We start from the raw sequence: 54,335 nt of genomic DNA on the forward strand, positions 1-54,335 counted from the left end.
TCTCATCGTCATGGCCATCGTGGCGGGTATCAGCTTCGTCTGCGGCACCGCCTTCCTGCTGATGGGCGCCTGGCCGGTGTTCGGCCTGTTCGGGCTCGACGTGCTCGCCATCTGGTTCGCCTTCCGCATGAATTTCCGCGCAGCGCGGGCGAGCGAGGAGATCACCGTCACGCCCAGCCTCGTCACCATCCGCCAGATCGCCCCGGACGGGCGCTGGCGCGAGGCGCAGATGAACCCGCTCTGGACCCGGCTGCACCGCGAACTGCACGAGGATTACGGCCTCCAGCGCCTGACGCTGGAGACGCGGGGCCAGCCGGTCGAGGTTGGCAGCTTCCTGCACACGGCGCAGCGCGAGGAACTCGCCAACGGCCTCGCCCTCGCCCTCTCGCAGGCCAAGCGCGGCGTGGTACGCTCCTCATTCTGATGCGCGCGTCGAAATCGGGTGGCTCGCCCCCGCGCGCGCATGCTCGGATGGGCACAGCAGAAGGAGAACGCCCGTGCTCGCGCCCAATCTCGACGCCGCCCACCCGCTGGAGATCGCCGCCGCCGATTACGAGATCGTCCGGCGTGCGGTGGAATATGTGAATCTGCGCTTTCGCGACCAGCCGGAGGTCGAGGAGATCGCCCGCGCCGCCGGCGTCCATCCGCGCGCGCTGACCGACCTGTTCCGCCGCTGGTGCGGCCTCACGCCGAAGGACTTCCTGCAGGCGGTGACGATCGACGCCGCCCGGCGCGTGCTGACCGAATCCGACAATGTGCTCGACGCGGCCTATGAGGTCGGGCTTTCCGGTCCCGGCCGGCTGCATGATCTGTTCGTGGTGCATGAATCCATGTCGCCCGGCGAGTGGAAGACCGGCGGCGCCGGCCTGGTGGTGCGCTATGGCCTCCACGCCTCGCCCTTCGGCACCGCGCTTGCCATGGTCACGCCGCGTGGCCTATGCGGCCTCGCCTTCGCCGATGACGGCGAGGAGGACGCCGCGCTCGCCGACATGCGCCGGCGCTGGCCGAACGCGCTCTACATTGAGGATCCGTTGGCCACGGCTCCCTATGCCGCGCGCATCTTCGACCAGGGCACCTGGCGCCCGGACGACCCGCTGCGCATCGTCTTCATCGGCACGGATTTCGAGGTGAAGGTGTGGGAGACGCTGATGCGCATCCCCCTGGGCAAGGCGACCACCTATTCCGCCATTGCCAGCACGGTGGAGCGGCCCAAGGCGGCCCGCGCCATCGGTGCGGCGGTGGGCAAGAACCCCATCTCCTTCGTCGTGCCCTGCCACCGCGTGCTCGGCAAGAACGGCGATCTCACCGGCTATCACTGGGGCCTCACCCGCAAGCGGGCGATCCTCGGTTGGGAGGCGGGCCAGCTCTGCAAGGCGTGGCAGGGGTGAGCGGGCCGAGGTTCAGTGCGCGACGGTCTTCGAGAACAGGTTGATGACCAGCACGCCGGCGATGATGAGCGAAAGCCCGAGCACCGCCGGCACGTCGAGCTTCTGGCCGTAATACACCCAGGCGATCAGCGTGATCAGCACGCTGCCGAAGCCTGACCACACCGCATAGGCGATGCCGGTCGGCACGGTGCGCAGCACGATGGCGAGGCACCAGAAGGCGAAGCAGTAGAAGACGACGGTGATGAGGCTCGGCACCAGCCGGGTCAGCCCGTCCGAGCGCGCCAGCGCCGTCGTCGCGATCACCTCGGCGGCAATCGCGACGAGCAGGAGTCCATAGGTGAGGAGCGATCCCACCCTCAGCCGGCGAGGTCGGTGACGCTGGCGACGGTGGAATCCGCGTTCAGCCGGTAGATCACCGGCACGCCGGTCGCCAGCTCGCGCTTGATGATGCCTTCGGGCGAGAGCTTCTCCAGCACCATGATGAGCGCGCGCAGCGAATTGCCATGCGCGGCCACCAGCACCCGCTTGCCGCGCAGCACCTCGGGCAGGATCTCCTGCACGTAATAGGGCAGGGTGCGCGCCACCGTGTCCTTCAGGCTCTCGCCGCCGGGCGGCGGCACGTCGAAGGAGCGGCGCCAGATATGCACCTGCTCCTCGCCCCATTTGGCGCGGGCGTCATCCTTGTTGAGGCCGGACAGCTCGCCATAGTCGCGCTCGTTCAGCGCGAGGTTGCGGGTGATATGCAGGCCGGTCTGGCCGAGCTCGGCGAGGGCGAGGTCCAGCGTCTTCTGCGCGCGGGAGAGGTCGGAGGTGAAGGCGACGTCGAACTGGTAGCCGTCATCCTTCAGCCGCTTGCCGGCGCGCTTGGCCTCCTCGACGCCGAGCGCCGTCAGGTCCGGGTCGCGCCAGCCGGTGAACAGGTTCTTGAGGTTCCACTCGCTCTGGCCGTGACGGACGAGGACGAGAAGGCGGTCGGACATCGGGATTCTCCGTGCGGTCGGAAGCGGTGGGACGGCGACGAACTGGCGGCGATGAAACTAGAAATCCCCGAGGCCGAGCACGTCGGCCATGGAATAGAGGCCCGGCTTGCGCCCGCGGCCCCAGCGAGCGGCGGCGAGCGCGCCGCGGGCGAAGATGCCGCGATCCTCGGCCTTGTGGGCGAGTTCGATGCGCTCATGCGGGCCGGCGAAGATCACATTGTGCTCGCCCACCACCGTGCCACCGCGGAGCGTGGCGAAGCCGATCTGCCCGGCCTCGCGCGCCCCGGTGAAGCCGTGGCGGGTGAACACGCCGTTCTCCGAGAGCGTGACGCCGCGCCCTTCCGCCGCCGCCGCGCCCAGCAGCAGCGCCGTGCCGGAGGGGGCGTCGATCTTGCGGTTGTGATGCATCTCGACGACCTCGATGTCGAAGTCCTCGTCGAGCGTGCGCGCCACGCGCTTCACCAGCGCCGCCAGCAGGTTCACGCCGAGGCTCATATTGCCGGACTTGACGATCACCGCATGGCGGGAGGCAGCGGCGATCTTTTCCTCGTCCTCCGGCGAGAAGCCGGTGGTGCCGATGACATGGACGATGCGGGCTTGCGCGGCGAGGCCGGCATGGACCACGCTCGCCGCGGGCACGGTGAAGTCGATGACGCCATCGGCGGCAACGAAGGCCGCGAGGGGATCATCCGTCACGGTGATGCCGGTCGGCGGCAGGCCGGCGAGTTCGCCGACATCGCGGCCGACAAATTCCGAGCCCTCGGGCTCGCAGGCGCCGGCGAGCACGAGGTCCGGGGCCTCGGCGATGGCGCGGGCCACCACGCGGCCCATGCGCCCACCCGCGCCCACCACGACGAGCCGCATCTGCGTCATCTCACGCCCTCTCGCTGCACTGCACCGCGTATAGCGGCCTTCCACCGTCACGAAAAGTGCTTGAATCGCGGGCAATCTATGCGTTCACTTGCACGGCGCTTGACGTTCGGGGCGGGCCCCTGTACAGGTCGCGCAACTTTACGAAGGAGTGGCGCTCCAATGCGCAAGAATATTATCCTTATCGTAGGACGGCGCGTCGCCGCGGAGCTTGCCTGACGGCAGTTCCGCCCAACGGTGACGCGCGAAAAATGGCCCCCTCCGGGGCCTTTTGATTTTCTGGCCCCCTTCGATCCAGCGACAGTCGACGAGTACAAGAGGAAACGACCATGATGCGCGAGATGACCGGCGCCGAAATGGTGATGCAGGCCCTGATCGATCAGGGTGTCGAGCACATGTTCGGCTATCCCGGCGGCGCGGTGCTGCCGATCTATGACGCGATGTTCCACCAGAACCAGGTTCGCCACGTGCTCGTGCGCCACGAGCAGGGCGCGGTTCACATGGCGGAGGGCTATGCCCGCTCCTCCGGCAAGGTCGGCGTCGTCCTCGTCACCTCCGGCCCTGGCGCGACCAACGCCGTGACCGGCCTCACTGACGCGCTGCTGGATTCGATCCCGCTGGTCTGCATCACCGGGCAGGTTCCGACCCACCTCATCGGCTCGGACGCCTTCCAGGAGTGCGACACGGTCGGCATCACCCGGCCCTGCACCAAGCACAACTACCTCGTTCGTGACGTTAACGACCTCGCCCGCGTCATGCACGAGGCGTTCTATGTCGCGCAGAACGGCCGTCCCGGCCCGGTCGTCGTCGACATCCCGAAGGACGTGCAGTTCGCCAAGGGCATCTATGTCGGCCCGGAGAATATCGAGCACAAGACCTACAAGCCGCGCCTCAAGGGCGACCCGGAGAAGATCAAGGCGGCGGTCGATCTGCTGGCCAAGGCCAAGCGGCCGATCTTCTACACCGGCGGCGGCGTCATCAATTCCGGCCCCGAGGCGAGCCGCCTGCTGCGCGAGTTCGCCCGGCTCACCGGCTATCCGGTCACCTCGACCCTGATGGGCCTCGGCGCCTACCCGGCGGCCGACAAGCAGTGGCTGGGCATGCTCGGCATGCACGGCACCTATGAAGCCAACATGGCGATGCATGATTGCGACGTCATGGTGTGCGTCGGCGCGCGCTTCGACGACCGCATTACCGGCCGTCTCGACGCCTTCTCGCCCGGCTCGAAGAAGATCCACATCGACATCGACCCGTCCTCGATCAACAAGAACGTCAAGGTCGACCTGCCGATCATCGGCGATGTGAAGCACGTCCTCGAAGACATGCTCACCGTCTGGCGCGGCATGAAGGCCGAGCCCGACCGGCAGGCCATCGCCGGCTGGTGGGCGCAGATCGACAAGTGGCGCGCGCGCAAGTCGCTCGCCTTCCAGCCCTCCTCCTCGATCATCAAGCCGCAGCAGGCCGTCAAGGCGCTGTACGACCAGGTGAAGGACAAGGACGTCTACATCACCACCGAAGTCGGCCAGCACCAGATGTGGGCGGCGCAGCACTTCCACTTCGAGGAGCCGAACCGCTGGATGACCTCCGGTGGCCTCGGCACCATGGGCTATGGCCTGCCCGCCGCCATCGGCGCGCAGGTGGCGCACCCGGAGAGCCTCGTCATCGACATCGCGGGCGAGGCCTCGATCCAGATGTGCCTGCAGGAGCTCTCCACCGCGCTGCAGTTCAACCTGCCGGTGAAGATCTTCGTGCTGAACAACGAGTATATGGGCATGGTGCGCCAGTGGCAGGATCTGCTGCATGGCGGGCGCTACTCGCACTCCTACTCCGAGTCGCTGCCGGACTTCGTGAAGCTCGCCGAGGCCTATGGCGCGGTCGGTATCCGCTGCTCGAAGCCGGGCGACCTCGATGGCGCCATCCATGAGATGATCAGCGTCAACCGCCCGGTGCTGTTCGACTGCCTGGTCGACAAGATGGAGAACTGCCTGCCCATGATCCCCTCGGGCAAGCCGCATAACGAGATGATCCTTCCCGATCATCCCGAAGGGCTGGACGAGGCGATCAGCGAGGAAGGCAAGATGCTGGTGTGACGGCGCTTCGCGCCTAACCACGTCATGGCCGGGCTTGTCCCGGCCATCCACGTCTTCGCCGGAGCGCCGATCATGCTGGCGCGGACTGAAGTCGTGGATCCCCGGGCCAAGCCCGGGGATGACGGCCAGGAAGCTCACCGACAGCCATAGCCGCCCCCTTTTCAGAGTGCCCCATGCCTCCCGTCAACGAACCCGCCGAACGCCACACCCTCTCTCTGCTGGTCGATAACGAGCCGGGCGTGCTTGCCCGCATTGTCGGCCTGTTCTCCGGGCGCGGCTACAACATCGACAGCCTGACCGTCTCCGAGGTCAGCCACGATTCCAAGCTCTCGCGCATCACTGTCGTCACCACCGGCGCGCCGCCGATCATCGAGCAGATCAAGAGCCAGCTCGACCGGCTGGTGCCCGTTCACCGCGTGGTCGACCTCACCGTGGTCGGCAAGGCGGTGGAGCGCGAGCTCGCTCTCATCAAGGTGCGCGGCAAGGGCGAGATCCGCCAGGAGGCGCTACTGATCGCCGACAGCTTCCGCGCCCGCACGGTGGACACGACGCTGGAGAGCTTCGTCTTCGAGATCACCGGCAAGCCGGAGAAGATCGACCAGTTCGTCTCGCTGCTGGAGCCGCTCGGCCTCGTCGAAGTCTCCCGCACCGGCGTCGCCGCCATCGGACGCGGCCCCGACGGCATGTGAAAGATCGGGCGCGGCATGTTGAGCCGCGCCCCATGTCGTCAGCCCGCGAAGCCGCCGGCGGCAAGGAACGCCTGCTCTTCCGTCGTCATGTCGCGGCCGAGAACCGGATTGCGATGCGGGAAGCGGCCGAAATCGCGGATGATGTCGTGGTGGATGACGGCGTGATGCACGCCTTCCTCATCCCCCGCCGCCGCGCAGAGCGCGACGCAGCGCTGCTGGTCCGCCAGATCCTCCGAGTGCATGTAGGGCATGTAGAAGAAGCGCCGCTCGGGCAGGGCGTAGCTGCGCTCGAAACCGCGCGCGATGGCGGTGTCGGCGATGGCGCGCGCCTGCGCATCGGTCGCGAAGGCGCGCGGCGAGTCGCGGAACAGGTTGCGCGGGAACTGATCGAGCAGGAGGATCAGCGCGTAGCACCCGTCCGCCGTTTCCTCCCACCCTCGCAACTCGCCACGGGCGGCGGCCTCATGGGCGGCGAGGAATTGCGCGCGGATGGCGGTGTCGAAGGCCTCGTCCTTGGCGAACCAGCGGTCCGGTCCGGCGTCGCGCCAGAAGGCGAGGATCGCCTCGGCAGTGGGCAGGCTCATTCCGGGTCTCCCTTTTTCATCAGACCCCCCGATAGGATGGCAAGCGGGCGAAAGTCGAGTGCCGCGCGGTGCTGCACCGCACGTTCGGCCCTTGGCCGCGGCAGGCAAGCCGTGTGAAGATGCGGTTTCGCGGGGCGCCCCGGGATGCCTCGCGGCGCCCCGAGCCATGCCCCGTTCTTGAGTGCGGGAAGGCGACAGACGTGAGCGACAGCGCGGGCACATTGCCGGCATCCACCACCGGCAAGCCCCTGTGGCTACAGGTGGCGCCCTTACTCTTCCTGCTGCTGTGGTCCGGCGGCTTCGCCGTCGCCAAGGTCGGCCTGCTTTCGACCGGGCCTTTCACCCTGCTCGCCATGCGCTACGGGCTGGTGCTGGTGGTGCTGCTGCCCCTGCTGGTGTGGTTCCGCCCCGCGCTGCCGGCGACGCCGCGCGCCTGGGTGAACCTCGTCGTGGTCGGCTTCCTCATCCAGGTGCTGTATTTCGACCTGAGCTATTTCGCCTTCCTGAACGGGATTTCCGCCGGGGCGCTGGCGCTCATCGTCTCCATGCAGCCCATCGTCGTCGGCCTCGCCGCGCCGGCCTTTGCCCGCGAGAAGGTGGGGCTGCTGCGCTGGGTCGGGCTGCTGCTCGGGCTTGCCGGCGCCGGTCTCGTCATCGCCTCGCGCGCCTCCATCGAAGTGACCTCGCCCGGCGTGATCCTGCTGGCGGTCGGCGCGCTGCTGGCCATGTCCTCGGCCTCGCTCTACGAGAAGCGCTACGGCGTCGCCCAGCACCCGCTGGTGACCAATTGCGTGCAATACGCGGTGGGCTTCGTCTGCACCCTGCCGCTGGCACTGCTGCTGGATGACGGCCATGTCGACTGGTCGCCCTCCTTCATCGCGGCGCTGGCCTATCTCGTCATCGGCAATTCGCTGATCGCCATCTCGCTCTATCTGGCGATGATCCGCGCCGGCGAGGTCTCCAAGGTCTCGGCGCTGTTCTTCCTCATTCCGCCCTGCTCGGCGCTGATCGCTTTCGTGCTGATCGGCGAGGCGATGCCGCCGCTTGCCTGGGTCGGCATGGCGCTGGCCGCCTCCGGCGTGTCGCTCGCCTCGGCGCAGCCGACCCTCTGGCGCGCGCGGATCGGCCGCCTGCTGCGACGCTGACCGGGAATTCGCGACATGCCGCTTGCGCCGGGGCGGGCGTTCCTATAGGAGAACCGTAACGTACGGTACGGATTTTCCGGAGCCCCCGCCAGCCATGGCATCGACCCCCGACCAGACCAGCGCGAGCTTCACCGAGCGGCAGCAGGCCGTGCTCGACGCCGTGCTCGCGCTGATGGTCGAGGAGGGCGGGGACGTCACCATGACGGCGGTGGCGCGGCGCGCCTCCTGCTCCAAGGAAAGCCTCTACAAATGGTTTGGCGACCGCGACGGGCTGCTCAGTGCCACGGTGCGCTGGCAGGCCTCCAAGGTGCGCGCCGGCAATTACGACCGCACGCGGCTCGATGTCTCCGCGCTCCGCGAAAGCCTCATCCGCTTCGCCGCCAACTGGCTCGGCGTGATCTCCAGCCCGACCTCGATCGCGCTCAACCGCTTCGCCATCGCGCAGGCCGGCGCCCGCGATTCGAAGCTCGGCGCGATCATGCTGGCGAATGGTCGCTTCGCCATTGGCGAGCGGCTGAAACCCCTTCTGGAAGCCGGCCGCGAGGCCGGGCTGATCGCGGTGGACGACACCGAGACGGCCTTTCGCAGCTTCCTCGGCCTTGTCGGCCGTGACGTGCAGATCCGCCTGCTGCTCGGTGATGACCGCCTCGCGCTGTCCGCCGCCGAGATCGAGCGCGATGCCGCCCGCGCCACCGACCAGTTTCTCACCCTCTACGGCACCGGGGCATCCCGGCCCGCCCGACCCGACGCGTGACACAGGAGAACCCCATGCGCGTTTATTACGACCGCGACGCCGATGTGAACCTCATCAAGGGCAAGAAGGTCGCCATCATCGGCTATGGCTCGCAGGGCCGCGCCCATGCGCTGAACCTCAAGGATTCCGGCGCCAAGGAAATCGCCATCGGCCTGAAGCCGGGCTCGGCGACCGCCGCCAAGGTCGAGGCCGACGGCCTCAAGGTGCTCACCGTTGCCCAGGCCGCCAAGTGGGCCGACCTGATGATGATGGCCACCCCGGACGAGCTGCAGGCCGACATCTACCGCGACGAGATCGCCCCGAACATCCGCGACGGCGCCGCGATCGCCTTCGCCCACGGCCTCAACGTGCATTTCGGCCTGATCGAGCCGAAGAAGACCGTCGACGTCGTCATGATCGCGCCGAAGGGCCCCGGCCACACCGTGCGCGGCGAGTACCAGAAGGGCGGCGGCGTGCCCTGCCTCGTGGCCGTGCACCAGGACGCCTCGGGCAACGCGCTCGACCTCGCGCTCTCCTACGCCTCGGGCGTCGGCGGCGGCCGCTCCGGCATCATCGAGACCACCTTCAAGGAAGAGTGCGAGACCGATCTATTCGGCGAGCAGGTCGTGCTCTGCGGCGGTCTGGTCGAGCTGATCCGCGCCGGCTTCGAGACGCTGGTGGAAGCCGGCTACGCCCCGGAGATGGCCTATTTCGAGTGCCTGCACGAAGTGAAGCTGATCGTCGACCTCATCTATGAGGGCGGCATCGCCAACATGAACTACTCGATCTCCAACACCGCCGAGTGGGGCGAGTACGTCTCCGGCCCGCGCATCATCACCGCCGAGACCAAGGCCGAGATGAAGCGCGTGCTGACCGACATCCAGACCGGCAAGTTCACCTCCGACTGGATGCAGGAATACCGGGCTGGCGCCTCGCGCTTCAAGGGCATCCGCCGCCTGAACGATTCCCACCAGATCGAGCAGGTCGGTGAGAAGCTGCGCGGCATGATGCCGTGGATCGGCAAGAACAAGCTGGTCGACAAGGCGAAGAACTGAGCCTCGTCTCACCGCTGAACGACGCCATGGCCGGGCTTTGCCCGGCCATGTGCGTTTGGGGGGGCTGCAGTCATCCCGGACGGCCGCAGGCCGAGCCGGGATCGCGTGCCGAAGTCATGGCCGGCCGCGCACGACGGCCGAGATGACGTCAGAGGATGGATTATGGGCTGACTGGCGACGGCAACCATCTGGCGAGTATCCGGGCTTTTAGAAGGCAGCATACTGCGCGGAGGCTCTCATGGGCGAGACGGACGGCTTCGAGTGGGATAACGACAAGGACGCGGCGAACCGTGCGAAACACGGTTTGCCGCTCCTCTTTGGCGAGTTCGTCTTCGACGGTCGCCCGCGCTTCGAGCCGTCATCGCCGAGGCTTGTCGAGGGTGAGGCCCGCTATGTTGCGATGGCCGAGGTGGCCGGGCGTGTTATACTCTGTGTCTATGTCTGGAGAGGGTGCCGTCGGCGCCTTGTATCCGTGAGACGGGCGCATCGGAGCGAGAGACGTGTCTTCGCACAAGCCATCGAAGGAAGCTGAACGGTTGCTGCGCGACTTCGACTGGTCGAAGGTCGATGCGTTGACCGATGAGCAGATCGTTGCGGCGGCGAAGGCAGACCCGGACAGCATCCTCCCTACCGAAGCTGAACTTGCGGAGTTCGATCTCGTCCTCCCCGCCAAGGCGCGGCGTGAGATGAAGGCTGGCAAACCGCCGAAGGAAGACGCCGAGTAGCGCGGCGTCCAGATGTTTCGTGACCGGAAAACAGGGCGACCAAAAAGGTCGCCCTTTGTGTTTCTGGCAGACTAGGCCCTCTGCGTATCATCGCGATGGCCGTCATCCCGGACGGCCAAAGGCCGATCCGGGATCGTGTGCCCATCTTCGCACCTGCCGGCGCGCCCCATCGCAAAGGCGCGGCGAACGATCCCGGCTCTGCGCTGCGCTCGGCCGGGATGACGCCATGAGCCAATGGAACGTCATGGCCGGGCTCGGCCCGGCCATCCACGCCTTTCTTCCGTCGCCCGCTCGGCCCAAGTCATGGATGCCCGGGCCAAGCCCGGGCATGACACCAGTGGGCGCTCCGACCGCGCCGGCCGCCAGCGCCCCGCGCGCCCTCACGCCGCCGCCGGCAGGCCCGGCTCATTGGCCTTCTGGCCCTTGTGGTAGACCGTGTAGACATAGACCGGGATGTTGAGCGCGCCGAGATGGTGCTCCACCAGCGGCTTCACATCCGCCCAGTCGAGCCCGCCGACGCCGGTGGCGAGGCGGGGAAGCGCGAGGCTGGCGATCTTCTCGTCCTGCGCGTAGCGCGCCAGCGCCTTGAGCGCGTGGCCGACATTCTCAAGCGTCGCCTTGCCCGGATGGCCGATGGCGTTCTCCGCCGGCTCCTGCGTCAGCAGGCAGGCGATGCGCACCGCGCCATGTTCGCCCGCGCCGGCCCAAACCCAGATCCCGCCGGCCTTGGGGTGGCTGATCCGGCATTCATGGCGGAAATCCTTGGCGAGCGAGGGGTAGCGTTCGCGCAGCGCCAAAGCGAGGCCGCTGTCGAAATGGTCGCCCGGCGCCACGCCATGAGCGATGAGCGCGGCGTCGCTGAGCAGGATGTCGCCCGCGATTTCGTGAATCAGTGCCATCGGATCCTCCAGAACCTTGATTGCTCTTGGAGCCATCTGTCGGCCGGGCCGCCGCGCGTGTCGTTGAGAAAACGCAACTCTGCGGCAAGGGGCGGCCTACCAGCCGAGCGCCTTTACCGCCGCCGCGCCGGGGCCGAGGATCAGCAGCGCCCACAGCATGGCCGAGGTGATGTTCACCATCTGGAACAGGAAATGCGGCATGGCGAACATGCCGGCCACCAGCGGCACGAAGGCGCGCAGCGGGCCGGAGAAGCGCCCGAGGAACACGCTAAAGGTGCCAAAGCGCAGGAAGAAGCGTTCGCCGCGCGCCAGCGCCTGCGGGAAACGGTTGAGCGGCCAGCGCTCGCGCGCGCTGCCCTTGAGGTAGAAGCCGACCCAGTAGGACACGGTATCGCCCAGCGCCGCCCCCGCCGCGGTCGCCGCCCATACGGGCAAGAGCGGCACGCCACCGGCGGCGATGACCGGCGAGAGGCCGAGCAGCACGAAGGTTGCGGGCACGACGAGCGAGACGATGGCGAGCGACTCGCAGAAGGCGAGGAGAAAGGCGACATAGGGCGCGTAATGGGCGTGCGCCGTGACGAAGCTAAGCACCTCGCGTGCATAGGCGTGAAGCTCGGACACTCAGCGCCTCACAGCCGGTCGCGCAGGGCGAAATAGCTCATGCCGGCGACCAGCAACGGCCAGCGCATCACCGGCCCGCCGGGGAAGGGCGGCACGGGCAGGCGCGCGAGTAGGTCGAATTGGCCGAGCTGGCCCTTGATCGCGTCGCCCAGCAGCTTGCCGAAATAGGGCGCGAGCATCACGCCCTGGCCGGAATAGCCGGCGGCGGTCAGCACGCGCGGCGAGAGTTTGCGCACGAAGGGCAGCCGGCTCATGGTGATGCCGAGAATGCCGCCCCAGCCATAATCGATGCGCACATCGGCGAGCTGCGGGAAGATCTTCAGCATATAGGGCCGGACAAAAGCGCCGGGGTCGGGGCGCAGCCGGCGCGTATAGCTCTCCCCGCCGCCGAACAGCAGGCGCCCATCGGCCGAGAGGCGGTAATAGTTCACGACGAAGCGGCTATCGGCGACGGCCGCGTCATTGGCGATGATGTCGCGGGCGCGCGCGCCGAGCGGCTCGGTGGCGGCGATGTAGTTGGCGATCGGCATGACGTGATTGTCGACCCGCCGGTCGAGACCGTCCTGCAGCCCGTCACCGCATTCGAGCACGAAATCGGCCAGCACCACGCCGCCGGCGGTCTTCACCTGCACCTTCGGCCCGCCCTCGTCGATGCCGAGCGCGCGGGAGTTCTCGAACAGCCGGGCGCCGGCCCTGTCCGCCGCGCGGGCGAGGCCCAAAGCGAGGTTGAGCGGGTGCAGATGCCCGCCGCCATGGTCGATCATCCCGCCGAAATAGGCATCGGAGCCGACCAGCGCGCGCAGCTCCTCGCGCGAGAGCGGGGCGGCGTGCGGGTAGCCATAGACCTCGTTGAGCTTGCGCGCATAGGCGTGACTATGGGCGACATAGCCGGGCTTGTGATCGGCGACGATGAGGCCTGGCCGCACGTCGCACTCGATCCGGTGGCGGGCGATCAGCGCATGCAGCAGCGCCTTCGCCTCCTCCGCCATGCGCCAGAGCGCCTTGGCATCATCGAGCCCGACCTGCGCCTCCAGCCAGTCCTGATCGCGGCGCTGGCCGGTATGGATCTGCCCGCCATTGCGGCCCGAGGCGCCGGAGCCGACGCGGGCGGCTTCCAGCAGCACCACATCGAGCCCGGCTTCCGCCAGATGCAGCGCGGCGGAGAGACCCGTATAGCCGCCACCGATCACGCAGACATCGGCGGTCACGGTGCCGGCAAGGCTGGGGAAGGGGGCTAGGTGCCGCGCGGTGGCGGTGTACCAGCTTTTCGGGTGACCGGAGTCGGGGTGATCAGTGTCGAACGCCATTATGGGGTGAGCATAGCCCGGCCTCAGCGCCGCGCGAAGAGGCGTTCGATGTCGGCGAGCGCGAGCGTGACGAAGGTCGGCCGGCCGTGATTGCACTGGGCGGCGTTCGGCGTCTCTTCCATCTCGCGCAGAAGCGCGTTCATCTCCTCCACCCGCAGCCGCCGGCCGGCGCGCACCGAGCCGTGGCAGGCCATGGTGGCGGCGACGTGTAAGAGCCGCCGCTCGAGCGGCAGCGCGTCGTCCCACTCGGCCGCATGCTCGGCGAGCTCGCGCACCAGCGCCGGTACATCCGCATCCCCCAGCAGCGCCGGCACCTCGCGCACCAAGAGCGCACCGGGACCGAAGGGTTCGATGACGAGGCCGAGCTTCTCCAGCGCCTCCGCGCGCTCGGCGAGGCGCGCGGCCTCGGCTGGGTCGAGATCGACCACCAGCGGCACCAGCAGCATCTGCCGGGTTAGGCCGTCGCGCGCCATGGCGGCCTTGAGCTTCTCATAGACGATGCGCTCATGGGCGGCGTGCTGGTCGATCACCACCACGCCCTCGCGGGTCTGGGCGATGATGTAGGTCTCGTGCAGCTGCGCCCGCGCCGCGCCGAGCGGGCGCTCCATCAAATCCGGCGATGCGGGAAGATGCGCCGCCCGCGCATCGGCCTGCGGGGCGAGGTCGAGCGCCAGCCCGCCGCTCGTGTTTCCGCCGAAATCGAAGCGGGCGGGTGACTCATTGAAACCAGTGGGCGCGTTGTTCGAGGCCCCCTCGGGCGCGGCCCAGGAGCGGGTCCAGTCATAATTGCCCGGCCGGGGCTGCGGGCGGTAGCCGTCCATGGTGTCGGCGCGGGCGAACTGTGCCAGCCGGTCGGCGGCGGTCGTGGCGGTGCGCGGCACCGCCAAAGTGAGCGCGTCCATCAGCGTGCGCACGATCAGCGCGCGGATGAGGCCGGGGTCGCGAAAGCGCACCTCGGTCTTGGCCGGGTGCACGTTCACATCGACCTCGCGCGGGTCGAGATCGAGGAACAGCGCCGTCACCGGGTGCCGGTCGGAGGGCAGGAGGTCGGCGTAAGCCGCGCGGATGGCGCCGATCAGCAGCTTGTCGCGCACCGGCCGGCCATTAACGAACAGGTACTGCGACAGAGAGTTGGCCTTGGAGAAGGTCGGCAGCCCGGCAAGGCCGGCGAGCCGGGCACCCTCGCGCCGTCCGTCAATGTCGAGCGCGTTCTGCCCGACCTCATGGCCGAGCACATCGGCGATGCGGGCGCGGCGCCCGGCGGGGTCCGCGCTGCGGGCGGGCCAGGTGAGCGGCGCCCGGTCATCGGTGACCAGGGTAAAGCCGACCTCGGGGCGGGCGAGCGCGAGGCGCCGCACCGCATCCACGGCCGCCGCTGTTTCCGCGCGCTCGGATTTCAGGAATTTCAGCCGCGCCGGGGTGGCGAAGAACAGGTCGCGCACCTCCACCCGCGTGCCATGGCCGAGCGCGGCGGGCTTCACCGGCCCCTTCACCCCGCCCTCGACGCGGATTTCGTGCGCGCTGTCCGCGCCGCGCGGGCGGCTGGTGATGGACAGCCGCGCCACCGCGCCAATGGAAGGCAGCGCCTCGCCGCGAAAGCCGAGCGTGGCGATGGTGAGCAGGTCTTCGCTGTCGAGCTTGGAGGTGGCGTGGCGCTCCACCGCGAGCGCCAGTTCCTCGGCATCCATGCCCGAGCCGTCATCGGTGACGCGCAGAAGCCGCCGCCCGCCGCCGTCGATGACGATCTCGATGCGGGTGGCGCCGGCGTCGAGCGCGTTCTCGACGATCTCCTTCAGCGCCGCCGCCGGGCGCTCCACCACCTCGCCTGCCGCGATGCGGTCGACCAGGGTGGAGGGCAGAAGGCGCAGGGGCATGGCGGGTCCAGTGTGGCGGGGCCGGCGATTCGGGGGCGCGGCTCGTGCGCGACTATAGCAGGGGCGAGGACGCGCGGGGGCGAGGCTCCACCCATGTCCCCCGGCGCCGTGTTGGCGGGTGTCTAGCGCCCATCTGGCAGGGGCTCGTCCAGCACATAGTCGATGTAACGGCGCCCCTGCGCGCCCTCGCGGATCGCCACCTCCACCCCGAACACCTCGCGGATGAGGGCGGGGGTCAGCACCTCGGCCGGCGGGCCGCAGGCGACGAGGCGTCCGCCCGACAGCACGCCGATGCGGTCGCAGAACAGCGCGGCGAGGTTGAGGTCGTGCAGCGCCACGATGCAGGTGAGGCCCAGCCGCCGCACCAGCGCGAGGATGCCGAGCTGGTGCTGGATGTCGAGATGGTTGGTCGGCTCATCCAGGATCAGCTCGCGCGGCTCCTGCGCCAGGGCGCGGGCGATATGTACCCGCTGGCGCTCGCCGCCGGACAGAGTGTGCCAGAACTGGTCATGCCGCTCGGTGAGGCCGACGCGGGCCAGTGCGGCCTCAACCGCCGCCTCGTCGCGCGCGCTCCAGGCGGCGAAGGCCCCCCGGTGCGGGGTGCGCCCGAGCCGCACCACGTCGCAGACCGTCAGCGCCACCTCGGTCGCCGCCTGCTGCTCGACAAAGGCGAGGCGGCGGGACAGGTCGCGACGGCCGAGCTCGCCAATGTCCCGCCCGTCCAGCGTGACCACGCCGCTCGTCACCTTGCGCAGCCGGCAGAGCAGGCGCAGCAGGCTGGATTTGCCCGAGCCATTGGGGCCGATCAGGCCGAGCACCCGGTTCGGCGCGACCTCAAGGCTCACCCCGTCGACGATCAGCTTGCCGCCGGCGCTCCAGCGCACCTCATGCGTCGCGAGGGTCATGCCTTGCGCCTCGCGCGGTGGAGGATGATGGCGAAGGCCGGCGCGCCGACCAGTGCGGTCACCACGCCAATGGGCAGGATCTGCTGCGGCACCAGGATGCGCGAGAGCACATCGGCGAGGATCATGAACACCGCGCCGATGACGAGGCAGGCCGGCAGCAGCCGGGCATGGCCGGGGCCGACGAGGAAGCGCGCGGCATGGGGGATGACCAGCCCGACAAAGCCGACCGTGCCGACGATGGCGACCATGGTGGCGGTCAGCAGCGCGGTGGTGGCGAGCAGCACCAGCCGCACGCGGGTGACCGCGATGCCGAGCGAGGCCGCCGCATCCGCGCCGAAGGCGAAGGCGTCGAGCGCCTTGGCGTGGACCATGCAGATGACAAAGCCGGCCAGCGCCACCGGCGCGGCGACCCAGAGATCGGGCCAGCGCACCCCGCCGAAATTGCCCAGTAGCCAGAACATCACCCCCCGCGCCTGCTCGGCGCTGGCGAGCGTGGTGACGATGGTGGCGGTGGCGGCGTTGAACAGCTGCGAGCCGGCGACGCCGGCCAGGATCACCCGGTCGCTCGCCCCGCCCGCCCCGGCGGCCAGCAGGCCGACAAGGCCGAGCGCGGCGACCGAGCCGAGAAAGGCCCCGCCGGACACGCCGAGCGTCGCCCCGCCGAGGCCGAGGATCATCACGCAGACCGCCCCGGTGGAGGCCCCGGCCGAGACGCCGAGAATATAGGGCTCGGCCAGCGGGTTGCGCAGCAGCGCCTGCAGGATGGCGCCCGAGAGCGCCAGCGCGCCGCCGCACAGCGCGGCCATCAGCGCCCGGCTCAGCCGGTACTCGAAGATCACCCCCTGCTGGATCGCCCCGACCGGAAAGCCGAGATCGAACAGCCCGTTGCCGAGCGCCTTGAGGGCGACGGAAAGCGGGATCGGCATCTCACCGACGCTTACCGCCAGCGCGACGGCGAGCACCAGCGCGATGGCGGCGAGGCCGGCGACGGCAATCCGCGCCGGCCAATTGGGCCCTACGACCAGATGGCTCAATGGCTGAGACCGAAGCCCTGCACCGCCGTGGCGATGGCTTCCAGCCCGTCCACCGTGTCCATGCCGGGCCGTGTGGCGCCGACATCGACGATGACGATGCGGTTGTTCTTTACCGCGGCGAGCTGGCTGGCGACCGGATCGGTCTTGAGGAAGTTCAGCTTGGCTTCGATGGCGTCGGCGGGGAAGCGGCGGCGGTCCATCTTCACCAGCACGAGGACATCGGGATTGCTGGCGGCGATGGTCTCCCAGCCGACCAGCGGCCATTCCTCCTCGGTGGTGATGATGTTGCGCGCGCCGATCTCGGCCATCAGATAGGCCGGTACGCCATTCTTGCCGGCGAGGAAGGCGTCGCCTTTGATGTCCTTGCTGGAGAACCAGACCGCCATGGACAGGTTCTTCGCCTTCAATCCCGCGACCGCGCGCACCGCCGCCGCCTCGCGGGCCTTGAGTTCCGCGATGAGCGTTTCCGCGCGGTCGGAGACGTCGAAGATGGCGCCGAATTCGCGGATGTTCCGGTAGAGCAGCTCGGTCGTGTACATCTGCGTGCGCACGCCGTCGCCGGCCCCGCTATTGTCCTTGCCGACGCAGTCGGTGGGCGAGACATAGACCGGCACCTTCACCGCGTCGAAGCGGCTGCGTTTGCCGATGATGCCATTGGGGCCGATGTGCCATTCATACATGGCGACCACGAGGTCCGGCTCCTGCCCGACCACCGCCTCGAAGCTCGGATCATTGTCGGCAAGGCGCTTCACCTTGGCGTTCACCGCCTCATAGGGCTTGGCGACCGGGCTGAACCACAGCGCGCTGGCGACCACGCGGTCGCCAAGGCCGAGCGCGTAGAGGATTTCGGTCTGCGCCTGGCCGATGCTGACGACGCGCTGCGGGGCGTGGTTGATCACCACCTTGGCGCCGCAATTCTCCAGCGTCAGCGGGTAGGTGGTGCCGGCCATGCCCGCCTCGGGCAGGCCGAGGCCGGCGAGAAGGCCGAGCGCCAGAAGGCCGGCCCGCAGGGACCGGCGGAGATTGCTGGAATTCGTTCTGAACATGTTGTCGCTTCCTGGTCAGGAAGACGAGCCGCGCAAAGGGCACCAGCGCCCGCGCTGCCTTTCGGGCCCGCGCATGGCCAGCAACCTTCGGAGCACCCCGCCCGAATGGTGGTTCGCGATTCGAGGCAGGTCTCCTGGCTCGCGGGTCAACGCTGGCTCCACCCGGCCTTCCCGGCGCTGACGCGCCAGTGGACGATGGGTGGAGGGCTCGCCGCTTACAGTTGCGGGGGCAGCCCCGGTCTTGGCGCAGAGCGCCGCACCGGGTTCCCTCTTAGCTCCGGGCGCGAACACCCGGAGAACCTCGATCGGGTCGATCTGACACGTAGAGGGGGCGCATCGTCAAGCACCCTAGGCTGGTGCCGTCTCATGCCTCCCCACCCGCGTCACATCGCCGACGCGACCGAGGGGACGCTATCCTAAAAGATATAATGTATCAATAGCGCGCCGCCGTCTCAGTGAGTCTGGAGCGATGCGGCGGTTCTTATCCCGCCGCCGCCAGCCGCTCCGCCTTCTGCCGCTCGATCTCCTGCCGCTTGGTCAGGATGGAGGCGAAGATCACCACCACGGTGACGATGGCGATGAGGATGGTGCAGGCGGCGTTGATCTCCGGCGTCACGCCAAGGCGCACCTGGGAATAGATGCGCATGGGCAGCGTGGTCGCGCCGGGACCGGTGGTGAAGCTGGCGATGACCAGATCGTCCAGCGACAGGGTGAAGGCCAGCATCCAGCCCGACACCACCGCCGGCAGGATGATCGGCAGGGTGATGACGAAGAAGGTCTTGAACGGCGGGCAGCCAAGATCGAGCGCGGCTTCCTCAAGCGAGCGGTCGAAGGTGACGAGGCGCGACTGCACCACCACCGAGACGAAGCACATGGTGAAGGTGATGTGCGCCAGCGTGATGGTCCAGAAGCCGCGGTCGATGCTGACGGCGACGAAGAGCAGCAGCAGCGACAGGCCGGTGATGACTTCCGGCATCACCAGCGGCGCATAGACCATGCCGGAGAACAGCGTGCGGCCGTAGAAGCGCCCGTAGCGGGTGAGCGCGATGGCCGCCAGCGTGCCGAGCACGGTGGCGACGCTCGCGGTGATGAAGGCAACGCGCAGCGTCACCCAGGCGGCGTCGAGCAGCTGCTCGTTCTGGAACAGCTGGACATACCAGTGGGTCGAGAAGCCCGCCCACACGGTCACCATGCGCGAGGCGTTGAAGGAGTAGATCACCAAGAGCAGGATCGGCAGATAGAGGAAGGCGAAGCCGAGCACGATGGAGGTGACGTTGAACCAGGAGAGGCCTTTTCTCATCAACGCTTCTCCATCTCGCGGGCCTGGACGTTCTGGTAGAACACGATGGGGATCACCAGCACCATCAGGAGCAGCACCGCCACCGCCGAGGACACCGTCCAGGAGCGGTTCACCGAGAATTCGGTCCACAGCACCTTGCCGATCATCAGCGTGTCGGAGCCGCCCAGCAGGTCGGGGATGACGAACTCGCCCACCGCCGGGATGAAGCAGAGCAGGCAGCCGGCGAACACGCCCGGCAGCGAGAGCGGCCAGGTGATCTTCCAGAAGGCGGCGAAGGGCGGGCAGCCGAGATCCGCGGCGGCTTCCAAGAGCGTCTCGTCCATCTTCTCCAGCGCCGAATAGAGCGGCAGGATCATGAAGGGCAGGTAGGAATAGACGATGCCGATATAGACCGCCGTGTCGGTGGCGAGGATCTGCAGCGGCTCGTCGATCAGCCCGAGCGCGAACAGAAGCTGGTTCAGCAGCCCCTCCGGCGAGAGGATGCCGATCCACGCATAGACGCGGATGAGGAAGGAGGTCCAGAACGGCAGGATCACCAGCATCAGCAGCGTCGGGCGGATGGATTTCGGCGCCCGCGCCATGGCGTAGGCGATGGGATAGCCGACGAGCAGCAGCATCACGGTCGAGACGCCGGCGATCCAGAGGCTGGAGCCATAGGCCTCGATGAAGTCGTTATCCCAGCTCAGCACATAGCCGTAATTGTCGAAGGATAGCTCGCTGAAGGCGTCCTTGAAGGCGTCCCATCCGGCCGCGAGGTCGAAGGTCGGCACATAGGGCGGCTGAGCGATGGCGTCCTGCGACAGGCTGATCTTGAAGACGATCAGGAAGGGGACGAGGAACAGCGCCACGAGCCAGAGATAGGGGATGGCGAGAACCAGCCAGCGCCCCCTTGCCTTGTCCGCCATGATGGTCCCCTCAGCTCGTCAGCACCACGCCGGCATCCGGCGCGAAGGAGACATAGACCTTGTCTTCCCAGGAGATCGGCCGTTCGACCATGCGGGTGAGGTTGGGCTTCGCCGCCTTCACGCGCTGACCATTGGGCAGCTCCACATGGTAGATCGACAGGTCGCCGAGATAGCCGATGTCCCAGATCGTGCCGGTGAGGCAGTTCACCGTGGGATCGGCCGGCGGGTCGAGCTCGACGCGCAGCTTCTCCGGGCGGAAGGCGAGCGACACGCTGTCGCCGACGCGGGCCGGGCATTCCTGCGCCACCTTGAAGCGCATGTCCGGCACCGAGGGGCAGCGCAGCGTGATGAGGTGAGGCTCGATGGTTTCCACGACGGCGTCGAGAATGTTCACGTCGCCGACGAATTCCGCGACATAGCGCGAGGCCGGCTGCTCATACATCACCGCCGGCGGGGACACCTGCACCAGCTTGCCATGGTTCATCACCGCGATGCGGTCGGCGACCGTCATGGCCTCTTCCTGATCGTGGGTCACGATCAGGAAGGTCATGCCGAGCTCCATCTGGATGTCCATGAGCTCGAACTGGGTCTCCTCGCGCAGCTTCTTGTCGAGCGCGCCGAGCGGTTCGTCGAGCAGCAGCACCTTCGGGCGCTTGGCGAGCGAGCGGGCAAGCGCCACGCGCTGGCGCTGGCCGCCGGAGAGTTGGTGCGGCTTGCGCTTGGCGAACTGGCCGAGCTTCACCAGCTTCAGCATTTCCTCGACGCGGTGCGCCACCGCGTCCTTGGCCATGCCGTCCTGGCGCAGGCCGAAGGCGATGTTGTCCCACACCGTCATATGCGGGAACAGCGCGTAGGACTGGAACATCATGTTGACCGGCCGCTTATAGGGCGGCGTGCCGACGAGATCGTGCCCGGCGAGGGTGATCTGGCCGCTGGTCGGCTCCTCGAAGCCGGCGAGCATGCGCATCAGCGTGGTCTTGCCGCAGCCGGACGGGCCGAGCAGGGCGAAGAATTCGCGCTCGTAAATGTCGAGCGAGAGATTGTCGATCGCCACGAACTCGCCGAAGCGCTTGGTCACGTTCTGGTAGCGGATGAGCGGGGTGGCCTGCGGGTCGGTCCAGGGGGCGAATTTGCGGCGGATGCCCCCGATGGTCTTCTGCGTCTTGTCGGCGACGCCTGTGCTCATGCTTGGCCCCGTTTTCCCCGCCGGTCGCGCCGGCTTTGTCTCGACGCTATCCGGCTTCGTGCGGCGGCTCAACGGCACAATGCGAACAATTTTACCATGCCCGTAAACGAGCAGTGCGCTTCCTCGCGCGCGCCGCCTTGACGGCGCTTGCAGGGGCATGGTTGCCTCTTACAGGCGCAGAAAGCGCATCAGGATGGTGAATCATGGCCAAGAAGAAGCGTCCCGACACGGACGCCGTCACGTCCACCCGCGGCGTTTCCTCGCTCGAGGAAGCCAAGGCCTGGATGGCCGCACGCGGAATCACCGAGATCGAATGTGCGGTGCCGGACCTCGCCGGCGTCGGACGCGGCAAGATCATGCCGGTGTCGAAGTTCCTGTCCGGCCCGGTGATGAACCTGCCGCTCTCGGTGTTCTTCCAGACGATTTCCGGGGACTACCCGCCCTATGACAACCTCGTGGACTCCGTCGTGGTCGACAGCGACCTCGTCATGGAGCCCGATTTCTCCACGCTGGCCATCGTCCCCTGGGCGACCGACCCGACGGCGCAGATCATCCACGACGCCTATCACCGCGACGGGCGCCCGGTGGAGCTGGCCCCCCGCCAGGTGCTGAAGAACGTCGTCGAGCTCTACGCCAAGAAGGGCTGGAAGGCCGTCGTGGCGCCCGAGATCGAGTTCTATCTCGTCGAGCCCAATGTCGATGCCGACTACCCGCTGAAGCCGCCGATCGGCCGCTCCGGCCGGCCGGAGATCGGCCGCCAGTCCTATTCGATCCAGGCGGTGAACGAATTCGACGCCCTGTTCGAGGACATGTACGACTATTCGGAGGCGCAGGGCCTCGAGATCGACACGCTGATCCATGAGGACGGCGCGGCGCAGATGGAAATCAACCTGCTCCATGGCGATCCCATCGCCCTGGCCGACCAGGTGTTCCTGTTCAAGCGCACGATCCGCGAGGCGGCGCTGGCGCACAAGATCTACGCCACCTTCATGGCCAAGCCCATCGCCGACGAGCCGGGCTCGGCCATGCACATCCACCAGTCCATCGTGGATGCGCAGACCGGCAAGAACATCTTCTCCGACAAGGATGGCGACCCGACGCCGGAGTTCTTCTCCTTCATCGCCGGCCAGCAGCGCTATCTGCCGGCGGTGATGTCGATCCTCGCGCCTTACGTGAACTCCTACCGCCGGCTGACGCGCGATTCGATGGCGCCGATCAACGTGCAGTGGGGCTATGACAACCGCACGGCCGGCCTGCGCGTGCCGCCGTCCTCGCCGGCGGCGCGGCGTGTCGAGAACCGGGTGCCGTCCTCCGACGCCAACCCCTATCTCGTCATCGCGGCGTCTCTGGCCTGCGGCTATCTCGGCCTCGTCGAGGGCCTGCGCCCGACCGAGCCGCTCGAATCCGACGCCAAGGGCCTCGATTTCGAGCTGCCGCGCGGGCTGTTGGAAGCGGTGGCGGCGCTGCAATATTCGGAAGAGATCGCCACCGTGCTCGGCCCGTCCTTCGTGAAAACCTACACGGCGGTGAAGCAGACCGAGTTCGACACCTTCATGCGGGTGATCTCGCCCTGGGAGCGCGAATTCCTGCTGCTCAACGTGTGAGGCGTGCCGGCTCTTTGGGAGATGATCCCGACGGGGCCCCCAAGAACGCCGTCATGCCCGGGCTTGGCCCGGGCATCCATGCCTTTTGATGATGAGTTGGGCGCAAGGTAAGTCGTGGATCTCCGGGCCAAGCCCGGGGATGACGGCGCGCCGCTTGGATCGCGTGCCACTTCACGACGCGATCCCGGATACGGCCTGGCGGCCGTTCCGGGATGACGTCGCCGGGAGCTCACGCCTCCACCGTCTCCTGCGCCAGAAGCTCGCGCACGCGCGGGGCGACCTCGCGGCCATAGAGCTCGATGGAGCGCAGCAGGCGCGCCTGCGGCAGCGGGCCGGCGCTGTATTTCAGCTCGAAGCGCGACAGGCCGAGCGTCCGCGCTGTCTTGGCGATCTTGCGCGCCACCGTCTCCGGCGAGCCGAGATAAAGCGAGCCGTGCGAAATCTCGTGCTCGAAGGCGTCGCGGCCATAGGCCGGCCAGCCGCGCTCGCGCCCGATCCGGTCATGCATCACCTTGTAGTCAGCGAAGAATTCCTCGTGCGCCGCCGCGTCCGTCTCGGCGATGTAGCCATGCGAATGCACGCCGATCGGCTGCAGCGTGCCGCCGAGCTGGGTGGTGGCACGCTGGTAGAGATCGACATAGGGCGCGAAGCGGGCGGGATTGCCGCCGATGATGGCGAGCATCAGCGGCAGGCCATAGCGCGCCGCGCGCACCACCGATTCCGGGCTGCCGCCGACGCCGATCCAGGTCTTGAGCGTACCGCTCTCGGTCGGGGGGAAGACGTGCTGGCCCTTCAGCGGCGGGCGGATCGAGCCCTGCCAGGTGACGCCGCCCGGCGTGCTGTTGTCGCGCGCCAGCGCGGCGAACAGATCGAGCTTCTCGGAGAACAGCGTCTCATAGTCCTTCAGCTCGAAGCCGAAGAGCGGAAAGGATTCGGTGAAGGAGCCGCGCCCGAGGATCACCTCGGCGCGTCCGTTCGACAGCGCGTCCACGGTGGCGAAGCGCTGGAAGACGCGGATCGGGTCGTCGGAGGACAGCACCGTCACCGCCGAGCCGAGGCGGATGCGGCTGGTCTTGGTGGCGATGCCGGCCAGCACCACTTCGGGAGCGGAGACCGCGAAATCGTCGCGGTGATGCTCGCCGACGCCGAAGAAATCGAGCCCCACCTCATCGGCGAGCTGCGCCTGCTCGACGAGATCGCGGATCACCTGCGCGTGCGAGAGCGGCGCGCCATCCGCCCCGCGCGTCACGTCGCCAAAAGTGTCGAGGCCGAATTCGAGATGCTGTGCCATGGTCCGCGCCTTCCTGCCGGCTCCGATGCCGACATCCCCCATATGGACCCAAGAGGCGCCGCGCGCATCCGCGTGGCTGCAAGGTCGGGCTTTCCGGGCTGCAAGGCTGCACCAATAAAAAAAGCCCGCTGGACGAACCAGCGGGCTTCAAGTCGGCGACACGAGGGGGTCGATGCCGCCGGTAATCCTCCGAATGGGCTGCACACTCATTCGCAGGAGATCAGGTCGTCGCGGCCGCGTTTGGCGGCACCGATCGACAAATTTCCGCGCGCGGCGACCCGGCGGCTGGCCCGGCGCTCGACCGAGCGGACCACCAGCACCGAGGTCGGGTCCTGCCAGAGCGGGCCGGACGCGGCGTCGCGCAGATCGGCCCGCGTGAGGCCGATATCGCTGAGCATCCGGTCGTCGAACTCACCGAGCTGGATCAGGTGACGGCGGCGCGCCACCGCCGTGATGAACTTGAAGCTACCCATGACGGCGCCGATGAGCCCGGTGGCTGCGGCGGCGCCGAATGACGCGAAGGCGGACCTGCGAACTTCGCCGATATACGACATCTTCCTCTCCATCTGTCGGCCGCGCAGCGAGAGCGCTGGGTGATAAGAAAGGGTGATGAGCCTGTCGCCCACCCGATCTCGACGCTCTCCGTTCGCGGCAACAGTGTTATGTCGCGGCGCCATCAATCACACTAGCGAATGTTTTTCATCCGAGTTATCATTCTGATTGATGGTACCCGCTCAGAGGCGCTCCCATGTCGGTGTTGCTCGATATTGATCAATTAAGAACATTCATTGCTATCGCTGAAACCGGGAGTTTCACGAAAGCCGCTGATGTCGTCCACAAGACCCAGTCCGCCGTCTCCATGCAGATGAAGCGGCTGGAGGAGCGGGTCGGCAAACCCATCTTCGCCCGTGATGGCCGCGCCTCGCGCCTCACCGATGAGGGCGAGCGGCTGCTCGATTACGCCCGCCGCATCGTCAAGCTGAACAATGAGGCGGTGGCGAGCCTCGCTTCGGCGGAACTCTCCGGCCGCGTGCGCCTCGGCGTGCCCGATGATTACGCCGACCGCTATCTGCCGGAGATCATGGCGCGATTCTCCCACACCCATTGCAATGTCGAGCTCACCGTCGTCTGCGATCCCTCCAGTGATCTGGTGGATCGCATCGACACCGGCGATCTCGACCTCGCCATCATCACCGATTGCGAGACGCTGAACCGCGATACCGAGATCATCCGGCGCGAGCAGCTTCTTTGGGTCGGCTCGACCCGCCACTCCGTCCATCTCGACACGCCCATCCCGCTGGCGCTCGGCCGGCAGAGCTGCAACTGGCGGCAGGAGGCGATCTCGATGCTGCAGGCGGTCGGCCGCCCCTTCCGCATCCTCTACACCTCGTCGAATTCCACCGCCGTCTCCGCCGCCGTGCTCTCGGGCCTTGCCATTTCGGTGCTGCCGGAATCGGGCCTGCGTCCGGGGATGCGGGTGCTCGGCCCGGCGGAAGGCTTTCCGGCGCTGGCGCCCTGCCGCATCGGGCTGGTGCGCAACCGGCACGAGGTCTCCCCGCTGGCCGACGCGCTCGCCAACCACATCATCCAGGGCCTCGACAACATCTCCGAAGCCGCCATCGCGGCGGAGTGAGGGGCCTCGCCGTCGTCCCTCGCTGTCATCCCGGACGGCCGCCATCCCTTCCCGTCATCCCGGACGGCCGCAGGCCGATCCGGGATCGCGTGCCGCGATGTCTTCGGCCGCCGGGCCGTTGGCCACGGTGTCTTTTACGCGCGCCTTGGAGTGGCCCACGATCCCGGCTCTGCGCTTCGCTCCGGCCGGGATGACGTTTGTGGTGGCCGGCACTGAGTGCCCGTCATGCCGGACGGCCGCAGGTCGATCTCGGATCGCGTGCCGATGATTGCTGAGGCGCCCCCCAAAAGGAAAAGGCGGGCTCGCGCCCGCCTGAGGTGAGCCGGCCCGCCCGCCGGCTTGAGATTGAAGCGTCCCGCAAGGTGCCGCGTCACCGGCGAGGGCGTGCTGAGACGCGGCGCCCGGGGCCTTCAAGGGTCGTCCGAGGGTGTCCGGGCCCCATCCAGCGCCGCGCGCCTCGGCGTTGAGGCAAACGGGCGCCGGTCCCGATGGGAAACCCGGCGGACGATGGGGAAGCATTAAACCAGTGCGTGCAGCCGAACCTTGATCCTGCTCAAAGCGAGCAGGGCGGATAGCCGGCGGCCGGGCGGGCCTTCCATACGGGGCGCGTGTCCCGGCACGGGAGCGCGCGGCTCCCATGCTCGCCTCGGCCCTCCCGGCTCAATAGGCCAGTTCGTCGAAGATCGGCTCGACCGAGCGCTGCCACGGCCCCTCATAGCGGGCGAGCAACTCCTCAGCCGGCGTGCGGCCGGCGGCGAGGCTCTCGTCCAGCGGCGTGAGGAAGCGGGTCTCGTCCCGCCCCTGGCTGTCGCGGTAGTCGCGGCGGGCAAGGCCGGCGCGGGCGATGGCGACCATGTCGCGCGCCACATCCAGCACCGGACGGCCGGCCACCTCGGCCTTGTAGCCGAGCCGGGGCACGGCATCGCGCAGCGCCTGGCGGTCTTCCGCGTTCCAGCTCTTGCAGAGCTCCCACGCCGCATCGAGCGCGGCCGTGTCGTAATAGATGCCGGTCCACAGCGCCGGCTGGGCGCACAGATTGCGCCACGGCCCGCCATCGGCGCCGCGCATTTCGAGGTAACGCTTCAGCCGCACCTCGGGGAAGATGGTCGAGAGGTGGTTGGCCCAGTCCGACACCGTCGCGGTCTCGCCCGGCACCGCCGGGTGGCGCCCGGCCAGGAGGTCGCGGAAGGAGGAGCCGGCGACGTCGATATAGGTGTCGCCGCGCTTGATGAAATACATCGGCACGTCGAGCGCGTAGTCGACGTAACGCTCGAAGCCCATGCCCTCCTCGAAGGCGAAGGGCAGCATGCCCGTGCGATTCTTGTCGGTGTCGCGCCAGATTTCCGAGCGGAAGGACAGGAAGCCGTTCGGCTTGCCTTCCGTGAACGGCGAATTGGCGAAGAGCGCGGTGGTGATGGGCTGGAGGGCGAGGCCCACGCGCAGCTTCTTCACCATGTCGGCTTCCGAGGCGAAGTCGAGATTCACCTGCACGGTACAGGTGCGGAACATCATGTCGAGGCCGTGCGTGCCGACCTTCGGCATGTAGTTCGCCATGATCTTGTAACGGCCCTTGGGCATCACCGGCGTTTCCGCACGGGTCCATTTCGGGCTCATGCCGAGGCCAAGGAAGCCGAAGCCGAAGGGCGTGGCGACGGCGCGCACCTGTTCGAGATGGCCGTTCACCTCGGCGCAGGTCTCGTGAATGGTCTTCAGCGGCGCGCCGGACAGTTCGAACTGCCCGCCCGGTTCCAGCGAGATCGCCCCGCCGCCCACCGTATCGGCGAGCCCGATGATGGCCTCGCCCTCCATGATCGGTTCCCAGCCATTGAGCGCCTGCATGCCCTCGAGCAGCGCGCGGATGCCGGTCGGCCCCTCATAGGGGACAGGGTCATGGCCCTTCAGCGTGAAGGGGAATTTCTCGTGCTCGGTGCCGATACGGAACTGGCTGGTGTCCTTGCAGCCGGCTGCCAGCCAGGCGACGAGTTCGTCGCGGCTCTCGATAGGCTGGGTGTCGATCTGGTCGCGCGCCATGGGGACTCCGGCGGGGCAGGGCATAAAGGCGCGCGACCATACACAGGCGGACGGACGACGCAAATCGCGCTAATCACCGATGCCGGATGGTAAATGCGCCGATGCAATCGGCACCCCCGCAGGCTCCGTTGCGCGCGCCCGCCCGCGACCCCCGTGGCCCTATTGCGCGGAGGCGTGGGTGAGCCAGGTCGTCACCGCCCGCAGCGCCTGCGTGCGGTCGCCGGTGCGGTGCGCGGCTTCCTGATAGACGGCGATCTGGATGTCGGCGCTGGTGCCGCCATTCAGAATGGTGCGCAGGTGCTCCAGCTCCTGCCGGCTGCCCAGCGCCTGCGCGTCATCCGTCACCATGTCGATCAGCGTTTCCACCGCCTGCGCCACCGGCACGGCCTGCCGGGCGCTGCGATCGACGAAGCTGCCATGGATGCCGTAGCGCTGGGCGCGCCACTTGTTCTCCGCGGCAATGGCACGCTCCACCGCGTCAATGCCGGCATTGACCTTCGGGTTGCGCACGAGATGGCGCACCAGCGCCCGGTACAGCGCGGCGATGGCGACGGAATCCTCCACCCGCGTGCAGCTGTCGGGCGCGCGCAGCTCCAGCGTCGGCTGCTTCTGCGAGGGGCGGATGGTCCACCAAACATAGCTCGAATCGCGAATCGCCCGCGCCGCCACCAGCGCGTCGATATAGTCCTGATAGTCCTTGGCGCTCTCGAACAGCTCCGGCAGGCCGGTGCGCGGCAGCTCGTCATAGGCGGCGAGGCGGTAGCCCATCAGCCCGGTGCGCTTGGATTCCCAGAACGGCGACGAGGTCGAGAGGGCAACGAAGACCGGCAGGAAGGGCAGGATGCGGCGCATCACGTCGATGCGCGTGTCCGGGTCCGGCAGCTCGACATGTACATGCAGGCCGCACAGCATGTTGCGCTCGCCGAGCATCTGCAGGTCGTGCATCACCCCGTCATAACGGTGCGTCGGCGCGCGCTTGCTGCCCTGCCAGGAGGCGGTCGGGTGCGTGCCAGAGGCGAGGAAGGACAGGTCGAATCCCGCGGCCACGTCGGCCAGCGTGCGCCGCAGGGCGCTCAGCTCGGTCTTCGCCTCGGCGGCGCTGATATGCGGGCGGCTCATCACCTCGATCTGCGACTGCAACATCTCGCCGGAGACGCGCTCGCCCAGCGCGTCGCGCGCCTTGTCCATGAAAGCGGTCGGCATGCGCCGCAGCACGCTCTTGGTGGCGCCGTCGACGATGAAATATTCTTCCTCGATGCCGATGCGGTAATCTTCTGACATGGCGTCCGTCTCCACGGAAAATCAAGGATCCGGCGACTATGCGCAGCTTAGCCGGCGCAGAATCAGTCCGCCGCCTCCCGGCGCCTAGATGGTGGAGAAGTGAGACCGGAATGTGACTGGCATCTATTCCGTATTATCCCGCTGTTTTATTATAAAATTTCAAGACAGCGCGGAACTATTACGTAATTGTCAGTATCTAAGCATTTCTCAGCCGGCCGCGCGGGCTTGCCGGGCGGCCTCGATCAGGGCGAGGGCGGCCACGGCGGCGGTGTCGGCGCGCAGGATGCGCGGGCCGAGAGAGAGCACCAGCGTGCCCGGCCGTGCCTGAAGCTGGCGGCGCTCGGCATGGTCGAAACCGCCTTCCGGGCCGATCAGCACGGCGAGCGGGCCGTCCACCACAGCGCGCAGCGGGGCGAGGGGATCGGCGAGCGGCGCCGCCTCGTCGCAGAAGATGAGGGTGCGCCCCGCTTCCAGCCCGGCCAGCCAGCGGGTGAAGTTCAGCGGCTCCAGCACCACCGGCGGGGCGAGGATGCCGCATTGCTCGGCCGCCTCGATCACATTGGCGTGCATCCGCTCGGTGTTCACCCGCGTCGCCTGGGTGTGCTGGGTCATCACCGGCTGGAGCCGGCCGGCACCCATCTCCACCGCCTTCTGCACCATGTAGTCGAGCCGGGCGTGCTTGAGCGGGGCGAAGCAGTAATCGAGATCGGGCAGGGGGGACTGCGCCCGCAGCCGCGCCTCGCAGCGCAGCACCGCCTCGCGCTTGCCGCCGGCCTCGCGCACCGCGCGCCATTCGCCGTCGCGCCCGTTGAACAGATGGATGTGCCCGCCGACGGGCAGGCGGATCACGTCGGCGACGTAATGCGCCCGCTCGCGGTCGAGCCGCACGATCTCGTCCGCGCCGAGTGGCGCCTCGACGAAAAGGCGCTGGGCACGGAAATCATAGGGCTGGTCGGGGGTGTCGGTGTCGGGGCGGGCCATGATTTGACCGTATATAGCGCACAGAAGGACGTATCGGCACCCAATATGGCTTGGCGACACCCTGAGGAGACGTGCTAATGCGCGCGCCCCGCCGTGATATTGCCCAATCCTCGGGGCCTCTGTATCACGCTGGGTCACGAAGTCTGCACGAGCGGAAGGCTCCATGAGACGGTCGACATATCCCGAGCGCGCCACGCGCCATCTGCCCGCTGCCCTGCTCACCGGCGCCCTGCTCGCCGCGCTGTGCGCCGGGCCGGCGGCTGCCCAGTGGATCGGCGCGCCGGCCAATACGGACGCGACCAGCACCGACAGCGCCGCGCCGGCGCCCGCCCCGGCGACCCCGACCGCGGCTCCGGCGACGGCCCCCGTGGCGACACCCGCCCCGATGAGCGGGCCGTCCTCCTCCATCATGGTATCGCCCGGTTTCGGCGGTGGTGACGGATTTGGCGCCGCGCCGGCCATGCCGGGCGCGGTGCCCGGCGCGATGCCCGGTCTGGGCGGCCCCGGCATGGCGCCGGGTGGCGCCGCGCCCGCCGGCCCGAGCGCGGCCGACATGAATGACTGCCAGACCCAGGTGACCAAGCTGCGCGGCGACCTCGAAAGCCGCAACGAAGTGCTGCGCAAGGCGGCGAGCAAGAAGATGCCGGCTTCCGAGTTGTGCCCGCTGTTCCGCAACTTCGTCACGTCGCAGCAGAAATTCTACAATTACCTGGTCGCCAACAAGTCGAAATGCGGCGTTCCCGACGAGGCCATCAAGGGCCTCAAGGAGAATGGCGGCAGCGTGGCCTCGATCCGCGACAAGGTCTGCCAGGCGGCGGCCATGCAGGAGAAGGGCGGCCCGGCCGGTCCCCCGCCGCAGGGCGCGGTCTCGCAGGGGCTTGGCCTCTCCAGCGGCCTGCCGAGCACCGCCACCGCCAAGGGCGGCGTGTTCGACACGCTCGGCGGCGACGCGCTGCGCTGATCCGGCCCGGCGACCCGCGAAAGGACGGCCCCCGCATGACGCCCGCTCCCGGCCTCATCCCCGCCGATGCCGCGTCGGGCAATTGGGTGGACCGCCACGCCCCGTCCTTCCTGCGCCCGTTCCTGCGCCTTGCCCGCGCCGACCGGCCGATCGGCAGCTGGCTGCTGCTGATCCCCTGCTGGTGGTCGGTGGCGCTCGCCGCCGCCTTCGCCGTCCATCACGGCGCGCCGGTCGATCCCTTGCGGGCGGTGGCGCTATTGGCGCTGTTCGCCCTCGGCTCGGTGGCGATGCGCGGCGCCGGCTGCACCTGGAACGACATTCTCGACCGCGACATTGACGGGAGGGTGGAGCGCACGCGCGGGCGCCCGCTCCCCTCCGGCCAGGTCACGCTCGCCGGTGCCTTCGCCTTCCTGGTGCTTCAGGCGCTGGTCGGGCTGGTGGTGCTGCTCTGCCTGCCGCGCTTTGCCATTCTGGTCGCGCTCTCTTCGCTCGGCGTGGTGGCGATCTACCCGCTGATGAAGCGGGTGATCTGGATTCCCCAGCTCGTGCTCGGCCTCGCCTTCTCCTGGGGCGCGCTGATGGGCTTTGCCGCGCTCATCGAGGAACTGCCGCCGGCGGCGCTGCTGCTCTATGCCGGCAGCGTGCTCTGGGTGGTCGGCTATGACACGATCTACGCCCATCAGGACCGCGAGGATGACGAGGCGGTGGGGGTGAAGTCCTCCGCCCGCCTGTTCGCCGGGGCGACGCGCGCCTGGCTGGTGCCGCTCTATGCCGGGGCGGCCGGCCTCATCGGCCTCGCGCTCGGACAGGCGGGAGCGGGACCGGCGGCCTATGTCGGCCTTGCCCTGTTCGCCGGCCATCTCGCCCAGCAGATCGCCCGGCTCGACATTGACGACCGCGATCTGTGCCTGCGGCTGTTCCGCTCCAACCGCGACGCCGGGCTGCTGCTGTTCGCCGGCCTCGCGCTCGACGCGCTGCTGGCCTGAGGTTGCCCGCCGGCGGCTGGCGGTGTTAATGACGCAGCGTCTTCACGAAAGTCCTGCCTGATGAGCATCCGCCTGCACCGCGGCGACCTGGTCGACCTGTCCCGCTACACCGCCGACGTCGCGCCGGTCGTCGCCATCGACACCGAGACGCTGGGCCTCAACCCGCATCGCGACCGGCTCTGCGTCGTCCAGCTCTCGCCGGGCGACGGCACCGCCGATGTGGTGCAGATCCCGCCGGGCGCCGGGCCGGGCAGCGCGCCCAATCTGGCGCGGCTGCTCACCGATCCGGCGGTGGTGAAGCTTTTCCATTTCGCCCGCTTCGATGTCGCCGTGCTCGGCAAGACCTTCGGCGTCACGGTAAACCCGGTGTGGTGCACCAAGATCGCCTCGCGCCTCGCCCGCACCTATACCGACCGGCACGGGCTGAAGGAGCTGACGCGCGAGCTGATCGGCGTCGATCTGTCGAAGCAGCAGCAGAGCTCGGACTGGGCGGCGGAGACGCTGTCCGACGCGCAGCTGGTCTATGCCGCCTCCGACGTGCTGTATCTGCACGCGCTGCAGGCCAAGCTGACCACCATGCTGTTGCGGGAGAATCGCCTGGGCCTCGCCGAAGCCTGCTTCGGCTTCCTGCCGACCCGCGCCGCGCTCGATCTCGCCGGCTGGCCGGACGAGGACATTTTCTCGCATTCGTGACCGGAAGGCAGGCGCCGCGCGCTTTTGCGGGGCCCGCCTTCTCATCCGTGCCGCATTCGACGGGTCTAACCGACACCCGGTTTTAACCGAACTTGCACCGGGGGGTGGAAGTCGCCATCTTCACAAGCGGTCGGAGGGGAGCCGGCCGCCGGGAACGCATGCGCCGATGAACAGTCACGTCGACCCCCCCAGGCACGTCCGTGCCGCGGAGCCGAAGGGCCGCTTTGCCCAGCGCGGGCCGTCGAGCGACGACCAGCGTCGCTCCGACGCCGATTTCGTGCGGGCCAGCCGCCACAGCCGGCGCGTGCGCTTCCTGCGCCGCGCCCTGCCGATCGGCGTCGTCGCGGCGCTCGGCCTCACGCTGGCGGTCAATTATCTCGACCCCTTCTCCCTCGCCGTCGACCTGCCCTTCGATCTCGGCCGCGTCTCGCTGTCGGGCACGCGGGTGATGATGGAATTCCCGAAGCTGCACGGCTTCACGCAGGATAATCGCGGCTACAGCGTCACCGCCGAATCGGCCTCGCAGGATCTGACCCAGCCGAACCAGATCGACCTGAACACCATTAAGGCGAAGCTGGAGCTGGCGGACCAGGGCTGGGCCAATCTCGACGCCAATACCGGGCAGTACGACACCAAGACCGAGAAGATGACGCTGGGCGGCGGCATCAACTTCTCCACCTCGGCCGGCTATGGCGGGCTGCTCGACACGGTGCTGATCGACGTGAAGGGCGGCACGCTGGTCTCCGACAAGCCGGTGCAGCTCACCTATCTCGACGGCAAGCTCACCGCCGACCGCATGGAAGTGTCGCAGAAGACCGCGCGCGCCCTGCTCACCGGCAATGTGCGGCTGAATTTCCGCCTGCCGCAGGGCGATGACAAGCCGGAGGGCGCGGGCCAGCAGGGCGCGGCGTCGAGCCCCGACGACGGCCCGGTTCCGGCGATGCCGCCGCTGCGCGGCACCACGGCCGGGCTGCCGTGAGCGTCCCATCCCTGCCGAAGTCCTTGCCGGAATACGCGCCGATGCCGTGCGCGGCCATTGAATGCGCCGGCCGGCGCGGCTAGAGATGAACCCATGATCGCGCTTTCCCGCTCCGCCTGTTTGGCCGCCGCTGCCCTGCTCCTGCTCGCCGCCACCGCGCCGGCGGCGCTGGCGCAGTCACGCAACGTGCCCAACGCGCTGCAGGGCTTCGCCACCAACCGCGACCAGCCGATCAGCATCGCTGCCGACAGCCTCGAAGTGCTCGACCAGACGAAGAAGGCGATCTTCTCCGGCAATGTCGTCGTGCAGCAGGGCGATACCACCATGCGCTCCAAGGAGCTGGTGGTGTTCTATGACGGCAAGGGTACGGGAGCGTCGGGCGCGACGCCTGCGAAGCCCGCCGCCCCGGCCAAGCCCGCGGCCGGCACTCCCGCCAATGGCGAAGCGCTCGCCGCTGGCAGCCCGATCAGCTCCTCCTCGATCCGCCGGCTGGAGATCAACGGCTCGGTCGTGGTGACCACCAAGGAGCAGACCGCGACCGGCGACCAGGGCGTGTTCGAGACCGCGTCGAACACCATCACCCTCACCGGCAACCCGGTGGTGCTGTCGCAGGGCCCGAACGTCATTCGCGGCCGCAAGCTCACCGTCGACCTCGCTTCCGGCACCTCGCGCTTTGAGGGCGGGCGCGTCGAGAGCCTGATCGTGCCGAACAGCGTGAAGCAGCTCGACAATGCCGCGCCCAAGCCGGGTGCAACGCCCGGCACGCCCGGCGCCAAGCCCGCGCCCAAGCCGTAAGCCACCCGCTCCCGCCTTTTGGGACACAGCGCCGCAGCGGCGTGTGCGGCCTTTCTTTTACCACGAATGATGGCAGGCGGGCTTGCGGCCCGCTTTTTGCATTCGTCCATTTGCCAGCGCGGCTTCAAGCGTTTATCACCTTCCTGTGGTGGGCTCACCACGGAGGGTAGCGTGGGTTTTTTCTCGGGATTGGGCGGCCGGAACGGCAAGGCATCGCGTAGCGACGCACCGCCGAACCTGGCATCGCCGCACGGATCGGGCACGGGTGCCGCACGCCAGCCGCAGGAGATGCGCGGGCCGGCCGGTAACGGCTCCGGCCATGGCGCCGGCTTCTCCGCCACGCCGATCCATGCCGGCGAGGGCGGGCTCACCTTGGGCGACATTCCGCCCCCGGCGCTCGGCCTGCTCAGCGCCGTCGGCCTCGCCAAATCCTATGGCGGGCGCAAGGTGGTGCGTGAGGCGAGCCTGCATGTGCGGCGCGGCGAGGCGGTGGGCCTGCTCGGCCCCAATGGCGCCGGCAAGACCACCATCTTCTACATGATCACCGGGCTGGTGAAGGCCGATGCCGGCCGCATCGAGCTGGACGGGCACGACGTCACCCATCTGCCCATGTATCGCCGCGCCCGTCTCGGCGTCGGCTATCTGCCGCAGGAAGCCTCGATCTTTCGCGGCCTGTCGGTGGAGAACAACATCCGCGCCGTCCTCGAGGTGGTGGAGTCCAACCGCAAGGCCCGCGAGCGCGAGCTCGACGCCCTGCTGGAGGAATTCCGCGTCACCCATGTGCGCAAGTCGCCCTCCATCGCGCTTTCCGGCGGCGAGCGGCGCCGCGTCGAGATCGCCCGCGCGCTGGCCACGCGCCCGACCTTCATGCTGCTCGACGAGCCCTTCGCCGGCATCGACCCGATCGCGGTGGGCGACATTCAGGCGCTGGTGCGTCACCTCACCCAGCGCGGCATCGGCGTGCTCATCACCGATCACAATGTGCGCGAGACGCTCGGGCTGATCGACCGCGCCTACATCATCCATTCCGGCACGGTGCTGATGGAGGGCTCGCCCGACGAGATCGTCGCCAGCCCCGAGGTGCGCCGGCTCTATCTCGGCGAGGAGTTCCGTCTCTGAGATGAGTGCCCCGGTGTCCTTCTCCCTGCGGGTCGATCTGAGCGTCGTTCCTGCCGCCTGCTGCGGGGATGCGCCATGTCGCTAGGGCCCCGCCTCGAATTCCGCCAGACCCAGTCGCTGGTGATGACGCCGCAGCTGATGCAGGCCATCAAGCTGCTGCAGCTCTCCAATCTCGATCTCATCGCCTATGTCGAGGCCGAGCTGGAGCGCAACCCGCTGCTCGAGCGCCAGGCCGAGCCCGAGGGCGAGCGCCGCGAGGATGACAGCATCGCCGAGAATGAGCGCGCCGAGAGCGGCGTGCATGGCGATGCCGACAGCCGCCTCGCCACCAATGAGGAAGGCCACACCGCCGACTGGCTGGAGGAGCGGCTCGATTCCTCGCGCAGCGCCATCGAGGACCGGCTCGACACCGGCCTTGAGAACGTGTTCCCGGACGATGCCGGGCGCGAGCCCGCCGGCCCGCCGACCGGGCTGGACGGCGCCGCCTATTCGGAATGGTCCGGCGTCGGCTCGGGCGGGCGCGACGGCGACGACTATAATCTCGAGGCCTTCGTCTCCGCCCAGACCACGCTGGCCGACCATCTGGAAAGCCAGCTCAGCCTCGCCATCGTCGATCCGGTGCAGCGCCTCATCGGCACCAACCTGATCGACCTGATCGACGAAGCCGGCTATCTATCGGCCGATCTCGGCGCCGTCGCCGAGCGCCTCGGCGCGCCGCTGAGCGTGGTGCAGCAGGTGCTTGCGGTCATTCAGGGCTTCGACCCGCCGGGCATCGGTGCGCGCTCGCTGGCCGAATGCCTCGCGCTCCAGCTCAAGGAGCGCAACCGCTACGACCCCGCCATGGCGGCCCTTCTCGCCCATCTCGAATTGCTCGCCCGCCGCGATTTCGCGACGCTGCGCCGGGTCTGCGCGGTCGACGAGGAAGACCTCGCCGAGATGGTCGCCGAGGTGCGCCGGCTGAACCCCAAGCCCGGCCTCGCCTTTGGCGGCGGCATCATTCAGCCCATCGTGCCGGATGTGTTCGTGCGTGGCACCACCGAGAACTGGCTGGTGGAGCTGAACTCCGAGACGCTGCCGCGCGTGCTGGTGAACCAGGCCTATTATTCCCGCGTGCAGAAGACCGCGCGCGGCGAGAAGGAAAAGGCCTTCCTCAGCGAGTGCATGCAGACCGCGACCTGGCTGACCCGCTCGCTCGATCAGCGCGCCCGCACCATCCTCAAGGTCGCCACCGAGATCGTACGCCAGCAGGACGCCTTCCTGACGCTCGGCGTGCAGCATCTGCGCCCGCTGAACCTGCGCATGGTGGCGGACGCCATTGGCATGCACGAATCGACCGTGTCGCGCGTCACCTCGAACAAATACATGGCGACGCCGCGCGGAATCTTCGAGATGAAGTATTTCTTCTCGTCCTCCATTTCCTCGGCGGATGGTGGCGAGGCGCATTCGGCGGAATCCGTGCGCTTCCGCATCAAGCAGATGATCGATGCCGAGAGCCCGGACGACGTGCTCTCCGACGACACGCTGGTGCAGCGCCTGCGCGAGGCCGGCATCGACATCGCCCGCCGCACCGTGGCGAAGTACCGCGAGGCGATGCGCATCCCTTCCTCGGTGCAGCGCCGCCGCGAAAAACAGGCCGCCGCCGGCTGAGCGGGGAGGGGCGTCGGGGGCGGGTGCGCCGGTCGCCGCTGCGCCGGTATGTCGCTCGCCGGGCGCCGTCCCTGGCCTCGCCGTCATCCCGGACGGCCGCTAGGCCGATCCGGGATCGCGTCCCGCCAGCTCCTGCCCTCTCTCCCCCGGCGAACGATCCCGGCTCTGCGCTGCGCTCCGGCCGGGATGACGGCGGCGTTCACACAACACCGTCATCCCCGGGCTTGGCCCGGGGATCCACGACTTGGCCGGGTGCGCGGTAAGTCGTGGATGGCCGGGCCAGGCCCGGCCATGACGGCGCATTGGGGGGGAGGGCGTGCGACGATCCCGGCTCTGCGCTGCGCGTCGGCCCGCTTCCGCCTCCCCCGGAATCACCCCCACCCGCCGCCACCCGGTCCGCAAGCTTGCGCCAGCCTTGCAGGCGGGGCGCCGCGCACCCTTTCGCCGCGCCTGTGGCCGGTGAGCTATCCACCGCCCTCGTTGACACTTTCCCTTCCGGCTCCTACCTCTTTAAGGCACCGGCCGGGCAAGTAGGGGGTTCGGGCAGATCGCGGGGCCAAGCATCATCAGGCCGGCGCGAACATGCCCCAGCAGAGGGACGAGTCACGATGCCGCTGCGGGTTTCAGGCAAGAACATCGACGTGGGCGAGGCGCTCCGGCAACGGGTCGCCGAACGGGTCGCGGTCGCGATGGACAAATATTTCGACGGAGGCTGGTCGGGCCATGTCACGGTCTGCCGTGACGGGTCGGGCTACCGGTCGGATTGCGCGCTGCATCTCGACAGCGGCACCATCCTTCAGGCCCATGCCGGCGCGCAGGACCCTTACGCCAGCGCCGATGCGGCGGTGGAGCGCATCGAGGCGCGGCTGCGCCGCTACAAGAGCCGGGTGAAGCGTCGCCCGACCAATGGCGAGGCGCCGTCCAGCTTCATCGAGACCGCCCCGCTCACCGTGCTCTCCGTCCCCGACGAGGAGGATGAGGAGGAGGCGCTGGAGGGCTGGAGCCCGACCGTCGTCGCCGAAGCCACCACCAACCTGCCGCGCCTCGCGGTGAGCGACGCGGTGCTGGAGCTCGATTTCACCGGCGCCTCGGTGCTGGTGTTCCGCCATGCCGGCCATGGCCGCATCAATGTGGTCTACCGGCGCGCGGACGGGCATGTCGGCTGGGTCGATCCGCCCGAGCCCGTGCCGGCCGCCAACGGCGCCGCCCGACCCGGCGCCCCGGCGGAAGACCTTCATTGAGCCGTTCTCCTTCAGAAGCGCGCGCGGCCGGCGTGGCCCGCGCGCTTCCTCTCGCCACGACCCGGATCCCGCAATGGCCTTGAACGACATTCTGGCGCTTCCCGCCGTCTTCCCGGCTCTCAGGGTCTCCAGCAAGAAGCAGGCGCTTCAGGAGCTGTCCGCCAAGGCGGCGGAGCTGCTGGGCCGTGACGAGCGGCAGATCTTCGACACGCTGAATCAGCGCGAGCGGCTCGGCTCCACCGGCGTCGGCAACGGCATCGCCATTCCCCATGGCAAGCTCGCCAAGATGGACCGGCTGTTCGGCATGTTCGCCCGGCTCGACAAGCCGATCGACTTCGAGGCGCTGGATGGCGAGCCGGTGGACCTGATCTTCCTGCTGCTCGCCCCCGAGGCGGCGGGCGCCGACCATCTCAAGGCGCTGGCGCGCGTCGCCCGCCTGCTGCGCGATGCCGAGACCGCCCGCAAGCTGCGCAATTCGCGCGATGCGGCGACGATCTACGCCATTCTCACCGGCACCCCGGCCACCGACGCGGCCTGAGCCGCCCGCCGGCCTGTACGGGGCGCCGCGGGCACCCGCAAACGCACGCAGATGTGCGGCCAAACGCGTGGGGCGCCGCGTCGCGGGGGCTGCAATCGGCCGCTGCGCGCCCTACCTCAAGCGGGTGACCGGACGGTGCGTGGATGCGCCGCCGGTGCCTTGCGAGGAGCGTCTGATGCCCGAGACCCTGCCGTCCCAGCTTTCCCTCTCGCCGGCGCTGTGCCGGGCGGCGCGCGCGCTGCTCAACTGGTCGCCGGCCGAGCTTGCCGAGCGCGCCCATGTGCCGGTCGACTGGCTGAATGAATTCGAGCAGGGCCGCGAGCCGGGCGTCGACGCCGATCCCGGCGAGACGGCGCGGCTGCGTCGGGCGCTTCAGGCGGCGGGCATCGATTTCCTTGCCGCCGGTGAGGCGAGCACGGGCGGGGGCGAAGGCCTGCGCCTGCACCACCAGAAGGCCGGCTATATCGCCGCCGAGAACCTCAGCAGCGCCAATGATGGGTGAGGGCGGTTGGTGCCAAGCGGGGGTCCGACGGCGTCGTGCCGACCTTGACGCCCTCGCTGCCGGGTCAGATGCGGGATGTCGCCCGCGTTGTTCCCCCGGCGCCCGTCATGCCGAAGCGCCCGCCGACGGCCGGCCTCGACGCACGCCGTAGCGTGGCAGATGAGGGGCAATGCCTAAGGCCCGTCGGGCGTAGCTTGCGCCAAAACCAGCACCATCGCCGGGCGATGGGCTGGTCTGAAGGCGGTAGGGCGCAGGCTGTCGGCCTGCGCGCCTAGAGGGGAAGCGTCACTTGAGCGACAGGGCCAGCCCGCTCAGGTCGAGGCTGACGATGAGACCCTTCTGCTCGCCGCCGAGCTCCAGAACGGCGCCGTTCTGGTTCGTCAGGACGACGACCTGCGCGCCCTTGCCGAGCGCGGCGCCCGCGCCGCCCTGGGCATAGACGCCGGACACGTCAGACGCCTTGCGGATGTTCTTGACCGTGCCGCGCAGGCGGGTCTCGGAAGCGCCGAAGGTCAGGCCATAGCTCAGCCCGCCGACCGAGAGCGGATATTTGCGGCCCTGGAACGTCAGCACGCCGTCGCCGCCGGAACCGCCGACGATGAAGCCGGCCTTCAAGATGCGGATGCTGATGGTGCCGTCAGCTGCGCTGGCCATGGAGACGGCGCCGATGAGCGCTGCCAATGCGAGGAGCCCGACCCTGAGGACCGACAAGATTTTCATCGACGCAACCTTCCCTATGAGAGCGATGTGGCATGGTGCCCATCGCCCGATAACGCGCAGTCTCGCCGTTCGTTGCTCGACAATCAACGCGAGACTGAACGGTTTTGCCGTGTTCCACCGCGGCCGCGTGGGCGCGCCGCCGCTGGGTTCAGGGCGTGATCGCCACTTTCAGCACGCCGTCGCGCTGGTGGGAGAAGAGATCATAGGCCGCCTCGATATCGTCCAGCTTGAAGCGGTGCGTGACCAGCGGCTTCAGGTCGACGCGGCCGGAGGAAATCACGTCCATCAGCCGGCGCATCCGCTCCTTGCCGCCGGGGCAGAGCGTGGTGATGATCTTGTTGTCGCCCAGCCCGGCGGAAAAGGCGCTCAGCGGGATGGTCAGGTCGCTCGAATAGACGCCGAGGCTGGACAGCGTGCCGCCCGGACGCAGCACCCGCAGCGCCGACTCGAAGGTCGCCTGCGTGCCCAGCGCCTCAATCGCGACGTCGACGCCGCGCCCGTCGGTCAGTGCCATGATCTGCTCGACCACGTCGCCATTTTTGAAGTCAACGATGTGGCTGGCGCCGAGCTGCCGGGCGATTTCCAGCCGCCTCGGCACCGTGTCGACGCCGATGATGGTGGTGGCGCCCTTGAGTTTCGCGCCGGCCACCGCGCACAGGCCGATCGGCCCGAGTGCGAACACCACCACCGTGTCGCTGATCTGCACCCCGCCGCTCTCGGCGCCGGAGAAGCCGGTCGACATGATGTCCGGGCACATCAGCACTTCCTCGTCGGTCAACCCGTCGGGAATCGGCGAGAGATTGGCGAGCGCGTCGGGCACCCGCACATATTCGGCCTGCGTGCCGTCCATCGTGTTGCCGAACTTCCAGCCGCCGGTCGCCTTGAAGCCGTGCTTGGTGCCGGCGCCATCCTGCGAGCCGCAGCCGCACAGGCAGGCATAGGAATAGCCCGACGGGGTGATCGCCCCGGCGATGACGCGCTGGCCCTCGGTATAGCCGTTGACCGCCGAGCCGAGCTTCTCGATGATGCCGACCGGCTCATGGCCGATGGTGAGGCCACGGGCGACCGGGTACTCGCCCTTGAGGATGTGGACGTCGGTGCCGCAGATGGTGGTGGTGGTGATGCGCACCAGCGCGTCGAGCGGGCCGATATCGGGAATCGGCTTGTCGTCCAGCACGATGCGGCCGGGTTCGACGAAGATGGCGGCTTTCATCTTGGGCATGCGTGGTCCTCCCATGGTCGAGCCGCACTATGGGGGCTGGGCCACGGGAGAATATGACCGCGATCAATCGCCGGCGAACAAACTAGCCGGCGCGCGGGCGCTTGGGGCATTAATTTAGCCGGCGCCTTATCCCGGTAAGGGATTTGATTCCGCCGGCGACGGACCGCGCCGGGCGCGGCTCAGCCGATGCCGCGCTCGGCCATTAGCCGCACCACGGCGGCGCGCAGCTCGGGGATGCCGGTGGCCTCGCGCGAGGAGGTCGGGAACACCGTCGGGAAGGCCGCCGGCCGGCGCGCAAGCCCGGCCTCGGTCTCGGCGATGCGCGCCTCCAGCTCGCCCTTCCTCAGCTCGTCCGCCTTGGTCAGCACGACGGCATAGGACACCGCCGCCTTGTCGAGCCCGTCCAGCACGTCGCGGTCGATCGGCTTCAGGCCATGGCGGGAATCGATCAGCACGAAGACGCGGGCGAGGTTGGCCCGGCCACGCAGATAGGCGTGGATGGTCGCGGTCCAGGCGTCGACCTTGTCCTTCGGCGCCTTGGCGAAGCCATAGCCGGGCATGTCGACGAGGGTCAGCTCCGGGCCGAGGCCGAAGAAGATCAGCTCCTGCGTGCGGCCGGGCGTCACCGAGGTGCGGGCCAGCGCCTTGCGGCCGGTCAGCGCGTTGATCAGGCTCGACTTGCCGACATTGGAGCGGCCGGCGAAGGCGATCTCGATGGTGCGCATCGGCGGCAGCGTGGCGATGGTCGGCGCCGCCGTGAGGAACTGCCAGTCGCCGGCGAACAGCCGGCGGCCGGCCTCGATCTCCTCCGGCGAAGCGCCGCCGGAGGTGTTGTCGTCCTGGGTCTCGGGGATGTCCGCCACCTAGCCGGCCTTCGGCTTCTTGCGGACGAACAGGCTCTTCACATTGTCCCAGAGTTCGATCTTCACGCCGTTCTTGCGCATGATGATCGACTGCTGGATCACCGAGAGGGTGTTGTTCCACGCCCAGTAGATGACCAGGCCCGAGGCGAAGCTCGCCAGCATGAAGGTGAAGACCAGCGGCATCCAGTCGAAGATCATCTTCTGCGTCGGGTCCGGCGGCGCCGGGTTGAGCTTCATCTGCGCGAACATGGTGATGCCCATGATGATCGGCCACACGCCGAGCATCAGGAAGTGGCCGATCACCGGCACCGCGCCCGGATCCCACGGGATCAGGCCGAACAGGTTGAAGATGGTCGTCGGGTCGGGCGCCGAGAGGTCCTTGATCCAGCCGAAGAACGGCGCGTGCCGCATTTCGATGGTGACGAACAGCACCTTGTAGAGCGCGAAGAAGACGGGGATCTGGATCAGGATCGGAAGGCAGCCCGCGACCGGGTTGATCTTCTCCTTCTTGTAGATCTCCATCATCTCCTGCTGGAGCTTGACGCGGTCATCGCCATAGCGCTCGCGCAGTGCCTGGATCTCCGGCTGCACCGCCTTCATCTTCGCCATCGAGGCGTAGCTCTTGTTGGCGAGCGGGAAGAAGATGCCCTTGAGCAGCACCGTCACGATCAGGATGGCGACGCCGAAATTCCCGACGCCCTTATAGATCCAGTCGATGACGAGGAAGAGCGGCTTGGTGATGAAGTAGAACCAGCCCCAGTCGATCAGCAGGTCGAAGCGGTCGATATTGTAGGCGGCCTGGTAGCCGTCGACCACGCGCACTTCCTTGGCGCCGGCGAAGAGGCGGGCGTCGGTCTCGGCGGTGGCGCCGGGAGCGACGGTGACGGCATCGCCCAGGAAGTCGGTCTGGTAGGCGAGATCCTGCCCGGCCTGGCTGGCGGAGAAGCGCGCCTGAACCTTCTCGGCCGCGCCGGGAATGACGGTCGCCGCCCAGTACTTGTCGGTGATGCCGAGCCAGCCGCCGGTCGAGCCGAAGCTCTCGGTCTTGCGCTCGGCGATGTCCTTGTACTTGATCTCGTGCAGGCCGCCCTCGGTGGTCACACCGATCAGGCCCTCATGCAGGATGTAGTAGCCGAGCGTGTGCGGCGTGCCGTGGCGCGAGACCAGGCCGTAAGGGTGCAGCGCCACCGGCTCGGCGGTCGCGTTTTCCACCTTGTCGACGACGTGGAACATGTAGTTCGGGTCGATCGAGATGGTGCGGCGGAAGGTGAGGCCGGCGCCGTTGTCGAAGGTGAGTTCCAGCGGCGTGTCGAGGGTGAGCTTGGCGCCGTCGGCGACGGTCCACACGGTCTGCGCGTCCGGCACCTTCACGGTCGAGCCCGCGCCCGGTACCCAGCCGAACTCGGCGTAGAACGGGGTCGGCCCGCCCGAGGGCGAGAGCAGCACGATGATCGGGCTCTGCCGGTCCACCGTCTCGTGGTAATCCTTGAGGGACAGGTCGTCCACGCGCCCGCCGCGCAGGTTGACCGAGCCGATGAGGCGCGGCGAATCGATGATGACGCGCGGCGCGCGGGCCAGTGCCTCGGCGCGGGTGAGAGTGCCCGGCGCGCCCGTGCCGGTAGTGGGCGCGGTGGCGCCGCCCGGCGTCGGGGCGGTGGAGCCATCCGGCGCCGCTGCCGTGGTCGCGGCCTGCTGCTGGGCCTGCCGCTGCTGCTCCATCTGTGGAACGCCGGAGAAGAACTGCCAGGCGATCAGCACCGCCATCGACAGGACGATGGCGACGATCATGTTGCGGTTTTCACTGGTCATAGGCAGATCTCTCTGTCGGCGCGGCCTCGGGCAGCGGCGCGGGCGCAGGCGTCGCGGCAGCCGGCCGGCGCCGGCTTCCTGAGTGGAGGCGGGTAATGCCCCGCTCTATGTCGTTGATGAGGTCGGAAAAGGGCGTTGCCAGCGCGGCGCGCCGGGCGACGATCACATAATCGAAACCGTCGCGCCCCGCGCGCGGCAGGGCGTCGCGCACGGCTTCGCGCAGGCGCCGGCGGATGCGATTCCGCTCGACGGCATTGCCGTGCTTCTTGGTGACGGTGAGCCCGATGCGGGGCGGCGCCGTATCGGCGCGATCACGGCCCTGCAGCAGCAGCGGGCCGGAATTGGCGCGCAGCCCGGAGGCTGCGGCCACAAAGTCCTTGCGCTTGACGAGCCGGTGCATGAAGGCGCCGATCCTCAGGCCGCAGGGCGGCGCGCCCCAGCCATGTGGGGCCGCAGAACGATATCAGGCGGACAGGCGCTTGCGGCCATGAGCCCGACGGGCATTGATGATCTTGCGGCCGTTGCGGGTCGCCATGCGCGCACGGAAGCCGTGCCGGCGGGCGCGCACGAGCTTGCTCGGTTGATAAGTGCGCTTCACGGGTATCTCTCCGCTGTTTCGTTGACGCTGCCCGGACCGGAATGCCCCTCCGCATTCGGCCGGCCGCGAAACCAGTCGCGGCGCAATCGCGCACATGCGGGGAACAGCCCGACCGCTGGGCAGCCGAGGTTGGCGGGCTTATAGGGTCCGCGTTGCGCCAAGTCAATCTTCAACTGACACGCTCCCGCCAGCCATTGGCGAGCCCGGGCGCGACGGTGGCGCACGGGGCCGTGTGCCGGGGGCGATGCGCCGCGTGCAACCCCCGCGCAATGCTGGGGCGGCACCCCTGAGCATCACGGCCGGTCCCGACCGGGCATCGGTGGAAGACGGGAGACAAAATGCCGGGCCGACTCTGGCGTGCCGGGCCGGACGCCATAAATGTTCCGGCACGGGGCGCGCCGGTCGGCGCGGGTGTGCAGGCAGGGAACGGCCGGCGTGGATCGGCACGAGCGGGTGGGAGCGGGCGCCGGCATCCAGTGCGGACGCCGCGACGTATCCATTTCGTAACGGTTGACGGATCGGGACGTGCCGTGCCGGCGCCGCATTCCCGCCTTGTGCTGCGCGCGCGATTCGAGCGTGGGCGCTGGCTGTGAATCGTCGCCGGAAGTCTCGCCAGGATTGACGCGCGGCATCGGCGGCCGGGCGGTGTAGTATCGACAGGCGAGCCCCTTGGCGGTTCGCCCGGGAAAGGGACGGATGGAAGACCGGCTGGAACGCGTGAGTGACGCGGCGCGCCTGCCCGAGCCTCGGGCGGCCGGCGATGTCGCGCGTCCCTCCCGGACGACGTCCCGCGGCAGCCGCCCGCCGATCCCGCGCTATCTCGGCCTGTCCGGCAAGCTGCTGGCCTTCACCCTTGCCTTCGTGCTGATGGCCGAGATTCTCATCATCGTGCCGTCCATCGCCGCGTTCCGGGTGAACTGGCTGTCCGACCGTCTTGCCGGTGCGCGCACGGCGGCGCTGGTGCTCGACGCCGCGCCCGAGGGTATGATCCCGCCCCAGCTCACCCGCGAGCTGCTGGGCAGCGTCGGCGCCATCACCGTCGCGCTGAAGCGCGATGACACGCGCCGCCTGCTCGCCTCCAGCGACATGCCGCCCGAGGTCGACCTGCATGTCGATCTGCGCGATGTCGACCCGGTGCAGGCGGTGGCGCAGGCCTTCGAGACGCTGATGGCCTCCGACGGGCGGATCATCCGCGTGGTCGGCACGCCCCCGCGCGGCGGCGGCTTCGTCGAAATCGTTCTGGAAGAGACGCCGCTGCGCAAGGCGATGCTGCGCTTCACCCGCAACATCCTGCTGGTGTCGCTGGTCATCGCCGCGCTCACCGGCGTGCTGGTCTATCTGGGCCTCGCCTGGATGTTCGTGCGCCCGATGCGCCGGCTGACCCAGCGCATGATCGCCTTCCGCGAGAACCCGGCCGTGCCCGCCCCCGCCCTCGGCCCGGCCGACCGCATGGACGAGATCGGCCTCGCCGAGCGCGAATTCGTCGACATGCAGCGGCAGATCACCGAGACGCTGCAGCAGAAGAACCATCTGGCCGCGCTCGGCCTCGCCGTCTCCAAGATCAATCACGACCTGCGCAACCTGCTTTCCTCCGTGCAGCTCATCTCCGACCGCCTCGCCGACATACGCGACCCGGCGGTGCAGCGCTTCGCGCCCAAGCTCGAGGCCGCGCTCGACCGCGCCATCGCCTATTGCGAGCACACCCTCGCTTACGGCAAGGCACAGGAGCCCGCCCCGGAGCGCCGCATGGTGGCGCTCGCCCCGCTGGTGGCCGAGGTCCGCGACACGCTGGGCTTAGGGGGCAGCGGCGAGGAAGCGCCGGCCATTGGCTGGGTCGCGTCCATCGAGCGCGGCATGAAGGTGGACGCCGACCCCGACCAGCTGTTCCGCGTGCTGCTCAACCTCTCGCGCAACGCCATGGAGGCGCTCTCCGCCCGCGCGCCCAACGACCCCGCCCGCGACCAGATCCGCATCACCGGCCGGCGCGAGGGCACCGTCGCCATCATCGAGGTGGCCGACACCGGCCCCGGCGTGCCCGAGCGAGCGCAGGCGCATCTGTTCGAGCCGTTCCAGGGCTCCGCCCGGCGTGGCGGCACCGGCCTCGGCCTCGCCATCGCCGCCGAGCTGATGCAGGCCCATGGTGGCGGCATCCAGCTCGTGCCCGGCACGATCGGGGCGACCTTCCAGCTGCGGGTGCCCGACCGGCCGGTCGATCTCGAAGCCCACCGTGCCGCCCGGTCGCATGGCTGAGCGGCGGGCGGGCGAGGCTCGGGGGCGTGTCCTGGCCGAGGGGCCGGGTAGCGCGTCGATGAGCCGGCGCCGGCTTGGTCTCATTGGTCGTTCACTCGGTCTCTTCGGCCTGATCGTCCACCTCACTGCACTGACACTCCACCCTGTGCAGGCCGCCGAGGTGAGCGTCGCGGGAGCGGAGATTCGCGTCGATGGCGCGCCCTTCGCGGTGCGCGGCGCGGCCGGGGAGGGGCGGCTCAACCTGTTGAAATCATTGGGCGCGACGACCATTCGCTCCTATGGCGGTGACCCCGGCGCGCTGCTCGATGAGGCTCAGGCGGCCGGTCTCAAGCTCATTGTCGGCCTCTGGGTCGGCCAGCCCCGGCAGGGCGCCGATTATGCCGACCCCGCCTTCGTCGCCCGCCAGCGCGATGAGCTGCAAGCCATTGTGAATAAATACAAAAATCATCCCGCGCTGCTGATGTGGGGCATCGGCAACGAGGTCGAGGTGGATCTGGCTGACCCCGCCTTGGTCTGGCCGGAGATTGAAAAAATCGCGAGCATGGTCAAGGGCTTGGACCCGGATCACCCGACCATGGCGGTGCTCGCCGAGGTCGGCGGCGACAAGGCCGCTCACCTGCGCAAGGCGGCCCCCAGCATCGACGTGCTCGGCATAAACTCTTATGGCGACGCGCTTTTTTCCGTCGCGACGCGGGCGCGTGAGCAGGGCTGGACCGGTCCGATCGTCATCGCCGAAATGGGGGCGCTGGGCCAATGGCAGGCCGCGACCACCCCCTGGGGCGCCCCGTTCGAGCCCTCCTCGACCCAGAAGGCGATCCAGTTCCGTCGCTATCTCAGGGCGTTAGCCGATCAGCAGGCCGGCGCGATCACGTTTCTCTGGGGGCAGAAGCAGGAGGTGACGCCGACCTTCCACAGCCTGTTCCTGCCATCAGGCGAATGGACCGAACCCCTTGAATCCATGGCGGAATCCTGGGGCGCTCCAGTGCCGGGCGGCAACCACGCCCCCCGCATCGCCACACTCCGCGTCGCCGGCAATCCCAGCGCCCCCTTTGCCGATTGGGGCCCCGAGGGCGGCGCCGTGACGCTCGATGTGATCGACCCCGATGGCGACCCCCTGGAGGTCCGCTGGACCGTCATGGCGGAGAGCGCGGTGCGCGGCATTGGTGGCGATAAGGAAGATCTGCCAAGGGCTTATCCCGAGGCCGTCAGTGCCGCCCGCCCCACCGGCGCGCGCATCGGCAACCTGCCGGCCGGCCATTACCGCCTGTTCGTCGAGGTGCTCGACGGCCGCGGCGCCGCCGCCACCGCCAATCTGCCCTTCGCGATCCGTTGAGCTGTGGACAAGCGCGTATGTCACCGAGACGTCTTGCATCCTCCGACGAAACGGGTTAGCAGACGGGCCCTCGCCGCAGTAAACCTGCTGCGAGACGCTTCCTCCGGGAAGCCGGGCGCCCGTAGCTCAGCTGGATAGAGCACCAGACTACGAATCTGGGGGTCAGAGGTTCGAATCCTTTCGGGCGCGCCATTCTATGTCATTGAAAATATTGAGATTTTAACCCCTTCGGGGCGTTGTCTGCCGGCTTAATTTGGGGAGTTAAGCCGGTTTTTAAGCCGGTTTTGGACGGGCGGATACTGCTTCGCGCTCAGTCGCATCTCGGCGTGTTGGCTGCGGATAAGCCACCACGGAACTAAGGTTCCAATTCGCCGCTCACAGCGACGTTAGTATTGTTGCATTGAACTGGGGCGCCGGAGCCCGGATGGCTGCGCCGCTTTCCACCTCGATCAAGTTGCAACACCTGCGCTATTTCGTGGCCGCCGTCGAGCACGGAAGCTTCCGCAAGGCGGTGCTGGCAGTTGACTTAGAGGATTCGTCCACCAGCCGGCGCGTGCGTGACCTGGATGAGATCGGTGAGTCGCTGTTCATCCTCGATTCCATCGGCGTGAACCTCACCATGGCGGGAGCGCTTTTTGAACCGCACCCGCCGGGCGCTCGATCAGATTCGTGAAGCAACGATAGTAGCGGCCGTGCTCGGGCGGGCCGAGGAGGGTCATCTTGAAATTGGCCCGTTCTAAAATCTCACCGTTTTGAGCAGACAACCGGAAAGCCCCTCCTGGCTGAGTGGCGTGGATGTCCGGACGAGTTCGGCGGTGCCAAGTCGAACGGGCAGAGATGCCTCTCCTCGCTGAAATCCGCCCGCGCCCGGGGCAGGTTCAATCGTGCCGCTCGCCTAGCCGCTCGAATAGCCAGCGGCCAGCGGGACCCAGGGGCTCGTCCTGGCGGTGGACCGCGGCAATGGCGAAACGGGTCTCCCGCCGGGCGGACATCTCCTCGGCGAAGTCGAGGCCAACGAGTCGTCCTCCCGCAAGATCCTCCGCCACCAGCGGCAGCGGCAGGCTACCCCAGCCGATGCCGGCGCGGATCAGGCCGTGCTGGACGGCGGGATCGGTGACCCGCCAGATGCGCAGGGCCACCACCCGCCGGTCATCGCCGACCCGCGCCTCCGCCTGCTCGCTCAGAACGATCTGCACATGGTCGCGCAGCGCATCCTCATCCAGCGGAGCGTGGATAGCCGCGAGCGGGTGGGTGGCCGCGACCACCGCCACCAACTCAACCTCGACGATGGTACGGCGGACCACATCCTGCGGCAGCAAGAAATCCGGCAGGATGCGGATATCCGCCTCGCCCGGCAGGACGCCGGGGAACGCACGCCCGAATGCCATGGAAAACGGCAGGGTGGTGAGGCGCAGTTGCACGGTGGGAAAGTTGTCGCGGAACGCCGATAAGGCGGGCGCAATCAAGGTGGCGGGTATCCCCACCCCCACGAGAAGCCGCACCTCCGCTTCCAGGCCCTGCGCCATGCTGCGGCCGATGGCCCGGAAGCGGCCGACATCCTCGACGATCCGACGCGCCTGGGGCAGCAGAACCCGGCCTTCGCGACTGATGGTCGGGCGATAGGCGGAACGATCGAATACCTCCGTGCCGATCTGCCCTTCCAGCTTCTGGATGGCGTAGGTCACCGCCGATTGGGCGCGATTGAGCGTGCGGGCGGCGGCGGAAAAGCTGCCGGTCTCGACCACCGCTACGAACACGCGCAGCTGATCGAGGGAGAGGCCATCATAGTCCATGCGGACTCCATCAGATATTCCGATAAAGAACATCGTCACTATGCCGGTTTTTTCGATAAGCCGACAAGGCCATCCTGTAGCTCTCGCAGCCACACCCATGAGGGCTTCCCCATGCCGCTTGCCCGCGCCACCGTCGCCACCCCGTCGCCAGGAAAACTCCTTCGCGCCAGCATCTGGCTGGCCCAGCTCGCCGTCGCCGGGCTGTTCTGCATGTCCGGCGTCATGAAGATCAGCACGCCCATCCCCGAACTCTCGGCCATGATGCCCTGGACCGGGCAGTTGCCCGCAACCTTCGTGCGGATCATCGGCCTGATCGATCTGGCCGGCGGCATCGGCATCCTTCTCCCCGCGCTCACCCGCATCAAGCCGCAACTGACGGTCGCCGCCGCTCTGGGCTGCGTTGTGCTCCAGGCCCTGGCCTTCTGCTTCCATGCCATGCGTGGCGAATTTGCTGTACTGCCGCTGAACGTGGTGCTGTTCGCGCTCTCCGCCTTCGTGCTGTGGGGCCGCCTCAAGGCCGCCCCGATCACCCCGCGCGCCTGACATTCGCTCGGCACACACACAAGGCAGACGCATCATGAGGGCACTGTACCTGGCCGCCCTCGCCGCCCTCATGATTGCGGGCGCGGCCGCACTCCTGGGCCTCGGCTATCTGACAGGGGCCCGCGCCGCGGCGCAGCCGGTGCCCAAGGCGCACCGGCTGGTGATCCTGGTGGATTCCAATGACCGCACAGTGATGGGACACGCCATCAGCTATGCCGCCAACATTTCCCGTGCCTATGCCATGAAGAGCGAAGCAGTGCAGATCGAGATCGTCGCCAATGGCAGCGGCATCGAACTGCTGCGCGACGATATCTCGCCGCTCAAGCAGCCGCTGGCAGCGCTTCAGAAGGCCTTGCCGCATCTGACCCTCTCCATGTGCGACTCCTCCCGCCTGATTGCCGAACAGAAGGAGGGCCATGCCATCGCCCCGCTGCCGGGCGCCCGCATCGTCCCGTTCGGCATCGGCCGGGTGATGGAGTTACAGGAAGCCGGCTGGAGTTTCCTCCATGGTTGAAGACGCCACGGCCGCCCGCGCCCGCCCCTCCCGGCGGGCAGTGCTGGCGGGCATCAGCCTTTCCGCGCTGCCGCTGGGCGCTGCGCACGCGCAAGCCGCCGCCAGCCCGCCCGTATTCCGCTCCGAGCGGTGGCAATTCACCCTACTGGAGCCGGCAAGCCTTCTGCCCACGGTCATGCTCGCCGACCTCAAGGGCCGCCCGGCGCCCCTCGTCCCGCCGGCGGGGAAAGTCATGCTTATCAATATCTGGGCCAGTTGGTGCGCCGCCTGCCAGATCGATCTGCCGCTGCTGGCCCGCTTCCACGCGGCAAGGCCCGACGTGGCGGTAGCCGCCGTCTGCACCGACCGCGTGGTGGCGCGTCAGAGCCTGGAGCAATATCTGCTCAAGCTCGACGTCAGATCACTGCCGGTCTTTCGCGACCAGGCCGGGACGCTGGTGAGCGAGGCGGGGGAGGCCAGCGCGCCGCTGCGGGTCATGGGCATGCCAGTCACCTATCTGATCACCCCCTCGGCTAAGATCGCCGGATATATCCAAGGCGTGGCCGACTGGTTGACTCCCGACGCGCAGCGGCTGCTGGACTATTACGTGGCTGCTTAGACAACCCATTTGGAAATTCAGTGGGGCATATCTTAGGGCCAAATTTTCGCCCATGTCGACGAAGATCATCGCCATTGAGACGTCAATGCGGCTGTCATAGTCACGCACGAAGCCGCGCCATCCGGTCATCCCGCCGAAGGTGCGCGCGATGCCTCAGCGGCGCGGCACAACTTCGAACCCTTGCGCGCCATCACGGCCGCCGTGCCGTTTGCCTCCCGCCCATCCCGCTGGCGGTCGAGCATCAGTTCGACATCGTGGATGGTCTGGAAGAGGAAGCGGCGTGCCAGCTTGTGGAACCCGCCGTAGACGGAGTGCCAGGAACCGAAATGGATCGGCAGCATCCGTCATCGTCCGCCTCAACGCCCCAGATAGCGCACCACATTGATGATTTCCCGGAATTACATCTCGTGGTAGCGCACCCGGTGTCCGGGAGTCGGCATTAAAAGCGCTATGTGCTCCTAGTCCTCATCCGTCACAACCAACGGATGGCGTTTCGACTTCAGGGCGACCCCAGTGACCTGAGCCCCTTTTCTCCTCCGGTTTGAGGGAGAGTCCTGAGTTTCATTGACCTGCCTCCGGTTTCCTGGACCGGTCTTTGCTGGAAAATTCCAGTTTAGCAGCATGGGCTGCGATGGAGTTTTCGGCATGAAGAAGTCGAAGTTCACGGAGGCGCAGATCGCCTTCATCCTGCGCCAGGCTGAGGAGGGAACGCCTGTTCCGGAGGTCTGCCGGAAGGCCGCCATAAGCGACGCTACGTTCTAAAATTGGCGCAAGAAGAACGCGGGGCTGATGCCCTCTCCGTCGCGAACCGCGTTGGTCACTCTGGCAGATGACGCGGCGACCTCCTATGTGGCCGGCAGGATTGCGGCGGGCGCCGTGAGTTCTGGAACGGCCGATCCTGATCCTTACCTCGGCCATGTCGCGACGGTGGAGCGCGACGAACTCGCGGAAGTGTTTGGCGTCGCGCGACCGGCGTGTGATGGCGGGTTCCTGGCGATCAATCCGGCGCGCCATGTCGAGCGCCCATTCCCAGGCATCGTTGCGAGGCCTACAAGGAGACGACATTCTGTGGCGTGCCGTTAACATAGGCCTCGATATTATCCACGAGTTGATCGGCCAGTATCTGCATGGCCTGCCGACTTGCCCAAGCGACGTGTGGGGTAACGATAAGGTTCGGCAGATCAAGATCGAGCAGCACATTGCCATTTGCCGGCGGCTCGGTGCTGAGCACATCGAAGGCCGCCCCTCCAATGGTTCCCGCCTTCAGGGACTCGGCGAGCGCCACCTCGTCAACCAGGCCACCGCGCGCCGTATTTATCAGAATTGCATCGGGCTTCATCAAGGCGAATGCACTCCGCCCGATCATATGGTGGGTCTGTTCAGTCAGTGGCACATGAAGTGTTATCACATCGCTTTCCCGCAAGATCGTCTCGAAGTCGACAAGCCCCTCTTGAGGGAAGATGTCGTAGGCGATGACGGCCATGCCGAGCGCCTCGGCACGTTTTGCTATTGATTTGCCGAGCCTGCCATAGCCCACAATACCAAGTGTCGAGCCTGCAATGTCGCGGATAGGGTAGTCGAAGTAGCAGAAATGGCGCGATCTGTTCCAGTCACCCTTTTGAGTCGAGTTGGCATAGGGCACAACCGCACGGCGCAGAGCAAACATTAAAGCGATCACGTGCTCCGGCACTGTATTGAAAGCGTAGTCACGGATGTTGACGATCACGATGCCCTGCTGTGTCGCCGCAACTTTGTCGATGATGTCGGTGCCGGTTGCCGCCACGGCGATCAGTTTCAACCGAGGTAGCTGACGCAGTGTGTTGGAACGCAGTGGAACCTTGTTGACGATGGCAATATCGGCGTCTCTCAGACGTTCAACAATCTGATCCGCCGCCGTGAATTCGTATTCTTGATAGGCGTGCGGGAAAGAGAACGCGCGCAGGGAGGCGTCGAGCGATCCCCGATCAAGGAAAGCGATTTTTAAGGTCACAAGCGAGCCCTTTCCAGCGTCTGCCGCATGCATCGTGTCGGGAACACAAAATGACGATCCGACACAAGTCTTGCCATTGCGCGATGGCGTCGGCAGGCGTCTTGGACGGCGATGGCACAGGATCGAGAGGGCTGAACGCGGTGTGACCTGCTGGCTCGTTTAAACTCCTGGCGCGAGATGCTCAATAAGGAGGCGGCACACCAGAGGAAGCGAAATATAGTCCTTATATCCGAGGAGAAGGGAGCGCGTGGCCCACGGCTCATTCAACTCGATTGCGGCGATGTCCATGGAGTCGAGATAGGGATAGACGGCGCCCTGGGGCAGTACAGCAATGCCAAGACCCGCCTCCACCATGCGACGAACGGCATCGAAGCTGAGGACGTGGACGCGGAAGCGGGCACGCTCGCCAAGGACCGAGGCTTCCGTAATGACCTTGGATTGAATGGAGCTGCCTTCTTGAAGGCCGACCTGATCATATTGGAGT

55 protein-coding genes, 1 tRNA gene, 2 pseudogenes and 1 riboswitch (2 of these 59 running past the window's edge) are annotated in these 54,335 nt (G+C 67.9%); of the genes and pseudogenes, 29 read left to right on the forward strand and 29 right to left on the reverse strand.

Going from position 1 to position 54,335, the window contains the following annotated elements; genetic code table 11:
* Together AncyloWKF20_RS17825 and AncyloWKF20_RS17830 are read left to right on the forward strand one after the other, a co-directional pair.
* Positions 1-424 carry the 3' portion of a DUF2244 domain-containing protein gene (locus AncyloWKF20_RS17825; protein WP_279315303.1) on the forward strand. It extends 119 nt beyond the left edge of the window, so the window shows 424 of its 543 coding nt (coding positions 120-543); the start codon falls outside the window, past its left edge; its stop codon occupies positions 422-424.
* A gap of 73 nt (positions 425-497) precedes the next feature.
* Positions 498-1,388 carry a bifunctional helix-turn-helix domain-containing protein/methylated-DNA--[protein]-cysteine S-methyltransferase gene (locus tag AncyloWKF20_RS17830; RefSeq protein WP_279315304.1) on the forward strand — a complete coding sequence of 297 codons (891 nt, stop codon included), beginning with the start codon at positions 498-500 and terminating at the stop codon, positions 1,386-1,388.
* Positions 1,389-1,400: 12 nt separating this feature from the next.
* Here AncyloWKF20_RS17830 and AncyloWKF20_RS17835 read toward each other — a convergent pair whose 3' ends face one another.
* From AncyloWKF20_RS17835 to dapB, 3 genes are read right to left on the reverse strand one after another with little or no spacing between them, the layout of a single operon-like run.
* Positions 1,401-1,742 (reverse strand): SMR family transporter, encoded by a 342-nt coding sequence (locus AncyloWKF20_RS17835; RefSeq protein WP_279315305.1) that lies wholly within the window; start codon positions 1,740-1,742, stop codon positions 1,401-1,403.
* 2 nt (positions 1,743-1,744) lie between these two features.
* On the reverse strand, positions 1,745-2,368 hold the full coding sequence (locus AncyloWKF20_RS17840; protein ID WP_279315306.1) for a 2,3-bisphosphoglycerate-dependent phosphoglycerate mutase: 624 nt from the start codon (positions 2,366-2,368) through the stop codon (positions 1,745-1,747).
* A gap of 57 nt (positions 2,369-2,425) precedes the next feature.
* Positions 2,426-3,232: a 4-hydroxy-tetrahydrodipicolinate reductase gene (gene dapB / locus AncyloWKF20_RS17845; protein ID WP_279318018.1), complete on the reverse strand. Its 807-nt coding sequence runs from the start codon at positions 3,230-3,232 to the stop codon at positions 2,426-2,428.
* Between the two features lie 335 nt (positions 3,233-3,567).
* Here dapB and AncyloWKF20_RS17850 point away from each other — a divergent pair, with 335 nt between their 5' ends.
* Both AncyloWKF20_RS17850 and ilvN read left to right on the forward strand, forming a co-directional pair.
* Entirely contained in the window at positions 3,568-5,328 is a 1,761-nt protein-coding gene (locus AncyloWKF20_RS17850; protein ID WP_267584172.1) for an acetolactate synthase 3 large subunit, read from the forward strand.
* A 173-nt stretch (positions 5,329-5,501) separates the two neighbouring features.
* A complete protein-coding gene (gene ilvN, locus AncyloWKF20_RS17855) occupies positions 5,502-6,017 on the forward strand; it encodes an acetolactate synthase small subunit (protein WP_279315307.1) in 516 nt (171 codons plus the stop codon).
* Between the two features lie 38 nt (positions 6,018-6,055).
* Here the strand turns inward: ilvN and AncyloWKF20_RS17860 are convergent, their stop codons facing one another.
* Positions 6,056-6,601: a DUF924 domain-containing protein gene (locus AncyloWKF20_RS17860; protein ID WP_279315308.1), complete on the reverse strand. Its 546-nt coding sequence runs from the start codon at positions 6,599-6,601 to the stop codon at positions 6,056-6,058.
* Between the two features lie 200 nt (positions 6,602-6,801).
* Here AncyloWKF20_RS17860 and AncyloWKF20_RS17865 point away from each other — a divergent pair, with 200 nt between their 5' ends.
* The 5 genes from AncyloWKF20_RS17865 to AncyloWKF20_RS17885 all read left to right on the forward strand — a co-directional run bounded on the left by AncyloWKF20_RS17865 (position 6,802) and on the right by AncyloWKF20_RS17885 (position 10,259).
* Positions 6,802-7,746 (forward strand): DMT family transporter, encoded by a 945-nt coding sequence (locus AncyloWKF20_RS17865; protein ID WP_279315309.1) that lies wholly within the window; start codon positions 6,802-6,804, stop codon positions 7,744-7,746.
* 94 nt (positions 7,747-7,840) lie between these two features.
* Positions 7,841-8,500 (forward strand): TetR/AcrR family transcriptional regulator C-terminal domain-containing protein, encoded by a 660-nt coding sequence (locus AncyloWKF20_RS17870; RefSeq protein ID WP_279315310.1) that lies wholly within the window; start codon positions 7,841-7,843, stop codon positions 8,498-8,500.
* Between the two features lie 14 nt (positions 8,501-8,514).
* Entirely contained in the window at positions 8,515-9,534 is a 1,020-nt protein-coding gene (gene ilvC / locus AncyloWKF20_RS17875; protein WP_279315311.1) for a ketol-acid reductoisomerase, read from the forward strand.
* Between the two features lie 238 nt (positions 9,535-9,772).
* A complete protein-coding gene (locus AncyloWKF20_RS17880; protein WP_279315312.1) occupies positions 9,773-10,066 on the forward strand; it encodes a BrnT family toxin in 294 nt (97 codons plus the stop codon).
* Positions 10,035-10,259, forward strand: coding sequence for a hypothetical protein (locus AncyloWKF20_RS17885; RefSeq protein ID WP_279315313.1), 225 nt, complete (start codon positions 10,035-10,037; stop codon positions 10,257-10,259). The genes AncyloWKF20_RS17880 and AncyloWKF20_RS17885 overlap by 32 nt, the downstream gene beginning before the upstream one ends.
* A 380-nt stretch (positions 10,260-10,639) precedes the next feature.
* On the opposite strand, the gene AncyloWKF20_RS17890 is transcribed toward AncyloWKF20_RS17885, so the two are convergent.
* From AncyloWKF20_RS17890 to AncyloWKF20_RS17935, 10 genes are all read right to left on the reverse strand, one after another.
* A complete protein-coding gene (locus AncyloWKF20_RS17890) occupies positions 10,640-11,158 on the reverse strand; it encodes a macro domain-containing protein (RefSeq protein ID WP_279315314.1) in 519 nt (172 codons plus the stop codon).
* Between the two features lie 96 nt (positions 11,159-11,254).
* On the reverse strand, positions 11,255-11,779 hold the full coding sequence (locus AncyloWKF20_RS17895) for a DedA family protein (protein WP_279315315.1): 525 nt from the start codon (positions 11,777-11,779) through the stop codon (positions 11,255-11,257).
* Between the two features lie 8 nt (positions 11,780-11,787).
* Entirely contained in the window at positions 11,788-13,086 is a 1,299-nt protein-coding gene (locus AncyloWKF20_RS17900) for an FAD-binding oxidoreductase (RefSeq protein WP_279315316.1), read from the reverse strand.
* 23 nt (positions 13,087-13,109) lie between these two features.
* Positions 13,110-14,960 (reverse strand): DNA mismatch repair endonuclease MutL, encoded by a 1,851-nt coding sequence (mutL, locus tag AncyloWKF20_RS17905; protein ID WP_279315317.1) that lies wholly within the window; start codon positions 14,958-14,960, stop codon positions 13,110-13,112.
* A gap of 122 nt (positions 14,961-15,082) precedes the next feature.
* Positions 15,083-15,865, reverse strand: coding sequence for an ABC transporter ATP-binding protein (locus tag AncyloWKF20_RS17910; RefSeq protein ID WP_279315318.1), 783 nt, complete (start codon positions 15,863-15,865; stop codon positions 15,083-15,085).
* Positions 15,862-16,899 carry an iron ABC transporter permease gene (locus AncyloWKF20_RS17915; RefSeq protein ID WP_279315319.1) on the reverse strand — a complete coding sequence of 346 codons (1,038 nt, stop codon included), beginning with the start codon at positions 16,897-16,899 and terminating at the stop codon, positions 15,862-15,864. The genes AncyloWKF20_RS17910 and AncyloWKF20_RS17915 overlap by 4 nt, the downstream gene beginning before the upstream one ends.
* Entirely contained in the window at positions 16,896-17,945 is a 1,050-nt protein-coding gene (locus AncyloWKF20_RS17920) for an ABC transporter substrate-binding protein (RefSeq protein WP_279315320.1), read from the reverse strand. Before AncyloWKF20_RS17920 ends, AncyloWKF20_RS17915 begins: the two co-directional genes overlap by 4 nt.
* Positions 17,946-18,051: 106 nt before the next feature.
* Positions 18,052-18,264: riboswitch (cobalamin riboswitch) on the reverse strand.
* A 162-nt stretch (positions 18,265-18,426) separates the two neighbouring features.
* Positions 18,427-19,245, reverse strand: coding sequence for an ABC transporter permease subunit (locus AncyloWKF20_RS17925; protein WP_279315321.1), 819 nt, complete (start codon positions 19,243-19,245; stop codon positions 18,427-18,429).
* Positions 19,245-20,150 carry an ABC transporter permease subunit gene (locus AncyloWKF20_RS17930; protein ID WP_279315322.1) on the reverse strand — a complete coding sequence of 302 codons (906 nt, stop codon included), beginning with the start codon at positions 20,148-20,150 and terminating at the stop codon, positions 19,245-19,247. The genes AncyloWKF20_RS17925 and AncyloWKF20_RS17930 overlap by 1 nt, the downstream gene beginning before the upstream one ends.
* A gap of 10 nt (positions 20,151-20,160) precedes the next feature.
* The gene (locus AncyloWKF20_RS17935; RefSeq protein ID WP_279315323.1) at positions 20,161-21,336 is read right to left on the reverse strand and encodes an ABC transporter ATP-binding protein; all 1,176 of its coding nucleotides are present in this window, start codon (positions 21,334-21,336) and stop codon (positions 20,161-20,163) included.
* 203 nt (positions 21,337-21,539) lie between these two features.
* On the opposite strand from AncyloWKF20_RS17935, the gene AncyloWKF20_RS17940 reads away from it, so the two are divergent.
* A complete protein-coding gene (locus AncyloWKF20_RS17940; RefSeq protein ID WP_279315324.1) occupies positions 21,540-22,940 on the forward strand; it encodes a glutamine synthetase family protein in 1,401 nt (466 codons plus the stop codon).
* 229 nt (positions 22,941-23,169) lie between these two features.
* Here AncyloWKF20_RS17940 and AncyloWKF20_RS17945 read toward each other — a convergent pair whose 3' ends face one another.
* The gene (locus AncyloWKF20_RS17945) at positions 23,170-24,231 is read right to left on the reverse strand and encodes an LLM class flavin-dependent oxidoreductase (RefSeq protein WP_279315325.1); all 1,062 of its coding nucleotides are present in this window, start codon (positions 24,229-24,231) and stop codon (positions 23,170-23,172) included.
* Positions 24,232-24,437: 206 nt separating this feature from the next.
* Positions 24,438-24,785 (reverse strand): DUF1127 domain-containing protein, encoded by a 348-nt coding sequence (locus AncyloWKF20_RS17950; RefSeq protein WP_279315326.1) that lies wholly within the window; start codon positions 24,783-24,785, stop codon positions 24,438-24,440.
* A gap of 194 nt (positions 24,786-24,979) precedes the next feature.
* Between AncyloWKF20_RS17950 and AncyloWKF20_RS17955 the strand changes: the two genes are divergently transcribed.
* Positions 24,980-25,864, forward strand: coding sequence for a LysR substrate-binding domain-containing protein (locus tag AncyloWKF20_RS17955; RefSeq protein WP_279315327.1), 885 nt, complete (start codon positions 24,980-24,982; stop codon positions 25,862-25,864).
* A gap of 660 nt (positions 25,865-26,524) precedes the next feature.
* Here AncyloWKF20_RS17955 and AncyloWKF20_RS17960 read toward each other — a convergent pair.
* The 3 genes from AncyloWKF20_RS17960 to AncyloWKF20_RS17970 form a co-directional block, all read right to left on the reverse strand.
* Positions 26,525-27,895, reverse strand: a complete 1,371-nt coding sequence (locus tag AncyloWKF20_RS17960) for a glutamate--cysteine ligase (protein WP_279315328.1) — start codon at positions 27,893-27,895, stop codon at positions 26,525-26,527.
* A gap of 159 nt (positions 27,896-28,054) precedes the next feature.
* A complete protein-coding gene (locus AncyloWKF20_RS17965) occupies positions 28,055-29,176 on the reverse strand; it encodes a carboxylate-amine ligase (RefSeq protein ID WP_279315329.1) in 1,122 nt (373 codons plus the stop codon).
* 207 nt (positions 29,177-29,383) lie between these two features.
* Entirely contained in the window at positions 29,384-30,157 is a 774-nt protein-coding gene (locus AncyloWKF20_RS17970) for a 16S rRNA (uracil(1498)-N(3))-methyltransferase (protein WP_279315330.1), read from the reverse strand.
* 163 nt (positions 30,158-30,320) lie between these two features.
* On the opposite strand from AncyloWKF20_RS17970, the gene AncyloWKF20_RS17975 reads away from it, so the two are divergent.
* The 10 genes from AncyloWKF20_RS17975 to AncyloWKF20_RS18020 all read left to right on the forward strand — a co-directional run bounded on the left by AncyloWKF20_RS17975 (position 30,321) and on the right by AncyloWKF20_RS18020 (position 39,618).
* Positions 30,321-31,118, forward strand: a complete 798-nt coding sequence (locus tag AncyloWKF20_RS17975) for a hypothetical protein (protein ID WP_279315331.1) — start codon at positions 30,321-30,323, stop codon at positions 31,116-31,118.
* A gap of 35 nt (positions 31,119-31,153) precedes the next feature.
* Positions 31,154-32,104 (forward strand): 4-hydroxybenzoate octaprenyltransferase, encoded by a 951-nt coding sequence (gene ubiA, locus AncyloWKF20_RS17980; RefSeq protein ID WP_279315332.1) that lies wholly within the window; start codon positions 31,154-31,156, stop codon positions 32,102-32,104.
* A 60-nt stretch (positions 32,105-32,164) separates the two neighbouring features.
* Positions 32,165-32,797 carry a ribonuclease D gene (locus tag AncyloWKF20_RS17985; protein ID WP_279315333.1) on the forward strand — a complete coding sequence of 211 codons (633 nt, stop codon included), beginning with the start codon at positions 32,165-32,167 and terminating at the stop codon, positions 32,795-32,797.
* A gap of 166 nt (positions 32,798-32,963) precedes the next feature.
* Entirely contained in the window at positions 32,964-33,776 is an 813-nt protein-coding gene (gene lptC / locus AncyloWKF20_RS17990; protein WP_279315334.1) for an LPS export ABC transporter periplasmic protein LptC, read from the forward strand.
* Positions 33,777-33,869: 93 nt separating this feature from the next.
* Positions 33,870-34,571 (forward strand): LptA/OstA family protein, encoded by a 702-nt coding sequence (locus AncyloWKF20_RS17995; RefSeq protein WP_279315335.1) that lies wholly within the window; start codon positions 33,870-33,872, stop codon positions 34,569-34,571.
* 288 nt (positions 34,572-34,859) lie between these two features.
* Complete coding sequence (gene lptB, locus AncyloWKF20_RS18000) at positions 34,860-35,690, forward strand: LPS export ABC transporter ATP-binding protein (RefSeq protein ID WP_279315336.1); 831 nt, start codon at positions 34,860-34,862, stop codon at positions 35,688-35,690.
* 75 nt (positions 35,691-35,765) lie between these two features.
* Positions 35,766-37,337: an RNA polymerase factor sigma-54 gene (gene rpoN, locus AncyloWKF20_RS18005; protein ID WP_279315337.1), complete on the forward strand. Its 1,572-nt coding sequence runs from the start codon at positions 35,766-35,768 to the stop codon at positions 37,335-37,337.
* Between the two features lie 608 nt (positions 37,338-37,945).
* The gene (raiA, locus tag AncyloWKF20_RS18010) at positions 37,946-38,578 is read left to right on the forward strand and encodes a ribosome-associated translation inhibitor RaiA (protein WP_279315338.1); all 633 of its coding nucleotides are present in this window, start codon (positions 37,946-37,948) and stop codon (positions 38,576-38,578) included.
* A 73-nt stretch (positions 38,579-38,651) separates the two neighbouring features.
* Positions 38,652-39,116 carry a PTS IIA-like nitrogen regulatory protein PtsN gene (gene ptsN / locus AncyloWKF20_RS18015; protein WP_279315339.1) on the forward strand — a complete coding sequence of 155 codons (465 nt, stop codon included), beginning with the start codon at positions 38,652-38,654 and terminating at the stop codon, positions 39,114-39,116.
* 175 nt (positions 39,117-39,291) lie between these two features.
* The gene (locus tag AncyloWKF20_RS18020) at positions 39,292-39,618 is read left to right on the forward strand and encodes a helix-turn-helix transcriptional regulator (protein WP_279315340.1); all 327 of its coding nucleotides are present in this window, start codon (positions 39,292-39,294) and stop codon (positions 39,616-39,618) included.
* 285 nt (positions 39,619-39,903) lie between these two features.
* On the opposite strand, the gene AncyloWKF20_RS18025 is transcribed toward AncyloWKF20_RS18020, so the two are convergent.
* From AncyloWKF20_RS18025 to rpmH, 6 genes are all read right to left on the reverse strand, one after another.
* Positions 39,904-40,338, reverse strand: a complete 435-nt coding sequence (locus AncyloWKF20_RS18025; protein ID WP_279315341.1) for a hypothetical protein — start codon at positions 40,336-40,338, stop codon at positions 39,904-39,906.
* A 148-nt stretch (positions 40,339-40,486) separates the two neighbouring features.
* Positions 40,487-41,560 (reverse strand): NAD(P)-dependent alcohol dehydrogenase, encoded by a 1,074-nt coding sequence (locus AncyloWKF20_RS18030; RefSeq protein ID WP_279315342.1) that lies wholly within the window; start codon positions 41,558-41,560, stop codon positions 40,487-40,489.
* Between the two features lie 179 nt (positions 41,561-41,739).
* Positions 41,740-42,414: a ribosome biogenesis GTP-binding protein YihA/YsxC gene (gene yihA, locus AncyloWKF20_RS18035; protein WP_279318019.1), complete on the reverse strand. Its 675-nt coding sequence runs from the start codon at positions 42,412-42,414 to the stop codon at positions 41,740-41,742.
* Between the two features lie 9 nt (positions 42,415-42,423).
* Positions 42,424-44,232 carry a membrane protein insertase YidC gene (yidC, locus tag AncyloWKF20_RS18040; protein ID WP_279315343.1) on the reverse strand — a complete coding sequence of 603 codons (1,809 nt, stop codon included), beginning with the start codon at positions 44,230-44,232 and terminating at the stop codon, positions 42,424-42,426.
* On the reverse strand, positions 44,222-44,632 hold the full coding sequence (rnpA, locus tag AncyloWKF20_RS18045) for a ribonuclease P protein component (protein WP_267584133.1): 411 nt from the start codon (positions 44,630-44,632) through the stop codon (positions 44,222-44,224). Before rnpA ends, yidC begins: the two co-directional genes overlap by 11 nt.
* 63 nt (positions 44,633-44,695) lie before the next feature.
* The gene (gene rpmH / locus AncyloWKF20_RS18050) at positions 44,696-44,830 is read right to left on the reverse strand and encodes a 50S ribosomal protein L34 (protein WP_013165198.1); all 135 of its coding nucleotides are present in this window, start codon (positions 44,828-44,830) and stop codon (positions 44,696-44,698) included.
* 867 nt (positions 44,831-45,697) lie between these two features.
* Between rpmH and AncyloWKF20_RS18055 the strand changes: the two genes are divergently transcribed.
* From AncyloWKF20_RS18055 to AncyloWKF20_RS18070, 4 genes are all read left to right on the forward strand, one after another.
* The gene (locus tag AncyloWKF20_RS18055; RefSeq protein WP_279318020.1) at positions 45,698-47,080 is read left to right on the forward strand and encodes a HAMP domain-containing sensor histidine kinase; all 1,383 of its coding nucleotides are present in this window, start codon (positions 45,698-45,700) and stop codon (positions 47,078-47,080) included.
* Positions 47,081-47,138: 58 nt separating this feature from the next.
* Positions 47,139-48,413: a glycoside hydrolase family 2 TIM barrel-domain containing protein gene (locus tag AncyloWKF20_RS18060; RefSeq protein WP_279315344.1), complete on the forward strand. Its 1,275-nt coding sequence runs from the start codon at positions 47,139-47,141 to the stop codon at positions 48,411-48,413.
* Positions 48,414-48,528: 115 nt separating this feature from the next.
* Positions 48,529-48,605, forward strand: a tRNA-Arg gene (locus AncyloWKF20_RS18065).
* 232 nt (positions 48,606-48,837) lie between these two features.
* Complete coding sequence (locus tag AncyloWKF20_RS18070) at positions 48,838-49,086, forward strand: LysR family transcriptional regulator (RefSeq protein ID WP_279315345.1); 249 nt, start codon at positions 48,838-48,840, stop codon at positions 49,084-49,086.
* Positions 49,087-49,291: 205 nt separating this feature from the next.
* On the opposite strand, the gene AncyloWKF20_RS18075 is transcribed toward AncyloWKF20_RS18070, so the two are convergent.
* Complete coding sequence (locus tag AncyloWKF20_RS18075) at positions 49,292-50,206, reverse strand: LysR family transcriptional regulator (protein ID WP_279315346.1); 915 nt, start codon at positions 50,204-50,206, stop codon at positions 49,292-49,294.
* A 111-nt stretch (positions 50,207-50,317) separates the two neighbouring features.
* Between AncyloWKF20_RS18075 and AncyloWKF20_RS18080 the strand changes: the two genes are divergently transcribed.
* From AncyloWKF20_RS18080 to AncyloWKF20_RS18090, 3 genes are read left to right on the forward strand one after another with little or no spacing between them, the layout of a single operon-like run.
* Complete coding sequence (locus AncyloWKF20_RS18080) at positions 50,318-50,749, forward strand: DoxX family protein (protein ID WP_279315347.1); 432 nt, start codon at positions 50,318-50,320, stop codon at positions 50,747-50,749.
* Positions 50,750-50,783: 34 nt separating this feature from the next.
* Positions 50,784-51,263, forward strand: coding sequence for a hypothetical protein (locus AncyloWKF20_RS18085; RefSeq protein ID WP_279315348.1), 480 nt, complete (start codon positions 50,784-50,786; stop codon positions 51,261-51,263).
* On the forward strand, positions 51,256-51,861 hold the full coding sequence (locus AncyloWKF20_RS18090; RefSeq protein WP_279315349.1) for a TlpA disulfide reductase family protein: 606 nt from the start codon (positions 51,256-51,258) through the stop codon (positions 51,859-51,861). The genes AncyloWKF20_RS18085 and AncyloWKF20_RS18090 overlap by 8 nt, the downstream gene beginning before the upstream one ends.
* Positions 51,862-51,900: 39 nt before the next feature.
* Here the strand turns inward: AncyloWKF20_RS18090 and AncyloWKF20_RS18095 are convergent.
* A pseudogene (locus AncyloWKF20_RS18095) lies at positions 51,901-52,364 on the reverse strand (transposase); the annotation flags it as partial.
* Between the two features lie 142 nt (positions 52,365-52,506).
* On the opposite strand from AncyloWKF20_RS18095, the pseudogene AncyloWKF20_RS18100 reads away from it, so the two are divergent.
* Positions 52,507-52,620 (forward strand): annotated as a pseudogene (locus AncyloWKF20_RS18100) (transposase); the annotation flags it as partial.
* A gap of 289 nt (positions 52,621-52,909) precedes the next feature.
* On the opposite strand, the gene AncyloWKF20_RS18105 reads toward AncyloWKF20_RS18100, so the two are convergent.
* On the reverse strand, positions 52,910-53,851 hold the full coding sequence (locus AncyloWKF20_RS18105; RefSeq protein ID WP_279315350.1) for a D-2-hydroxyacid dehydrogenase: 942 nt from the start codon (positions 53,849-53,851) through the stop codon (positions 52,910-52,912).
* Positions 53,852-54,010: 159 nt separating this feature from the next.
* Positions 54,011-54,335, reverse strand: partial view of a LysR family transcriptional regulator gene (locus tag AncyloWKF20_RS18110; protein ID WP_279315351.1) — the 3' portion only. The gene runs 566 nt beyond the window's last position; the window shows 325 of its 891 coding nt (coding positions 567-891); its start codon lies off the right edge, out of view; its stop codon occupies positions 54,011-54,013.

Source organism: Ancylobacter sp. WKF20, from assembly GCF_029760895.1.
Lineage (GTDB): Bacteria > Pseudomonadota > Alphaproteobacteria > Rhizobiales > Xanthobacteraceae > Ancylobacter.

Excerpts from the sequence above, each read along its gene's own strand:
- AncyloWKF20_RS18075 (WP_279315346.1), bottom strand. The coding sequence starts at position 50,206 with ATGGACTATGATGGCCTCTCCCTCGATCAGCTGCGCGTGTTCGTAGCG.
- lptB (WP_279315336.1), top strand. The coding sequence starts at position 34,860 with ATGCGCGGGCCGGCCGGTAACGGCTCCGGCCATGGCGCCGGCTTCTCC.
- AncyloWKF20_RS18020 (WP_279315340.1), top strand. The coding sequence starts at position 39,292 with ATGCCCGAGACCCTGCCGTCCCAGCTTTCCCTCTCGCCGGCGCTGTGC.
- AncyloWKF20_RS18085 (WP_279315348.1), top strand. The coding sequence starts at position 50,784 with ATGAGGGCACTGTACCTGGCCGCCCTCGCCGCCCTCATGATTGCGGGC.
- AncyloWKF20_RS17950 (WP_279315326.1), bottom strand. The coding sequence starts at position 24,785 with ATGTCGTATATCGGCGAAGTTCGCAGGTCCGCCTTCGCGTCATTCGGC.
- AncyloWKF20_RS17955 (WP_279315327.1), top strand. The coding sequence starts at position 24,980 with ATGTCGGTGTTGCTCGATATTGATCAATTAAGAACATTCATTGCTATC.
- AncyloWKF20_RS17960 (WP_279315328.1), bottom strand. The coding sequence starts at position 27,895 with ATGGCGCGCGACCAGATCGACACCCAGCCTATCGAGAGCCGCGACGAA.
- AncyloWKF20_RS17935 (WP_279315323.1), bottom strand. The coding sequence starts at position 21,336 with ATGAGCACAGGCGTCGCCGACAAGACGCAGAAGACCATCGGGGGCATC.
- AncyloWKF20_RS17945 (WP_279315325.1), bottom strand. The coding sequence starts at position 24,231 with ATGGCACAGCATCTCGAATTCGGCCTCGACACTTTTGGCGACGTGACG.
- rpoN (WP_279315337.1), top strand. The coding sequence starts at position 35,766 with ATGTCGCTAGGGCCCCGCCTCGAATTCCGCCAGACCCAGTCGCTGGTG.
- AncyloWKF20_RS17840 (WP_279315306.1), bottom strand. The coding sequence starts at position 2,368 with ATGTCCGACCGCCTTCTCGTCCTCGTCCGTCACGGCCAGAGCGAGTGG.
- AncyloWKF20_RS17850 (WP_267584172.1), top strand. The coding sequence starts at position 3,568 with ATGATGCGCGAGATGACCGGCGCCGAAATGGTGATGCAGGCCCTGATC.
- rnpA (WP_267584133.1), bottom strand. The coding sequence starts at position 44,632 with ATGCACCGGCTCGTCAAGCGCAAGGACTTTGTGGCCGCAGCCTCCGGG.
- yidC (WP_279315343.1), bottom strand. The coding sequence starts at position 44,232 with ATGACCAGTGAAAACCGCAACATGATCGTCGCCATCGTCCTGTCGATG.
- AncyloWKF20_RS18025 (WP_279315341.1), bottom strand. The coding sequence starts at position 40,338 with ATGAAAATCTTGTCGGTCCTCAGGGTCGGGCTCCTCGCATTGGCAGCG.
- AncyloWKF20_RS17860 (WP_279315308.1), bottom strand. The coding sequence starts at position 6,601 with ATGAGCCTGCCCACTGCCGAGGCGATCCTCGCCTTCTGGCGCGACGCC.
- AncyloWKF20_RS17910 (WP_279315318.1), bottom strand. The coding sequence starts at position 15,865 with ATGACCCTCGCGACGCATGAGGTGCGCTGGAGCGCCGGCGGCAAGCTG.
- mutL (WP_279315317.1), bottom strand. The coding sequence starts at position 14,960 with ATGCCCCTGCGCCTTCTGCCCTCCACCCTGGTCGACCGCATCGCGGCA.
- AncyloWKF20_RS17965 (WP_279315329.1), bottom strand. The coding sequence starts at position 29,176 with ATGTCAGAAGATTACCGCATCGGCATCGAGGAAGAATATTTCATCGTC.
- AncyloWKF20_RS17970 (WP_279315330.1), bottom strand. The coding sequence starts at position 30,157 with ATGGCCCGCCCCGACACCGACACCCCCGACCAGCCCTATGATTTCCGT.
- lptC (WP_279315334.1), top strand. The coding sequence starts at position 32,964 with ATGAACAGTCACGTCGACCCCCCCAGGCACGTCCGTGCCGCGGAGCCG.
- AncyloWKF20_RS17995 (WP_279315335.1), top strand. The coding sequence starts at position 33,870 with ATGATCGCGCTTTCCCGCTCCGCCTGTTTGGCCGCCGCTGCCCTGCTC.
- AncyloWKF20_RS17900 (WP_279315316.1), bottom strand. The coding sequence starts at position 13,086 with ATGGCGTTCGACACTGATCACCCCGACTCCGGTCACCCGAAAAGCTGG.
- AncyloWKF20_RS17880 (WP_279315312.1), top strand. The coding sequence starts at position 9,773 with ATGGGCGAGACGGACGGCTTCGAGTGGGATAACGACAAGGACGCGGCG.
- AncyloWKF20_RS17925 (WP_279315321.1), bottom strand. The coding sequence starts at position 19,245 with ATGAGAAAAGGCCTCTCCTGGTTCAACGTCACCTCCATCGTGCTCGGC.
- AncyloWKF20_RS17985 (WP_279315333.1), top strand. The coding sequence starts at position 32,165 with ATGAGCATCCGCCTGCACCGCGGCGACCTGGTCGACCTGTCCCGCTAC.
- AncyloWKF20_RS17930 (WP_279315322.1), bottom strand. The coding sequence starts at position 20,150 with ATGGCGGACAAGGCAAGGGGGCGCTGGCTGGTTCTCGCCATCCCCTAT.
- ilvC (WP_279315311.1), top strand. The coding sequence starts at position 8,515 with ATGCGCGTTTATTACGACCGCGACGCCGATGTGAACCTCATCAAGGGC.
- AncyloWKF20_RS18090 (WP_279315349.1), top strand. The coding sequence starts at position 51,256 with ATGGTTGAAGACGCCACGGCCGCCCGCGCCCGCCCCTCCCGGCGGGCA.
- AncyloWKF20_RS17890 (WP_279315314.1), bottom strand. The coding sequence starts at position 11,158 with ATGGCACTGATTCACGAAATCGCGGGCGACATCCTGCTCAGCGACGCC.
- AncyloWKF20_RS18030 (WP_279315342.1), bottom strand. The coding sequence starts at position 41,560 with ATGCCCAAGATGAAAGCCGCCATCTTCGTCGAACCCGGCCGCATCGTG.
- ilvN (WP_279315307.1), top strand. The coding sequence starts at position 5,502 with ATGCCTCCCGTCAACGAACCCGCCGAACGCCACACCCTCTCTCTGCTG.
- AncyloWKF20_RS18060 (WP_279315344.1), top strand. The coding sequence starts at position 47,139 with ATGAGCCGGCGCCGGCTTGGTCTCATTGGTCGTTCACTCGGTCTCTTC.
- AncyloWKF20_RS17920 (WP_279315320.1), bottom strand. The coding sequence starts at position 17,945 with ATGTTCAGAACGAATTCCAGCAATCTCCGCCGGTCCCTGCGGGCCGGC.
- AncyloWKF20_RS17975 (WP_279315331.1), top strand. The coding sequence starts at position 30,321 with ATGAGACGGTCGACATATCCCGAGCGCGCCACGCGCCATCTGCCCGCT.
- ptsN (WP_279315339.1), top strand. The coding sequence starts at position 38,652 with ATGGCCTTGAACGACATTCTGGCGCTTCCCGCCGTCTTCCCGGCTCTC.
- AncyloWKF20_RS18055 (WP_279318020.1), top strand. The coding sequence starts at position 45,698 with ATGGCCGAGATTCTCATCATCGTGCCGTCCATCGCCGCGTTCCGGGTG.
- ubiA (WP_279315332.1), top strand. The coding sequence starts at position 31,154 with ATGACGCCCGCTCCCGGCCTCATCCCCGCCGATGCCGCGTCGGGCAAT.
- dapB (WP_279318018.1), bottom strand. The coding sequence starts at position 3,232 with ATGCGGCTCGTCGTGGTGGGCGCGGGTGGGCGCATGGGCCGCGTGGTG.
- AncyloWKF20_RS17870 (WP_279315310.1), top strand. The coding sequence starts at position 7,841 with ATGGCATCGACCCCCGACCAGACCAGCGCGAGCTTCACCGAGCGGCAG.
- raiA (WP_279315338.1), top strand. The coding sequence starts at position 37,946 with ATGCCGCTGCGGGTTTCAGGCAAGAACATCGACGTGGGCGAGGCGCTC.
- AncyloWKF20_RS18070 (WP_279315345.1), top strand. The coding sequence starts at position 48,838 with ATGGCTGCGCCGCTTTCCACCTCGATCAAGTTGCAACACCTGCGCTAT.
- AncyloWKF20_RS18080 (WP_279315347.1), top strand. The coding sequence starts at position 50,318 with ATGCCGCTTGCCCGCGCCACCGTCGCCACCCCGTCGCCAGGAAAACTC.
- AncyloWKF20_RS17940 (WP_279315324.1), top strand. The coding sequence starts at position 21,540 with ATGGCCAAGAAGAAGCGTCCCGACACGGACGCCGTCACGTCCACCCGC.